48 protein-coding genes (1 of these 48 cut by a window edge) are annotated in these 50,103 nt (G+C 71.4%); 16 read left to right on the forward strand and 32 right to left on the reverse strand.

Annotation, left to right across the window (positions count from 1 at the left end):
- A protein-coding gene (locus ABT342_RS16040; RefSeq protein ID WP_351573051.1) for a glyceraldehyde-3-phosphate dehydrogenase crosses the window boundary here: on the reverse strand, positions 1–1,220 show its 5' portion. Its footprint begins 226 nt before the window's first position; 1,220 of the gene's 1,446 nt are visible here — the first part of the coding sequence; the start codon lies at positions 1,218–1,220; its stop codon lies beyond the left edge, outside the window.
- Between the two features lie 666 nt (positions 1,221–1,886).
- On the opposite strand from ABT342_RS16040, the gene ABT342_RS16045 reads away from it, so the two are divergent.
- The 5 genes from ABT342_RS16045 (at position 1,887) to ABT342_RS16065 (ending at position 6,318) form a co-directional block, all read left to right on the forward strand.
- Complete coding sequence (locus tag ABT342_RS16045; protein ID WP_502965552.1) at positions 1,887–3,566, forward strand: sensor histidine kinase; 1,680 nt, start codon at positions 1,887–1,889, stop codon at positions 3,564–3,566.
- 119 nt (positions 3,567–3,685) lie between these two features.
- Positions 3,686–4,105: a roadblock/LC7 domain-containing protein gene (locus tag ABT342_RS16050; protein WP_351573057.1), complete on the forward strand. Its 420-nt coding sequence runs from the start codon at positions 3,686–3,688 to the stop codon at positions 4,103–4,105.
- Positions 4,102–4,461 (forward strand): DUF742 domain-containing protein, encoded by a 360-nt coding sequence (locus ABT342_RS16055; protein ID WP_351573060.1) that lies wholly within the window; start codon positions 4,102–4,104, stop codon positions 4,459–4,461. The genes ABT342_RS16050 and ABT342_RS16055 overlap by 4 nt, the downstream gene beginning before the upstream one ends.
- The gene (locus ABT342_RS16060) at positions 4,442–5,056 is read left to right on the forward strand and encodes a GTP-binding protein (protein ID WP_351573063.1); all 615 of its coding nucleotides are present in this window, start codon (positions 4,442–4,444) and stop codon (positions 5,054–5,056) included. The genes ABT342_RS16055 and ABT342_RS16060 overlap by 20 nt, the downstream gene beginning before the upstream one ends.
- Complete coding sequence (locus tag ABT342_RS16065; protein WP_351573066.1) at positions 5,053–6,318, forward strand: cytochrome P450; 1,266 nt, start codon at positions 5,053–5,055, stop codon at positions 6,316–6,318. Before ABT342_RS16060 ends, ABT342_RS16065 begins: the two co-directional genes overlap by 4 nt.
- Positions 6,319–6,383: 65 nt before the next feature.
- Here ABT342_RS16065 and ABT342_RS16070 read toward each other — a convergent pair whose 3' ends face one another.
- The 3 genes from ABT342_RS16070 to ABT342_RS16080 form a co-directional block, all read right to left on the reverse strand.
- Positions 6,384–7,607 carry a cytochrome P450 gene (locus ABT342_RS16070; RefSeq protein ID WP_351573069.1) on the reverse strand — a complete coding sequence of 408 codons (1,224 nt, stop codon included), beginning with the start codon at positions 7,605–7,607 and terminating at the stop codon, positions 6,384–6,386.
- 181 nt (positions 7,608–7,788) lie between these two features.
- Positions 7,789–8,703, reverse strand: coding sequence for a phosphatase domain-containing protein (locus ABT342_RS16075; RefSeq protein WP_351573072.1), 915 nt, complete (start codon positions 8,701–8,703; stop codon positions 7,789–7,791).
- A 2-nt stretch (positions 8,704–8,705) separates the two neighbouring features.
- Positions 8,706–9,914: an RNA ligase gene (locus tag ABT342_RS16080; protein ID WP_351573075.1), complete on the reverse strand. Its 1,209-nt coding sequence runs from the start codon at positions 9,912–9,914 to the stop codon at positions 8,706–8,708.
- Positions 9,915–10,081: 167 nt separating this feature from the next.
- Between ABT342_RS16080 and pgm the strand changes: the two genes are divergently transcribed.
- Positions 10,082–11,722, forward strand: coding sequence for a phosphoglucomutase (alpha-D-glucose-1,6-bisphosphate-dependent) (pgm, locus tag ABT342_RS16085; protein WP_351573077.1), 1,641 nt, complete (start codon positions 10,082–10,084; stop codon positions 11,720–11,722).
- A 30-nt stretch (positions 11,723–11,752) separates the two neighbouring features.
- Here pgm and ABT342_RS16090 read toward each other — a convergent pair whose 3' ends face one another.
- A complete protein-coding gene (locus ABT342_RS16090) occupies positions 11,753–12,568 on the reverse strand; it encodes an endo alpha-1,4 polygalactosaminidase (RefSeq protein WP_502965548.1) in 816 nt (271 codons plus the stop codon).
- A 254-nt stretch (positions 12,569–12,822) separates the two neighbouring features.
- On the opposite strand from ABT342_RS16090, the gene ABT342_RS16095 reads away from it, so the two are divergent.
- Complete coding sequence (locus ABT342_RS16095) at positions 12,823–13,251, forward strand: TIGR03668 family PPOX class F420-dependent oxidoreductase (RefSeq protein ID WP_351573078.1); 429 nt, start codon at positions 12,823–12,825, stop codon at positions 13,249–13,251.
- A 20-nt stretch (positions 13,252–13,271) separates the two neighbouring features.
- Here ABT342_RS16095 and ABT342_RS16100 read toward each other — a convergent pair whose 3' ends face one another.
- On the reverse strand, positions 13,272–14,060 hold the full coding sequence (locus tag ABT342_RS16100) for a LysR substrate-binding domain-containing protein (protein WP_351573080.1): 789 nt from the start codon (positions 14,058–14,060) through the stop codon (positions 13,272–13,274).
- Positions 14,061–14,118: 58 nt separating this feature from the next.
- Between ABT342_RS16100 and ABT342_RS16105 the strand changes: the two genes are divergently transcribed.
- The gene (locus ABT342_RS16105; RefSeq protein ID WP_351573082.1) at positions 14,119–14,532 is read left to right on the forward strand and encodes a DUF5997 family protein; all 414 of its coding nucleotides are present in this window, start codon (positions 14,119–14,121) and stop codon (positions 14,530–14,532) included.
- A 168-nt stretch (positions 14,533–14,700) separates the two neighbouring features.
- Complete coding sequence (locus ABT342_RS16110; RefSeq protein ID WP_351573085.1) at positions 14,701–15,552, forward strand: aldo/keto reductase; 852 nt, start codon at positions 14,701–14,703, stop codon at positions 15,550–15,552.
- On the opposite strand, the gene ABT342_RS16115 is transcribed toward ABT342_RS16110, so the two are convergent.
- The 4 genes from ABT342_RS16115 to ABT342_RS16130 are packed head-to-tail and all read right to left on the reverse strand — an operon-like array spanning position 15,531 to position 20,426.
- On the reverse strand, positions 15,531–15,938 hold the full coding sequence (locus tag ABT342_RS16115) for a hypothetical protein (protein ID WP_351573088.1): 408 nt from the start codon (positions 15,936–15,938) through the stop codon (positions 15,531–15,533). The genes ABT342_RS16110 and ABT342_RS16115 overlap by 22 nt on opposite strands.
- Positions 15,935–17,428 (reverse strand): PrsW family intramembrane metalloprotease, encoded by a 1,494-nt coding sequence (locus ABT342_RS16120; protein WP_351573090.1) that lies wholly within the window; start codon positions 17,426–17,428, stop codon positions 15,935–15,937. Before ABT342_RS16120 ends, ABT342_RS16115 begins: the two co-directional genes overlap by 4 nt.
- A complete protein-coding gene (locus ABT342_RS16125) occupies positions 17,425–17,928 on the reverse strand; it encodes a hypothetical protein (protein WP_351573093.1) in 504 nt (167 codons plus the stop codon). The genes ABT342_RS16120 and ABT342_RS16125 overlap by 4 nt, the downstream gene beginning before the upstream one ends.
- The gene (locus tag ABT342_RS16130) at positions 17,925–20,426 is read right to left on the reverse strand and encodes a hypothetical protein (RefSeq protein ID WP_351573095.1); all 2,502 of its coding nucleotides are present in this window, start codon (positions 20,424–20,426) and stop codon (positions 17,925–17,927) included. Before ABT342_RS16130 ends, ABT342_RS16125 begins: the two co-directional genes overlap by 4 nt.
- A 296-nt stretch (positions 20,427–20,722) precedes the next feature.
- On the opposite strand from ABT342_RS16130, the gene ABT342_RS16135 reads away from it, so the two are divergent.
- The 3 genes from ABT342_RS16135 (at position 20,723) to ABT342_RS16145 (ending at position 23,353) form a co-directional block, all read left to right on the forward strand.
- Positions 20,723–21,754, forward strand: a complete 1,032-nt coding sequence (locus ABT342_RS16135; protein WP_351573098.1) for an AraC family transcriptional regulator — start codon at positions 20,723–20,725, stop codon at positions 21,752–21,754.
- Between the two features lie 187 nt (positions 21,755–21,941).
- A complete protein-coding gene (locus tag ABT342_RS16140; RefSeq protein WP_351573101.1) occupies positions 21,942–22,865 on the forward strand; it encodes a hypothetical protein in 924 nt (307 codons plus the stop codon).
- A gap of 56 nt (positions 22,866–22,921) precedes the next feature.
- Entirely contained in the window at positions 22,922–23,353 is a 432-nt protein-coding gene (locus tag ABT342_RS16145; RefSeq protein WP_351573103.1) for a hypothetical protein, read from the forward strand.
- Between the two features lie 68 nt (positions 23,354–23,421).
- Here the strand turns inward: ABT342_RS16145 and ABT342_RS16150 are convergent, their stop codons facing one another.
- From ABT342_RS16150 to ABT342_RS16220, 16 genes are all read right to left on the reverse strand, one after another.
- Complete coding sequence (locus tag ABT342_RS16150; RefSeq protein ID WP_351573105.1) at positions 23,422–25,071, reverse strand: RICIN domain-containing protein; 1,650 nt, start codon at positions 25,069–25,071, stop codon at positions 23,422–23,424.
- A 169-nt stretch (positions 25,072–25,240) separates the two neighbouring features.
- Positions 25,241–26,326 (reverse strand): hydrogenase expression/formation protein HypE, encoded by a 1,086-nt coding sequence (hypE, locus tag ABT342_RS16155; RefSeq protein WP_351573108.1) that lies wholly within the window; start codon positions 26,324–26,326, stop codon positions 25,241–25,243.
- Entirely contained in the window at positions 26,319–27,488 is a 1,170-nt protein-coding gene (gene hypD, locus ABT342_RS16160; RefSeq protein WP_351573110.1) for a hydrogenase formation protein HypD, read from the reverse strand. Before hypD ends, hypE begins: the two co-directional genes overlap by 8 nt.
- The gene (locus tag ABT342_RS16165; protein ID WP_351573113.1) at positions 27,485–27,808 is read right to left on the reverse strand and encodes a HypC/HybG/HupF family hydrogenase formation chaperone; all 324 of its coding nucleotides are present in this window, start codon (positions 27,806–27,808) and stop codon (positions 27,485–27,487) included. Before ABT342_RS16165 ends, hypD begins: the two co-directional genes overlap by 4 nt.
- A gap of 97 nt (positions 27,809–27,905) precedes the next feature.
- On the reverse strand, positions 27,906–30,284 hold the full coding sequence (hypF, locus tag ABT342_RS16170) for a carbamoyltransferase HypF (protein WP_351573115.1): 2,379 nt from the start codon (positions 30,282–30,284) through the stop codon (positions 27,906–27,908).
- The gene (gene hypB, locus ABT342_RS16175) at positions 30,281–30,979 is read right to left on the reverse strand and encodes a hydrogenase nickel incorporation protein HypB (protein WP_351573118.1); all 699 of its coding nucleotides are present in this window, start codon (positions 30,977–30,979) and stop codon (positions 30,281–30,283) included. Before hypB ends, hypF begins: the two co-directional genes overlap by 4 nt.
- Before the next feature lie 3 nt (positions 30,980–30,982).
- Positions 30,983–31,417 (reverse strand): hydrogenase maturation nickel metallochaperone HypA/HybF, encoded by a 435-nt coding sequence (locus ABT342_RS16180; RefSeq protein ID WP_351573121.1) that lies wholly within the window; start codon positions 31,415–31,417, stop codon positions 30,983–30,985.
- Between the two features lie 159 nt (positions 31,418–31,576).
- Positions 31,577–31,684: a DUF6893 family small protein gene (locus ABT342_RS38235; RefSeq protein WP_502965549.1), complete on the reverse strand. Its 108-nt coding sequence runs from the start codon at positions 31,682–31,684 to the stop codon at positions 31,577–31,579.
- A 22-nt stretch (positions 31,685–31,706) separates the two neighbouring features.
- The gene (locus ABT342_RS16185; RefSeq protein ID WP_351573124.1) at positions 31,707–32,240 is read right to left on the reverse strand and encodes a hydrogenase maturation protease; all 534 of its coding nucleotides are present in this window, start codon (positions 32,238–32,240) and stop codon (positions 31,707–31,709) included.
- Positions 32,237–33,637, reverse strand: a complete 1,401-nt coding sequence (locus tag ABT342_RS16190) for a hypothetical protein (protein ID WP_351573126.1) — start codon at positions 33,635–33,637, stop codon at positions 32,237–32,239. Before ABT342_RS16190 ends, ABT342_RS16185 begins: the two co-directional genes overlap by 4 nt.
- Positions 33,634–34,326, reverse strand: a complete 693-nt coding sequence (locus tag ABT342_RS16195; RefSeq protein ID WP_351573128.1) for a DUF6084 family protein — start codon at positions 34,324–34,326, stop codon at positions 33,634–33,636. The genes ABT342_RS16190 and ABT342_RS16195 overlap by 4 nt, the downstream gene beginning before the upstream one ends.
- Positions 34,323–34,970, reverse strand: coding sequence for a DUF5947 family protein (locus tag ABT342_RS16200; RefSeq protein WP_351573129.1), 648 nt, complete (start codon positions 34,968–34,970; stop codon positions 34,323–34,325). Before ABT342_RS16200 ends, ABT342_RS16195 begins: the two co-directional genes overlap by 4 nt.
- Entirely contained in the window at positions 34,967–35,503 is a 537-nt protein-coding gene (locus ABT342_RS16205) for a NifU-related iron-sulfur-binding protein (protein WP_351573131.1), read from the reverse strand. Before ABT342_RS16205 ends, ABT342_RS16200 begins: the two co-directional genes overlap by 4 nt.
- Entirely contained in the window at positions 35,500–37,278 is a 1,779-nt protein-coding gene (locus ABT342_RS16210) for a nickel-dependent hydrogenase large subunit (RefSeq protein ID WP_351573205.1), read from the reverse strand. Before ABT342_RS16210 ends, ABT342_RS16205 begins: the two co-directional genes overlap by 4 nt.
- Before the next feature lie 64 nt (positions 37,279–37,342).
- Complete coding sequence (locus ABT342_RS16215; protein WP_351573133.1) at positions 37,343–38,437, reverse strand: NADH-quinone oxidoreductase subunit B family protein; 1,095 nt, start codon at positions 38,435–38,437, stop codon at positions 37,343–37,345.
- Between the two features lie 49 nt (positions 38,438–38,486).
- Positions 38,487–40,217 (reverse strand): enoyl-CoA hydratase-related protein, encoded by a 1,731-nt coding sequence (locus ABT342_RS16220; protein WP_351573136.1) that lies wholly within the window; start codon positions 40,215–40,217, stop codon positions 38,487–38,489.
- 230 nt (positions 40,218–40,447) lie between these two features.
- On the opposite strand from ABT342_RS16220, the gene ABT342_RS16225 reads away from it, so the two are divergent.
- The 3 genes from ABT342_RS16225 (at position 40,448) to ABT342_RS16235 (ending at position 43,032) form a co-directional block, all read left to right on the forward strand.
- Complete coding sequence (locus ABT342_RS16225; RefSeq protein ID WP_351573139.1) at positions 40,448–40,810, forward strand: DUF779 domain-containing protein; 363 nt, start codon at positions 40,448–40,450, stop codon at positions 40,808–40,810.
- Between the two features lie 120 nt (positions 40,811–40,930).
- Complete coding sequence (locus ABT342_RS16230; protein ID WP_502965553.1) at positions 40,931–42,103, forward strand: phosphodiester glycosidase family protein; 1,173 nt, start codon at positions 40,931–40,933, stop codon at positions 42,101–42,103.
- Between the two features lie 134 nt (positions 42,104–42,237).
- Positions 42,238–43,032: a VOC family protein gene (locus ABT342_RS16235; protein ID WP_351573142.1), complete on the forward strand. Its 795-nt coding sequence runs from the start codon at positions 42,238–42,240 to the stop codon at positions 43,030–43,032.
- Positions 43,033–43,104: 72 nt separating this feature from the next.
- Here the strand turns inward: ABT342_RS16235 and ABT342_RS16240 are convergent, their stop codons facing one another.
- From ABT342_RS16240 to ABT342_RS16260, 5 genes are all read right to left on the reverse strand, one after another.
- Positions 43,105–44,616, reverse strand: a complete 1,512-nt coding sequence (locus tag ABT342_RS16240) for a hypothetical protein (protein WP_351573211.1) — start codon at positions 44,614–44,616, stop codon at positions 43,105–43,107.
- Positions 44,617–44,822: 206 nt separating this feature from the next.
- The gene (locus ABT342_RS16245; protein ID WP_351573145.1) at positions 44,823–46,433 is read right to left on the reverse strand and encodes a serine hydrolase; all 1,611 of its coding nucleotides are present in this window, start codon (positions 46,431–46,433) and stop codon (positions 44,823–44,825) included.
- Between the two features lie 39 nt (positions 46,434–46,472).
- Entirely contained in the window at positions 46,473–46,667 is a 195-nt protein-coding gene (locus ABT342_RS16250) for a hypothetical protein (protein ID WP_351573148.1), read from the reverse strand.
- 128 nt (positions 46,668–46,795) lie between these two features.
- Positions 46,796–47,662, reverse strand: coding sequence for a phosphatidylinositol-specific phospholipase C/glycerophosphodiester phosphodiesterase family protein (locus ABT342_RS16255; protein ID WP_351573151.1), 867 nt, complete (start codon positions 47,660–47,662; stop codon positions 46,796–46,798).
- A 172-nt stretch (positions 47,663–47,834) separates the two neighbouring features.
- On the reverse strand, positions 47,835–48,815 hold the full coding sequence (locus ABT342_RS16260) for a threonine ammonia-lyase (protein WP_351573154.1): 981 nt from the start codon (positions 48,813–48,815) through the stop codon (positions 47,835–47,837).
- 84 nt (positions 48,816–48,899) lie between these two features.
- Between ABT342_RS16260 and ABT342_RS16265 the strand changes: the two genes are divergently transcribed.
- Positions 48,900–49,778: a LysR family transcriptional regulator gene (locus ABT342_RS16265; protein ID WP_351573157.1), complete on the forward strand. Its 879-nt coding sequence runs from the start codon at positions 48,900–48,902 to the stop codon at positions 49,776–49,778.
- Here ABT342_RS16265 and ABT342_RS16270 read toward each other — a convergent pair.
- A partial coding sequence (locus ABT342_RS16270) for a hypothetical protein (RefSeq protein WP_351573160.1) occupies positions 49,771–50,103 on the reverse strand: 333 nt, incomplete at its 5' end. The two genes, ABT342_RS16265 and ABT342_RS16270, sit on opposite strands and share 8 nt — an antisense overlap.

Here is a 50,103-nt window from a genome sequence, read left to right on the forward strand (position 1 = left end):
AGCGGCGAGTGCAGCGAGACGTCGCGGAGGTAGTCGAGGACCTCCTCGCGGGTGGTCTCGCGGCCGAGGCGCAGGCTGAGGATCGCGATCGAGACGTCCGGGACGGGGACGCGGATCGAGCTGCCGGTGATCGGCGCCTTCAGCTCCGGCAGGGCCTTGGCGACGGCCGAGGCGGCACCGGTCTCGGTGATCACCATGTTGAGCGGCGCCGAGCGGCCGCGACGGTCGGCCTTGTGGTAGTTGTCCAGCAGGTTCTGGTCATTGGTGAACGAGTGGACGGTCTCCACGTGACCGCGCAGGACGCCGTACTCGTCGTCCATCGCCTTCAGCGGCGGGACGATCGCGTTGGTGGTGCAGGAGGCGCAGGACAGGATCTGCTCGTCGGGCTTGATCGTGTCGTGGTTGACGCCGTGGACGATGTTGGGGACGTCGCCCTTGCCCGGCGCGGTCAGGACGACCTTGGCGATGCCGGGGCGCAGGTGCTTCGACAGGCCCTCGCGGTCGCGCCACTTGCCGGTGTTGTCGATCAGGATGGCGTTGTTGATGCCGTACGCCGTGTAGTCGACCTCGGACGGGTCGTTGGCGTAGATCACCTTGATCTCGTTGCCGTTGGCGACGATGGTGCTGTTCGCCTCGTCCACGGTGATGGTGCCCTGGAACTGGCCGTGGATGGAGTCACGGCGCAGCAGGGAGGCGCGCTTGACCAGGTCCTGCTCGCCGCCCCCGCGGACGACGATGCCGCGCAGGCGCAGCCCGTTCCCGGATCCGGACTTCTCGATGAGCAGGCGGGCGACGAGGCGCCCGATGCGGCCGAAGCCGTAGAGGACGACGTCGCGTCCCTCGCGGCGCTCGATCTTGTTCTCGCCCGTGGCGCCGGCGACGGCCTGGGCGGTGAACTCCTCCACCGACAGACCGTGGTCGTCTTCCTTGTACGTCGCGGCGAGCATGCCGATGTCGATCTGGGAAGGGCCGAGATCGAGCGTGGTGAGAGCGGTCAGGAACGGCAGCGTCTCGGTGACCGAGAGTTCCTCACCGGCGATCTGCCGGGCGAAGCGGTGGGTCTTGAGGATGCTGACCACCGACTTGTTCACCAAGGAGCGGCTGTGCAGCAGGACCGTGACGTCCCGCTCCCGGTGCAGCTTCCCGATGATCGGGATCATCGACTCCGCGATCTCCTCGCGGTTCTTCCAGTTGGTGAACGAGTCGTCGTTGACAGTCACAGGTCCATCTTTCGAGCTAGGCGGCGCTCACATGCTAACCCGCCGCCATTTTGATCATTCAAACGGTGCCATGCATGCGGGATGCCGCCATCGAACGCGCGACCGGCCCTGGCGGTAAATAGGTCGTTACTTTAGGTAACAGCGACCGCTTTGGCCGTGTCCACCCCATACGCCCCGCCGTGATCTTCCGACCATCCGACAACACGTCCATAACTTGGCCGGAAATGGCCTCTTGCTAATATGGATCATCCCCACGCCCCAGGGCCGCCGAGGCCACCCGCCTCGAAAGCCGCCCGTCTCAGGCGGAGCCCACCGTCGCCCGGCACGATGCATGACCGGGCGTTACCCGTCACCAGCGGGCGGCACCTTTACCACGGCGCCGGCTCGCCCTGAGGATTTCACGACGAACTGCTGAACGGGGCGGACTGCGCCGAATGCCCGCTTCACTGGTCCGTTCCGGTGACTAGCATGAACGCCGCACGTGGGCCGGAAGATCTCCTTCCCCACAGGCCGTCATGTCACGGCGCCACACAACCCGGTGGACCGGACCGGACCCCCACCACCTTCCAACCGAGCATCGAGAGACGCGGAGTGTCTGTGTCTGCCAATCGCCGTCCAGGCCGAATACCTTCGACGCGGCGTCCGGGCCTCGCCGGTCCACTGGTCCTGCTCGTGGCCACCGCGGCAGCCGGCGGCACGGTGGCCGCCCTGGCGCCCGTCTCCTCCAGAGCCTGGGTGGCGTGGGGGCTGGGCGGTGCCTGGCTCTGCCTGGCCGGTACCGCGATCGTCTCGCACCTGGTGGTGCGACGGCTGCGTGGTGCCGCGGACCGGGCCGCCGAGGAGGCCCGCACGCTGCGGCAGCAACTGGACGGCAGGAGCGCCGAGGGTTCCCATCTCGTCCACGTCGCCCTGCCCGGCGTGGTGCGGCAGTTGCACGACGGAGCGGAGGCCGACGACGTCCTCGCCGGGATGCCGCAGCCGTCCGACCCGTCCCACAGGCAGTTGCTCCAGCTCTTCACGACCACGGTCGCCCAGGCGGAGCGGCGCACGGCGGCCGCCACCGCGGCGCAGCACCGGACGGCCGCGGAACACGCCCGTTTCACCGACGAGCTGAAGCGGCTGGTCACGGAGACACTGCCGCCCGCTGTCCAGGACTTGCGCGAGGGCGCCTCGGCCGACCGGGTGCTGGCGGGGCTGGAGCTGCCGCAGGACGACCTGCTGCGCGGGCTCGCCGAAGAGGGCGTACGGGAGCTGGCCAGGAGCGAGCGCCGTGCGGCCGCCGCCCAGGCCGCGAGCGCCAAGGCCCTGGCGCGTGTGCAGGCCAAGTCCGTGAGCATGCTGGCCGATCTCCGTGACATGCAGGACCGCCACGGCGAGGACGTGCTGGGGGATCTGCTCACGCTCGACCACAGCACCTCGCAGCTGGGGCTGATGACCGACCGCCTCGCCCTTCTGATGGGGGGCCGGGCGAGCCGGGCGTGGAACAAGCCGATCGTGATGGAGAGCATCCTGCGCGGGGCGGTGGGCCGGATCTCGGCCTACCAGCGGGTCCGGCTGCACTGCGCGACCAAGTCGGCCGTCGTCGGCTTCGCCGCCGAGGGCGTGATGCACCTCCTCGCCGAACTGATGGACAACGCCGCGAACTTCTCCCCGCCCATCGACGAGGTCCACGTCTACGTGGAGGAGGCGAGCGCGGGAATGGTCGTCACCATCGAGGACAGCGGTCTCAAGATGGCCGAGGCGGCCATGCGCCGGGCCAGGGAGTCGGTCTCCGGACAGGCCACCGACCTCGCCGCGCTCCAGGGCACCCGGCTCGGTCTGGCTGTGGTGGGCCGACTGGCCGTCAAGTACGGCATCAACGTCAGCTTCCGGCCCTCGTCGCGTGGCGGCACGGGCGTCGTGGTGCTCATTCCGCCGCAGCTCGTCACCCAGCGGGCGGAAGCGGTACGGCAGCCGGTCGCGCCGATCGCGCCGGCCGCCCGCCCCGCGATCGCGCCGGACCCGCTGTCGGCCGCCGAGCCGTCGTACCGGCCCGAGGCGCCCGAGGCGCCTCTCGCCCCCGGGGCTGCGGCGCGGCCCGACAGCGCGCGGCCGTCGACGCCGGGCGGGCTGCCCGTACGGCGCCCCGGACGCACGATGGCGGACGCGCACGCCAGGCATCCCGAACTCCGGGATGCCGCGGACTCCCGTACGGGTACGGACGGTTCCCGGGCATCGGCGCCCCGCCCGCCGCGCGACGCCGGCGCCCGGTTCGGCGCCTTCCACCAGGCCCGCCGTGCCACCCGCGAGCCCGACGGCAACCAGCCCGACAGCAACGAGCCCGGCGGACCGGACGCGGCCCCGTAGGCCCGTCGTACCGCTTCCCGCGTGCCCGCCAGGGCACGCCCGCATTCCCTTGCCCCGAGACCCGAATGGAGGCACGGGCGGCGGTCCAACGGTTCCCCGAAGACCCTGCCCGACCCGTCATGCAGACCACCGACAACAGCCTGACCTGGCTCCTCGAGAGCCTTCTCCACGGCACCCCCGGCACCCGGCACGCACTGGTGCTGTCCCGGGACGGGCTGAAGCTCTGCTGGAGCCCGCACCTGACACTGGATCAGGCGGACCAGCTCGCCGCCATCTGCTCCGGGATCCAGGCCCTCGCCCAGGGCGCCTCCGTGGAGTTCGGTGACGGCAGCGGAGGTGTGCGGCATTCGATGACCGAGTTCCACGGCGGGCTGCTGTTCATCGTCGAGGCCGGCGAGGGCGCTCATCTCGCGGTCGTCGCCGACGAAGCGGCCGACCCCGGCGTCGTGGGGCACCGGATGACCGAACTCGTGGAGCAGATCGGCGAGCACCTGCGCGCCGAACCGCGCTCGCGGGGCCACGAGAACACACCCTCATGACGCGGCGCCCTGTCGACATCGGCTCCCCCGACCGGCTGTACACGGTCACGGGCGGGCGCAGCCGAACCGACGGTGCCTCCTTCGACCTCGTCACGCTGATCGTCGGGGAAAGCGCACCGACGGCCGGGATGCAGTCGGAGCATGTGCGCATTCTCGAGCTCTGCCGCCACCCGATGGCAGTGGTCGAGATCGCGGCGGAGCTGTCCCTGCCGATCACGGTCGTCCGGATCCTCCTGGAGGACCTGCTGGAGACCGGGCGTATCACCGCCCGTCATCCCCGCGCGGCGCGTTCCGTCGCGGCGCTTCCCGATTCCGCTCTTCTCACGGAGGTGCTCCATGGGCTCCGCAACCTCTGAGCTGCCGTCCCGGACACCGCTCGGCGACGCCGCCGACACGGGGCTCAAGATCGTCGTCGTCGGCGGCTTCGGCGTGGGCAAGACCACGCTGGTCCGGTCGGTCAGCGAGATCCGCCCCCTGAACACCGAAGAGATCATGACGCAGGCGGGGGTCGGCGTCGACGAGACCTCGGGTGTGGCGGGCAAGCGTACGACGACGGTGGCGTTCGACTTCGGGCGGATCAGTCTCAACGAGCGTCTGGTGCTGTACCTGTTCGGCGCACCCGGCCAGGAGCGCTTCTGGTTCCTGTGGGACCGGCTGTTCTCCGGGACCCTCGGAGCCGTGGTGCTGGTGGACACCCGCAGGATGGACGAATGCTGGTACGCCATCGACCGGCTGGAGCATCACAACACCCCGTTCGTCGTCGCCGTGAACCGCTTCGACGACGACCGGACCGCGTTCTCCCTCGACGAGATCCGCGCCGCCCTGGCATTGCCTGATCACGTGCCGCTGATCGACTGCGATGCCCGCGTACGGTCGTCGGGCAAGGACGTACTGATCACTCTCGTCGACCATCTGCACGACCTCGCACGCGCCCGGGAGCTGACCGCATGACCGACGTGACCGGACCCATCACCGCTGGCGCGTCCGCCTCCGGATGCCCCGCGCACGCGAACGCCACGCCGCTGAGCGGTCTGGAGTACCAGCAGACGCCCGCGGAGCTCTACCGCGACCTGCGCCGTCAGCACGGCGCCGTCGCGCCCGTCCTGCTCGACGGGGGCGTCCCGGCCTGGCTGGTCCTCGGATATCCCGAGGTCACCTATGTCACGGCCAACGACGAGCTGTTCGCGCGGGATTCGCGGCGCTGGAACCAGTGGGAGAAGATCCCGGCCGACTGGCCGCTGATGCCCTTCGTCGGTCATCAGCCGTCCGTCCTGTTCACCGAGGGCGCCGAACACCGGCGGCGCGCCGGGGTGATCACCGAAGCCCTTGAGGGCGTCGACCAGTTCGAGCTGGCCCGTGAGTGCGCGTACCTCGCCGATCAGCTGATCGACGTCTTCGCCGGGAGCGGCCGGGCGGAGCTGATGACGGCCTACACGCACCCCGTGGCCATGCGCGCCGCGGTCCACATGGTCGGCATGCCGTCGGGCACCACCGACACCGAGGAACTGGTCGAGGACCTCAGGATGTCGCTCGACGCGGCCGAGGGTGACGACCCGGTGGCCGCGTACATCCGCGTCGGTGAGCGCATCGCCCGCCTGGTGGAGGAGAAGCGGGCGCGCCCGGGGGCCGATGTCACCTCACGGATGCTGAACCACCCCGCCGGGCTGACGGACGAGGAGATCGTCCAGGACCTGATCTCGGTGATCGCGGCGGCGCAGCAGCCCACCGCGAACTGGATCTGCAACACGCTCCGGCTGCTGCTGACCGACGAGCGGTTCGCGCTCAATGTCTCGGGCGGGCGGCTCAGCGTGGGACAGGCGCTCAACGAGGTGCTGTGGCTGGACACGCCGACGCAGAACTTCATCGGACGCTGGGCCACCCGCGACACCCAGCTCGGCGGGCGGCAGATCCAGGCGGGCGACTGTCTGGTGCTCGGGCTGGCCGCGGCCAACACCGATCCGCAGATCTGGCCCGACTCACAGGTGGGCGCGGAGAACGCGGCGCACCTGTCGTTCAGCAACGGCGAGCACCGCTGCCCGTATCCGGCCCCGCTGCTGGCCGACGTGATCGCCCGTACGACGGTCGAGACGCTTCTCGAACGGCTTCCGGACCTCGTCCTGGCCGTCGACCCCGGGGAGCTGACCTGGCGGCCGTCGATCTGGATGCGCGGGCTGACCACGCTGCCGGTCCGGTTCACGCCGGTCGTGGGATAGGCAGGGTGAGGTGACGTACGCCGTCGGGCGGGGCCGGTCGGGGCCCCTCCCGACGGCGTACGGACCTAGCCGGATACGGGCGTGAACGTCACCGGCAACGCCTTGGGGCCCCGGGTGAAGACGCCCTCCTCGCGCGGCACGAACCCGTCGGCGAGCCTCAGGTCCGGCATCGCGTCGAGGAGCTGGTTGACGGCGGTCTCCACCTCGGCCTTGGCCAGCAGCGCTCCGACACAGAAGTGCCGGCCGAGGGCGAACGCGAGATGGTCGGCGGCCGCCGAGAACGCCGTCGTGGTGGTGAGGTCGTCGCGGAAGATGTCGAAGCGGTCGGGATCGGCGTAGCGGGAGCCGTCCCGGTTGGCCGCGCCGATGAGACATGTCACGGTGGCCCCGGCGGGGACGACCCCTCCGCTCAGCTCCACCTCGGCCGCCGTCTGCCGCATGATCATGTGCACCGGCGGGGTGAACCTGAGCGTCTCGGCGAAGGCCCGGTCGATGAGTGAGCGGTCCTCCCGGACGGCGGCCAGCTGGTCGGGGTTCGCCAGCAGATTGGCGAACATGCCGGCGATGGCCTTGTCGGTCGTCTCACCGCCGGCCGCGAGCAGCAGGCTGCAGAAGGCCTTGATGTCCTCGTCGCTCATGCGTACGCCGTCGACCTCGGCGGCGCAGAGCCTGGAGAGCAGGTCGTCACCGGGGTTCTCGCGGCGCTTCTCGATGATCGGCAGCATGTACGCGGCGAACTCGACACGGGTCCGCTCCCCTGCCGCGGCGACCTCGGGGTCTCCGGCGAGGTTGCCGAGGAACGCGATGACCGACGTGTACCAGCCGTGGAACCGCGCGTGGTCGGCCTTGTCGAGGCCCAGCATGTCGGCGATGACGTGCACGGGGAAACGCGTGGCGTACTCACCGACCAGGTCGGCCGAGCCTCGGCCCCGGAAGGCGTCGATCAGTTCACGTGAATTGCGTGCGATGACCGGCAGGAACGTGTTCTGCAGATCGCTGCCGCGGAACGCGGGGGCGACGAGCGCGCGCCGCACGGCGTGTTCGCGTCCGCTGAGCTGCAGGATCGTCTTCCCGTGCACGGGTTCCAGCTGCCAGTCGTAGTTGTCCGTGGTGAAAACGGACTGCTTGTCCTTGAAGACCTCCTCCACGTCCTCGTAGCGGGACACCACATAGCTCTGCATGGCTTCGTGCCAGAGCAACGGGACGTCGCTGCGCAGCGCGCGATAGACGGGGTAGGGGTCCGCGGCGAACTCCGGCGAAAGTATGTCGGGGACGGGTTGGGTGGACACACGGCTCCTTCGGGGGACCAGGGGCTTACTCACCGAGCCTATTGATGGGTGATCAGAAACAACAGTCCGGTGCCCGTCATGGTCCTGTCGGTGCTCGCCGGTCAGCGGGAGTTCGGGGGCGTGGTCCCCCCGGTCCGACGGCCCCGGGCAGGGCCGTCGGACCGCTCCCCCGCGACGCCCGCTAGAAGTTGCCGTAGTTGACCTGCCAGGTGGGCAGGCCCATCCGGCGCCAGACGGCGACCACGCGGTCGCGGTCGTCCAGCGAGACCCGCACCGCGAAGCGGTGGCGGACGTGCCGGTCGAAGAGCTCGGCCTTCACGACGTCGTCGCGGCGGTGGTCGCCGGCGGCGCGCATCCACAGCTCGTCGTAGGGGACCTCGTGGCGGTGCAGCCACTTCTCCGTCAGCTCGCGGTGCTCCTCGCCGCGGCCGGACAGCAGGACGATGACGTCGCCGTCGGCGCGCCGGAAGGAGTGCAGGGCCCCGCGCACCGACAGGTTCAGCAGGTCCTCGTCGCAGCGGGTGAAGTCGTAGGGGCTGCGGTCCCCCCTGATGGCGAGCGTGCCGTCGATGTCGCACATCACCGCGGCCGGCAGCGCCGGGTCGGCGACGTACGGCTCGACCGGGGGCTGGTCGTTCAGCCACTCCTCGGTGAGCTGCCAGCCGCCCTTGCGCGCCTTCGTGTGCTTGTCGGCCAGGATCCGGATGATCTCCTCGCCGACCGCCCGCTCCCGCCCGGCGTCGCGCCGTATGCACTCGTCGACCGGTACGCCGGTGAAGTCGTGCACGACGAACGCGGCCTGTCCGGCGACGGCGGCCTTGAGGCGCTTGGGGATGTGGGGGGTCAGGTGCGTGTTGTCCACGACGACGTCGAAGCCGTCGTCGACCGCGGCCCGCACCGCCGCGTCCTGGATCGCCAGCACGGTCTGCTCGTGCTGGTACGACCGGCCGCGCTCGGGCGCCGGGATGTCGAGCATCGTCCGCAGGTCGTCGAGGTTCACCCGGCGCATCCGGCCCTCGGAGCCCGCCTGGAGCTCCCGTGCGGCGGTCGTCTTCCCCGAGGCCGGAAGCCCCGTCATGACGTGTACTACGGGCACGGTCAGTTCTCCTCGTCGGTCAGGTACGGATCGGGCGCCTGCGGCCGGACGGAACGGTACGTCACGAGCTCGGTCGGGCGTCCGTCCAGGCGCACGAACATGGCGGGCCGGACAGCGGCGTCGGGCAGCTCCTTCGCCGCTCGGGCGAAGGCGCCCCGGTCGCCCGCGAGGTGGGCGAGGGACGCGAACGCCTCGTCGATGGCGCGCTCGCGGTCGGCCACGTCCTTCTCGATCCGCGCGATCACGTCGCGCACCCACGAGTCGAACTCGTCGGGCACCTGCTCCAGCAGCGCGTCGAGGGGCTTGCCGCCGGACGCCTCCAGGTCCGCGGCCGAGCAGCCCAGCGCCTGGGCCACCTGCTTCGCGGGCAGACCGGCGAAGCGCTGGATGCCGTGGCCGCGCCAGATGTCCCGCTCGGTGACTCCGGTGAGCACCTTGTGGAGCCGTATGTACTCGGAGAGCTTGGCCTTCGCCCGGACGCCCGAGGCGAAGCGCAGCACGAAGCCCTCCGCGTCGGTGCCCGTGGCGGCCCGGCCGCCGGGCAGCTGGTTGGACTCGGCCAGGGCGAGCAGTTCGGCGAGTGGCATGGCGGGCCAGACGGTGACGACGGAGCCGATGCCCTGCCAGTCGGCCGCGGCGTCGGCCAGCGCGATCTCCGTGCCGTCCTTGCCGAAGGCGGCGAGGAGCACCAGGTCCCGGCGGTCGCCGTAGTCGACGACGATCCGGTTCTGCGGGTACAGGATCTCGGCGAGGTAGGTCACTCCGGGAACCAGGGCGGCGGTGTCCTTGCCGTCGAGCAGCCGCTGGGCCCAGGTGGCCTGGGCGCTGATGAACGAGCCCTTGGACGCGACCCGCCACCGGCCCGCGTAGTGGAAGACCACGGCGAGGCTGCCGTCGACCTTGTCGTACACCTCGAACGGCTCGTCGGGGAGGGCGGGCGCGTACGGCTGTCCGGCCTCGTGCTCGCCGACGTTGAAGAACTTCGGCAGCGGCAGCGCGACGATCTCGCCGGTGGCGTCGTCGGCGACCAGGCCACGGCAGCGGGTGGTCACCCGGTTCCACACGCGCTCGTACTGGCATGTCCTGGTGTACGTGTAGATGGACAGCGGCAGTTCGGGGTGCGGTTTGCGGGTGACGTGCCCGGCGTCGAGGGCGGCCGCCAGCTCCCGCGGCGGCAGCAGCTCATGGAGAGTCAGGTTCGCCTGGCTCATGTGTTCCTCCCGGTGGTGGTCCTCGATTGTCGTATGCGGGAGGTCCGTCGGACACCGATTTACCGGGCGTACGGGCCGTCGGCGGAGGTGCGGCCACACGAATCGCCTCCGAAGGGCAATCATGACTCGTGCACGGATCGCACCCACCGACGCGGAGGAGTGGACGGATGCCGAACGAGCGCGCGGGACAGCCGGCTCGGCCGGAGGACCTCATCGACGTGGCCCGGCTGGTGACCGCGTACTACGCCTTGCACCCCGACCCGGCCGAACCCGCCCAGCGGGTCGCCTTCGGCACGTCGGGACACCGGGGGTCCTCCCTCGACACCGCCTTCAACGAGGACCACATCGCCGCGACCAGCCAGGCGATCTGCGAGTACCGGGCCCGGCAGGGCACCGACGGGCCGCTGTTCCTGGGCGCCGACAGCCACGCGCTGTCCGAACCCGCCCGGGTGACCGCCGTGGAGGTCTTCGCCGCGAACGGCGTCACCGTGCTCATCGACGCCGCCGACGGCTACACCCCCACCCCGGCCGTGTCGCACGCCATTCTCACCCACAACCGCGGGCGCGCCTCCGGCCCGGCCGACGGCGTGGTGGTCACGCCCTCGCACAATCCGCCGTCCGACGGCGGATTCAAGTACAACCCGCCGAACGGCGGGCCTGCCGGGTCCGAGGCGACCGGCTGGATCCAGGAGCGCGCCAACGAGATCATCGCGGGCGGTCTGAAGGAGGTACGGCGGCTGCCCTACGCCGCGGCGCTGGCCGCGCCGGCCACCGGGCGGTACGACTTCCTCGGCACCTACGTGCGGGACCTGCCGTCCGTACTCGACCTGGACGCCGTGCGCGCCGCGGGTGTGCGCATCGGCGCCGATCCGCTGGGGGGCGCGTCCGTCGCGTACTGGGGTCGTATCGCCGAGGAGCACCGCCTCGATCTGACGGTCGTCAACCCGTACACCGATCCCACCTGGCGGTTCATGACCCTGGACTGGGACGGCAGGATCCGGATGGACTGCTCGTCCCCGTACGCGATGGCGTCGCTGATCGAGCGGCGCGACCGCTTCCAGATCGCCACCGGCAACGACGCCGACGCCGACCGGCACGGCATCGTCACCCCCGACGGCGGACTGATGAATCCCAACCACTATCTCGCCACGGCCATCGCCTATCTCTACCGCCACCGTGACCGGTGGCCGGCCGGCGCCGGTGTCGGCAAGACGCTGGTGTCGTCGGGCATGATCGACCGGGTGGCGGCGGACCTCGGCCGCGAGCTGGTCGAAGTGCCGGTCGGCTTCAAGTGGTTCGTGGACGGGCTGAGCGACGGCTCCCTCGGCTTCGGCGGCGAGGAGTCCGCCGGGGCCTCCTTCCTGCGCCGGGACGGCTCGGTGTGGACCACCGACAAGGACGGCATCATCCTGGACCTGCTGGCGTCGGAGATCCTGGCCGTGACGGAGCGGACGCCGAGCGAGCACTACGCGTCGCTCACCGCCCGGTTCGGCGAACCGGCCTACGCCCGTGTCGACGCCCCCGCGACCCGCGAGGAGAAGGCCGTACTGAGCCGTCTCTCCCCCGGCCAGGTCACGGCCGACAGCCTTGCGGGGGAACCGATCACCTCGGTGCTCACGCATGCCCCGGGCAACGGGGCGCCCATCGGCGGCATCAAGGTGACCACCACCAACGCCTGGTTCGCCGCGCGCCCTTCGGGGACCGAGGACGTCTACAAGGTGTACGCCGAGTCCTTCCTCGGGCCCGACCACCTGGCGCGCGTCCAGCAGGAGGCCCGGTCCGTCGTGGCGGCGGCGTTGAGCGGCTGACCCCGAGCCGGGTGCGTGGCCGGAGCCCCGTCAGCAGGTCCGGCGGAGATGTCCGGGCTTCCAGGCGGGGCGGACGTCCAGGTCGCGCTGGATGACCGACAGGACGCCGCCCCAGGCCTTGCACGCGGCGGCGAGGCCCGCCGCCTTGTACTCGATGACGAGGACCCGGTTGTCGAACGCGGCGGCGTACTGGCCGCATTCGTCGTACTGACCGCACTCCTCGGCGACCGCGAAGTCGAATCCGAGGCTCCGCCCCCGCTGCGCGAGACCGACGGCGTTCTTCTGGCCGATCGCCAGGCCCGCCGAGTGGGCCCTGGCGATCAGCAACTGCCCGAACGCGAGGGCGTGCTCGGCAGTGAGGCGGCCGTCGGACCGCTCGTAGGAGTCGAGGTTGTCCGGCTCGACCGCCTGGTACCCGGCGGCGGCGCAGCCGTCGGTCCACTCCCCCACGATCGCGGCGAGCCGCTCTCGCTTGGCGGGCGTGGAGATGTCCAGCAAGGCCTCGTCCCAGTCCGGGTCCATCACCGGCGCTCCGGCATCGTCACGGAGCAGCAGGTCCGGATGGTTCGCCTGCCACCAGCCGGTGGCGTCCGACTGGGCCTGGAACGCGTTGACGTAGCAGATGTTGTACAGCCCGGCCGCCGGCTCCTCGGAGCGGTCGCGGGAGACGGCCCGTACTCCGGCCGGGGGCGGGTACGCGCCGCCGATCTGGTAGTCGAAGCCGACGCGGGGCTCGGGAGGGACCACCTTGCCCGTCGCCGTGCCCCGCGGGGGTCCGGAGGCCTCCTGACGGTCGGTCATCGAGCATCCGGCCACCGGTACCGCGAGGACGCCGAGCAGTGTCACGGCTGCGAGCGCTCTACGGAGGCCGCGGGGTACGTGGTCGAACACGGTCTGCGGCTCCAGGTCGTCGGCGCCGATCCGGAAGGGTCGATCGCGGGTGGATGACCGTTTTCTACCACGTGTGCGTGCCGACGGTGCCGGAACGGGAGACCCTGGAGTACCGGGACCGGCGGGCCGGGGCAGTGGCCCCGTGCCGCCGGGCCGCCGGAACCACCGCGCGACCGCCGCGACCGCCGTGGCCGCCGGAAAGGGGTGCCATGCCCGAGCTGACGAGCGCCGAGGCGCGGCAGCGGTTCACCGCGGCGCGCGTCGCCCGCCTCGCGACGGCCGACCCCGTTGCCCGCCCGCACCTGGTGCCCGTGGTGTTCGCCGTGGACGGCGACACGGTGCTGCTGGCCGTCGATCACAAACCCAAGAGGACGACGCGGCTGAGACGCCTGGCCGACATCGCCGCCAACCCGTCGGTCTGCCTGCTCGCCGACCACTACGAGGAGGACTGGGACCGCCTGTGGTGGGCGCGGGCGGACGGGGAAGCGCGCGTGCTCCCGTCGCCGGACCGGTCCCCCGAGGCTGCCCGACGCATCGCCCTGCTCACGGCGAAGTACAGGCAGTACGCCGACCGGCCACCCGGCGGGCCGGTGATCGAGGTCTCGGTCCTGCGCTGGAGCGGCTGGCGCGCGACGTGAGCCGACCGTGTCGTACGCGGCTAAGCCCTGCGACGAGGCTTGCCGCGCTTGCCGCCCTTGGGGCCGCCGGAACCGGCCCGCGGGCTTTTGCCGGTCGGTTTACCGGTCGACTTGCCGGCGGCCGACTTGCCGCCGGCCGGCTTCCGCTGGGCGCCGCCCGCGTCGGGGCGCTTGCGCTTGGGCTGTGCCGGGGTCGGGGGGCGGCCACGCGTGCTGTTCACGGTCCGGCCGCGGACGATGCCGATGAACTGCTCCACCAGGTCGGTGGTCTCTTCCTGCGGCCACGACAGCGCGATGCGTGACGCGGGGGCGTCGGAGACCGGCCGGTAGGTGAGGTCCTTGCGGTGGTACAGGCGGGCGAGCGACTGCGGGACGACGAGCACGCCGACTCCGGCCGCCACCAGTTCGATGGCGTCCGCCGTCGTCGCGGGGCGCTCGATCGCGGGCCGTCCCGGCAGGCGCTCCCAGTCGAGGACGTCGTCGAGCGGATGCAACACGATCTCGTCGGCGAGATCCTCGGCGGACACCTCTTCGGCCGCCGCCACGACGTGGTCCTTCGGGATCACGACGACCGTCGTCTCGGTGTAGAGGGGGATCGCGCTGAGGTCGGTCCGGTCGACCGGCAGCCGTACGAAACCCGCGTCGGCACCGGGGCCCCGCAGCACGTCGAACGCCTCCGCCGCGGACACCTGCACGAGGGCCAGCGGGACGTCGGGCAGCCGCTCGTTCCAGATCCGCACCCACTTCGTGGGTGTCACTCCCGGGACGTACGCGAGCCGGAACGAAGGGGATACTTCCGAGCCTGTCACGTCGCCAGGCTACCGGTCGTGGTCGAAGGTCGCGCACACGCTCGATACCCTTGACACCATGACGTCGCACCAGACCACCCAAACCATGAAGCCCGCGACCGCGGCGAAGAAGCTGGGTGTGTACCTCGAGGCCACCCCCGCCGAGTTCCGGGAGGGTGTCGTCTCACGCACCGAGCTGAACGCTCTGCAGGCCGACCCGCCCGCGTGGCTGCAGGAACTGCGACGCAACGGCCCGCACCCCCGGCCCGTGGTCGCCGCGAAGCTGGGCGTCTCCATCGCCGGGCTCGCGCGTGGCGGAATCACGGAGCCTCTCACCACGGAGCAGATCGACGCGCTGAAGAAGGACCTTCCCGAGTGGCTGCAGAAGGAGCGCGCCACGCAGGCCGAGGTCCGCAAGGAAGCGGTGCGCATCAAGGAAAAGAAGGAGAAGGACGCGGAGCGAGCGGCTCAGCCCCGCCCCCCGCGCTCCTGACCTCCGGGCTCGTTCCCCCTCGCCGGAGTACTCGCCGGAATCCACGAACGCGGCCGGCGGGGGCTTGAGGTGCGCCTGACTGGGCCGCTGGGTTCCGCCGGGAAGTCCCTCGCGTCCGTAGCCGGCCACCACGTAGCGTGGCCCCTCGGACGAAGGGGGAGACATCAGATGACATCGACCACGTTCCGTATCGGGGGCGACCTGGCCGTACGGCGGCTCGGATTCGGCGCCATGCGCCTGCCGACCGAACCCGCCGCCGAGCGCGAGGCCTCTCTCGCGGTCGCCCGGCGGGCCGTCGAGCTGGGTGTCACGCTGATCGACACGGCACACCTGTACGGCGGCGGAGCCAACGAAGAACTGCTCGCCGAGGCCCTGTACCCGTATCCGGACGGCCTGCAGATCACCACGAAGGTCGGCGTCGCCCGGTCGGCCTCCACGGGTGAATGGGGGCTGGACGGCCGTCCTGCCGTCCTGCGCGCGCAGGTCGACCACGCCCTGCGCCGGCTGCGCGTCGATCGGATCGAGCTGCTCCAGTTGCACCGCATCGACCCGGAGACACCTCTCGCCGACCAGCTCGGCACGCTGGCGGAGCTCCGGTCCGAGGGCAAGGTGGGCCGGATCGGGCTGTCCGAGATCACCGTCACGGAACTCGACCAGGCGCGGGCGATCATCGACGTCGCGAGCGTGCAGAACCGCTACAACCTGCTCGACCGCGAGCACGAGCCCGTGCTCGCGGCCTGCGAGGCGGCGGGAATCGCGTTCCTGCCGTGGCGGCCCGTCGCGGCGGGGGCGTCGGGCGCGCGGGCCGAGATCGCCTCCGTGGCGGCCGAGCTCGGGGCCACCCCCACGCAGGTGACGCTCGCCTGGCTCCTGAGCCGTTCGCCGGTGATCCTCCCGATCCCGGGCACCGCGCGGATCGACCACCTGGAAGAGAACCTCGCCGCAGCGCGGCTCCAGCTGTCCCCGGCCCACTACGACCGCCTCGACCGGCTGTCGGGTCAGCCGGAGCCCCCCTGCTGAGCGGAACCCGCACCCGGTGGCCGGCCAATGCCTCCGTTCATGACGGGGTCGGGAGCGGTGCAGCTGCCGACCCCGGCCACCGTTTCACCGGTCGCCGCATCACTGAACACCGCGTCGACGACCGCCAGATCAGCGATCGTCGTGTCCCTCGACCGGGACCACGCGAAGGCGAGCCACAGGCCGCCGGCGAGGACGAGCAGGGCCCACACCGCCGCCGATGAGGTGTTCGCGACATACTCCGGGCAGCTTCCGCCCGGAAAGGACCGGCTGCCCTTGTAGTTGGGGTCCGAGCACTGGGCCGACGCGGATGCGGGCGTGCCGAGGACGAGCAGGGCGGTGGCGGTGGCCAGGGCGGACAGTCGCACGATCCGGGAGCGTCGCATCATGAGTGCACCTCCTCTTGCGGGGCGAGGGCGGGACTGCCGGGGGCTGCGGCGATGCCCTTCAACTCCCGTACACGTTCACGCAGAAGACTCTCGTCGGGAACGAAGGAGTCGGCGCCGGGGCGGGTACGGTGCCCGCGCTGGGTGGCCAGGTCGAGCTGCGCCTGGTGCAGGCGCATCAGGTGGCGCAGGCCCGCGGTCCCGTCGCGGCGCCACACGCGCAGCTCGAGCAGCAGGCGGCGGCGTGGATCGAGCAGCAGACCGACCTCCGGAGCCGTGACCGCGCCCGTGCCGGCTTCCGCTTCGGCCTGAAGTGCGCGGGCGAGACCGTCGCCCTGTTCCTTCAGACCGCGCCGAAGGATCAGCACGTACAGGATCACGAACACCCCTGACGTGATGGCCGTCAAGAGTGGCACGCCGAGGAGCAGACCGAGGGTCTGGTTGTGAGAGAACAGGTCCTCCTTCCACTTGCCGAGCTGCGGCATCACCGAGTCCGTCGCGAAGTGGCCACCGATCGCGGCCAGCACACCGCCCCCGACGACCAGCAGTCGGTCACGGAGTTCAGGCAGCCTGCGCGCCGCCCCGAACCCGGCGCCCGCGAGCGCGGTGAACGCCACGTGCACCGCCATCAGCCCGACCACCTGCCGTATCCAGAACTGGGCGGACTGCTGGCCCGGCTCGATGGCGGTCATGAAGTGCACCGTTTCGGTCAGGTTGAAGCCGAGGCCCACCGCCGCACCGATGACGACACCGGAGACCACACCGTCGAAGTGTCGCCGGAAGAGGAAGAAGAGGATGGCGACCCCGGCCGCCTTGCCGACCTCCGCGAAGACCCCGGCGTTGAGGGCGAGCAGGGTGTAGAGCGTACGGATCATGTCCCGGGGGTGTTCCCAGTCCAGCAGGTAGCCGGCCGCGTACCGCTGGAACCAGATGGTCATGACGGAGCCGAACCCGCCGCCGATGAGCGCGCCCCAGCCGAAGCCGGTCAGCAGCAGCCATCCCGGCATCCGGCGGAATCGCTGCATCCGGTGGACGAACAGCAGCGCGGCGGCCGTGGTGGGCAGGCAGATCAGCAGCGAGAGCGGGGCGCCGGCGAGGGTGTCCAGCGGGATGACGGCGTAGGGCAGCAACAGGGCACCCAGAATGCCGGACTGGCAGGCGCGCACCGCCCGGGCGCGGGCGGCCGGGTCAGGGGTGAGGGAGCCTCGGCGCAGGGTCAGGAGGACCAGACCGAGCAGGGCGGAGAGGCCCCAGCCGCAGTAGAGGAGCACCCGCGTCAGCTTGAAGGGGGCCGACTCGGGGAGCAGGAACACCCGCATCCAGGGCAGGGGGGATGTGATCTCGGGCTGCGTCCAGTAAAGGACGTGCCCGACGGCGAAGGCCGCCGACAGGGCGACCGCCACCGCGATCGCGGCCGACATGCCGTGGCGCACGATCCGCGGGCCCGGGGGCGGCACCGGGGGCGGGGCGACCGGTGGGAACGCCGTCGTCATGGGGTACCTCCGGGTAGCGGAAGCTCGGGCCTGCCTGGCCTACCGGCCGACATGTCAGTGGGCCGGTCGGTGGGCATGTCGGTCGGGAATCCGGTCGGGAAGTCCGTCGGAAATCCGGTCGGCAGACCCGTCGGGAAGTCCGTCGGCATGTCGGTGGGGAAGTCCGTCGGCAGATCGGTCGGGAAGTCCGTTGGGAAATCTGTCGGGAAATCGGTGGGCAGGCTGGTCGGGAATCCGCTCGGCAGCCCGCCGGGCCCGGTCGGCATCCCGGGCATGCCCGGCCTCGACGGCACGGTCGGCAGCTTCTCCGGCAGCGGGAAGACCGGATCGCTGGTGAAGCCCACGAGCGCCCCGACCGCGGCGGCCACGACACCGATCCCGCCGATCGCGGCCATCAGCCGCACGTAGGGACGGTGCTCGTGCTCCGCCCGGTCCGCGGCATCCGGTGGAAGGGCCGGCCGTGGCGGGCTCGCGCCCGCCTTGTCCGCAGGGGAGGTCATGACGGTCTCCGGGTGTTGAATCGGTCAGGGGTGTGAGGAACTGCCCTACGGCGCAACGGACTCGCGGTGACGGACGTGCTCAGGCGACGACGGCGCCACCACAGCAGAGCGGCCGGCGGAAGCAGCAGGACGGGAAGCAGACGCAGTGCCCAATCGCCTGCGGACAGGACGTCCTCGGGCGGGCCGAGTCCGGCCGCCTGGCGCGGCGTGGGCGCTCCGAGCCAGATGGTGTCGCTCCCGTCGGCGGTGGAGGGCGCGTTCAAGGACCGGTCGACGTCCTTGGTCAGGCCCGCGTGCTCCGTCGCGAAGCGGTCGTCCGGGACCTTCTGGAAGGGGATCTTCGTCAGATCGACGCCGCCGTAGACATAGGTGCGGATGTAGGTCGTGTTGCCCTGGGTGGTCCTGCGACTGACGTTGAACTCCTTGTCGGTGTACGAGTCGACGTACTCGTCGAAGGTGTCGGTGGGCTTCCAGTCGGTCGTGGTCTTCCAGTTCTCGATGTCGCCCTTGTCGACGAGGTCGCCGTAGGTGGTGTCCCTGGCCCGGCTCAGATCGCGGTACCACTCCGCGGCGACTCGGGCGAGGTAGACCCGGCGCAGTTCGGCGTACTCGGGCGCGGTGTTGATCGCGTTCTTCAGCTTGGGGAGGACCAGGCTGCGGAACAGCCGCTCGTTGTCGGTCTCGGTGGCCTTGTCCTGCTGCGGGCACGAACCGGCGGACGTCTGGCCGCGCTGCTGGAGGTACATGCTCTCCATCCGGACGTCGAGGGGCGCGTCGAGGATGTAGAGCTTGTCGCCGTCCTGGTGCACCGACGCGGGCGCGGGCAGAATCCACGTCCGATAGGACATGCAGTCCCCGCGCAGGCCGTCCCAGAACGCCCGGCCGCTTTTGGTGTTGGGGTGGATGAGTTTGCCGATGGTCTTCTTCATCCGCAGATCGGCCTGGAGCATGATCCGCCCGACGTCGGTGCGACCGAGGCGGTCGTCGACGATGCGGTCCGGCTCGTTGGGCTTGAGATTGACCCAGAACGACGAGGGGTGCAGGGAGAGCCAGACGAAGAAGGCGTCGGAGGTCTGGTCCGTCACCGCGAGCCCGGTGGACGTACGGGCATCGCCGTTCATGGGGTCACGGTTCGCGCTGAACGAGTACTGCAGCCCGCTGCCGTCCCCGGGGTCCGACAGATAACGCAGCTCCATGGTGGAGAAGTCGATGCCGCCGGGGCCGGCCCCGGGGGTCGCGAGCGCTTTGCTCAGCCCTGTCGTGTTACGGGATTCGGCGGGGGTTTCCCCTTCCGCGCACGGGTCGGCCTTGGCGGCCGGTGGCCTGAGGAGAAGTGCCTGCTGCGCCGGCACGCCCGGGGCTTGGGGGCCCGGTGTCTGGGGCGGGGCCTGGGAGTGCGGTGCCTTGGTGCCCTTCTGGGAGCAGGCGACGAATGTGGAGTCGGCCTTGGCGCCGTTCTTCAGTTGCACGGCGACGACTGCCTTCCTCGCGTCGGCGAGCAGTCCCCCCAATCTCACTCCGGTCCTTTTGGCCCGGGCGTCCGTGATCTTTTCGAAGCTCTCCAACGCTTTGACCTGGAGTCTGGCGTCTGATTTCGCCCCCTTTCTGCGATATTCATTCTCTATCTCGCTCTTCACGGCGGCCAGCACCGCGCCCTCGTCGGCCGTGAGCCCCTTCGGCCCTCCGGCCTCCTTGCGTTGTACGGCCCACCGCTGGAACTCACTCGTGACCCATTGCTGCAGCTTGTGGACTCCCTCGAGACCGCTCTTGCGCCAATACCCCTTCTCGATTTCGCTGTTGATGGCCTGCTGAAGTCCGACCTCTTCGGTGTTGAAGTCGTATTCGCCCGCGAAATAGGTGGGTGTGTCCGAGTCGTAAAGGACGGTGCAGTCCCGGCACTGTTGGCGCTCGGAGGCTCCGGTGAGTCGCCACGTCGGACTGATGCCGTTGTCGCGCATCACGTCGGCCAAGAGGTCCTCGGAATGGAGCTTGTCGGGCCCACTGAGGGCGCTCAGCGCGAGGACCTTGGAAACCTTGGCGCTCCTCAACTGCGCCTCGTCGTCGCCGTCGAGGAAGCGCGCGACGTCATCGAGGTCGACCATCTCGGCGGCCCAGACCCTCCCGTCCTTCTCGACGTGGACCGGCTTGCCGATCATCGAATCGCGCACGTCTTTCGGGATCTTCCGGGGGTCGATCAGATCGGACGCGCCATTGCGGGCTGATTTGAAGGCCGTTTGTGGCTGTCGGCCCTTCTTCTCGAGGTAATCGAAGAAATGGGACCGAAGGTTGACGATCGGCCGGAAGAGGGGGTGCTCGAAGAGCAGGTGTTCGTACTCCTTGGTCTTACGGTTCTCCTCGAAGACATTCCGGCCCTGTGCCGCCCCCGGCGGTCTGGGTTCGTCGGCCGTACTCGGCTGCACCGCCCCGAGCAATACCGCCAGCACCAGCGCGAGCGCTGCCAGGCCGCGTAGCCAGACGCGGCCGATGAATAAAGCCATTTCGCCCCTTTTGGTTTGTGCGCGCCGCAGGCCGGGGGACCGGCACACAGCCCTGGCACTCCAGGGGTGTCCTCTCGTGTGTCGCTGGTCGCGCGTGCGGATCGTTCGGTGCCGCCCCCCGTAGCGGCACCAACGTGACCAGCGGTTGTCATGCAGGACAGATCTTGTCCGAGGGGGCCCGAGGGCGGGTTGGCTCACAGCGCACACTTGTTGGCGTGGAACGCACTGTCGTTCCCTGGCGTCTGTGCACTTTGCTGACTGGCTGGAATCGGCGTTACCAGCAGCTGGGAGCAGCGGTGCACTCAACAGTCATCGACACGGTCGAGTTTCCCGTGAACGAACGGACGGAGGCGTGGGCCGAGACCATGGCGCTGGCGCAGGTGACCCAGCGCGTCAGGTTCCTCGAGACGGCGACCTTCGGAGCGCGCATCGAGTTGATGCCCCTGGGCGTCGGGCAGCTCTCCGCCCTCTCCTATGCCTCAGTGATCGCACAGCGGACACCCAGGCTCGTCAGGCAGTCCGATCCGGAGATGTACCACGTCGCCCTCGTGACGGCCGGAGAGATAGGCATCGAGCAGAACCGGCAGAGTTCCCTGCTCAGGCGCGGGGACATGGGCTTCTTCGACAGCTCTCAGTCATTCGACACCTTCGCCGGGGACACGCCGGGGGAAACGCTCCTCTTCCAGTTCCCCAAGAACCTCCTGCGGCTTCCGCACGAACAGTTCACCCGTCTGTGCGGACTCTCCTTGCCGTGGTCGGATGGCATCGGCGGTCTGTTCGGGCAGTTCCTGGTGGGACTGGCCAAGGAGTACCCCCACTGCACACCTCGGGATGTCACCCGCCTCGGCGGCACCGCGCTCGACCTGCTGTCGACCGTGCTGGCCCACCATTTCGATCACGACTCCGCCCGGCCCGGCGGCTCTGCCGCGTCCGGCGAATCCGGGCAGGATGTGCTGTTCCTGCGGATCAGCGCCTTCATCATCGAGCATCTGCGGGACCCCGCCCTCGGACCGGAGGCCATCGCCTCGGCCCACCAGATCTCCCTCCGGTACCTGCACCGTGTGTTCCAGCAGACCGGCACCACGCCCAGGGCCTACATCAGAGCGCAGCGCATGGACCACTGCCGCAGGGACCTGGCCGACCCCGCTCTGGGGCACCTCACGATCCACACGATCGCCGCGCGCTGGGGGTATCCCCAGCCCGACCGGTTCTCCCGCGCCTTCCGTACGGCCACGGGCATGTCCCCCAGCGAATACCGCGCCGCCATGCGCTCTTCCGCTCGCTCGCACACCGCCCGCGGCGAGGACGCCGCGCCGGGCCAGGAGTGACGGCAGGCGACCACCCACCGGGGACATGGCTGTCGCCCACCCGGCGCGTTGTCCGCGGACAAGACGGGTTGTCCGGTCACCGCACCCCCGGTGACCTGCGCCGCTCTCTTCCGCCGCGGCCGGCCAAACTCCCCGGCCGAGATGGTGAGGACGTTTCCGACGTCCACATCCGTCCCTGGGGGTTTCGTTGTCCCGACTCCGGTACGCGGTGCTCGCCGCCGCCGTCCTCGTGTCGTCGGTCGCTGCGACCGTGGTCTTCCTGTTCCCGACCGGGGCCGAGGGCACCCGGAGCGCGCCGGCGGCGCGGGGCGCGGCACCGTCGCAGCAGCCGACGAGGCAGCTGACGCGGGAGCCGACGTGGGAGGAACTGGACCTGCTGCACACCGCGCGGGAGATCCTGCTCCGCGACTGCATGCGCGGCAAGGGCTTCGTCTACCGGCCGGTGCCCCGGCGGCCCATCGCCGACGCGCGTGACTTCCCGCTGGTCGTCGACGACGTCGGGTGGGCCCGGCGGCACGGCTACGGAACCGATCTCCAGCGCGCCGCGGAGAAGTTGCAGCGGGACGACGTCAATCAGCGCTATTTCGCCGGCCTGAGCGCGAGCCGCCGGGCCGAAGCCCTGATCGCGGCCAACGGCGGCCGTCCCGAGGGTCTCACCGCCACCACCCCTGACGGCATGCGGATGAGCCGGAGCCCGGACGGCTGCCAGTCGCAGGCGGACCGGTCGCTGTACCGGGACCTGCCGGGCTGGTTCCAGGCACGTACGACGCTCACCTCGCTGACCTCGATGGTCAGCGAACGGACGGGCGCCGACCCGGCCTTCGCGCGGGCCGTCCGGCCCTGGTCCGCGTGCATGCGCGCCGCGGGCCACGACTTCGCCGGTCCCTCCGCCGTCCGGGACGCGCTCCCGGTGCCGCGAAGCACGGAGATCCGCCTGGCGGTCGCGGAAGCGACCTGCGCTCAGTCCTCCGGTCTGGCCGAGACAGTACGCCGGCTGAACCGGACGCACGAAACCCGGCTGCGGCAGCGCTACGGGGCCGACGTGGACACCGCGCACCGGCTCCAGCTGGCCGCTCTGCCCCGGGCGCGCGAGGTGATCGCCGCCCGGTGACACCGCAACCGCACGTCGACAGCAATCCGACAGCGAACAGACGAGGAGACCGGCTCATGAAATCTCTGCGCACACTGGTGGCAGGCGCGGCGCTCGCCGCCGCCATGGGGGCCACGAACAGCCTCCCCGCCCACGCCGCCGACGCCCCCGCTCCGCGAGCGGATGTCGGGGTACGGGCGGAAGGGCTGATGAAGGCGTGGTACAACGTCAACTACATCAACCTCTGCGGCTATTGGGCAGGCAGTTCCTACAACTGGGGTGACTGCTGGAACACGGCGAGTTCGCTGTGGAACGACCGCTACCCGGGCGTCAACGACGACGTCTGGGTCCACTGGGGGCTCAACTGCCAGAAGGCCCGCCGGGGGGTCTACAACGGCGTCTACCTGGCCAACCTCAGCCAGTGGAGATTCGACCAGGGCACCGGTCAGGGTTCGGGTGAGTTGCTCGACAACAACATCGCCTCGCACTGCGTGACCCAGCTGCCGTAGCCCCGGCAGCCGCTGACCGGTCCCGCCCAGGCCCTCCCCGGCCGGGCGGGACCGGTTCGCGTCCGACCTCAGGTACGCCACAACAGCCAGGGATCGTCGGCGCACTCCCCCTGCAGGGCCTGCTCCAGGTCGCCGCCGCCCGAGCGGACGGAGACGCACTTGCCGCTGTTGCGGTTGACCAGATGCCATGCCCGGTACGTGGCGTTGTAGCGGAAGCTCCAGAACTGGTCGGGGAACAGGCCGTTCTCGTCACCGCACGAGTACTGCGTGATGACGGCGTCGTTCGTCGTGCGCGCCGCGTCCACCGACAGGCAGAGGCCGTTGTGCCGGTTGCGCACCGCGTACACGGGCCCTGCCGGGCCCGCTCCCTCGTGGGTGAGCTGCCAGAACTGCTCGAAGTCGGCGCCGCAGCCGGTCTGTACGAGGCCTTCGGCGGGGGTGACGCTCCCTCTGGGCGCCGCCAGGCACATGCGGCTGGCGATGTTGGTCAGGCGCAGCAGACCGTCCGGGAGCGGCGGCGCGGACGGTCTGACGATGGGGGCCGCGGACGGGGGCGGGGGCAGCGGGGCGGGGAGCGCGGTCGGCACGGACGGCGGCCGGGAGGCGGGGGCGGACGGCTTCGTGCTCGGTGCGGTCCGCGGCGGCGTCCCGCTCGCGGTGGGGGCGGCGGCCGGTGGCTGCGTCGGGGTGCCGTGGGCGGGCGGCGCGGAGGGTTTCGCGGCGGGTTTCGCGGCGGGGGCGGGGGGCGTAGGGACCGTACCCGGCTCGCCGCTCAACGCCCGCGTGGTGGTGTGCTGCCGGCTGCCGGTCACGACGCCGACGGCGGTGGCCACCGCGACGAGGGCGAGGGCGAGGGAGGCCGCGACCGCGGCGATCGCGAGGGCGCGAGGCCGCCCTGGCGACGCGGACGGGCCGGGCAGCGCGTCCGGGTGCCACTCCTCCACGACGGAGGACACCGGTGCCACGGACACCGCGTTGTCGACGCGTTCGAGGACGACGCCCTCGACCACCTCGTGGGCGCGTGCGACCGCCCTCGTGTCCGACCAGAGCCGCCCGATGCTCTCCCGGTGGAGCTCCAGCGCGCTGCCCACCCGGGCGAGCGCGAGGGTCAGTTCCGTACCCGCCGTCGCGCCCTCTCCGCACTCACGTGAGCGGGCCTGCGCGTCCGCGTACGTCTGCCGTGCCGCCGTCTGAAGGCTCCACGCGGTCCCCAACTGGTGGAATGCCGTTTCGAGATGGACGAGCAGCCGATCCGGTTCCGCCTCGGCCACGGAGACGTCCCTCGTCGGTGCCGACGGCGTCGTCACCGTGTCCGCCGTGCCGGTGCGGGCGGACCGCGTGACCTGTTCCTGCAGCATGGTGATGATCGCGAGGAGCGTCTGTACGAGCCTGCCGGATTCGGCGAGGTCCGCCTGCGCCCGCTGTAACGCCTCCTCCAGGCTGCGCCCAGGGGCCCGTTCCACCTCCGCGGCCAGCGCCGCGTCGTGTAATCGGCGCGCCCGGTCGAACATCAGCCCGCGCCCCCGGGCGTCGCGCACGCGGTCCCGGAGGACGGTGTTGAGCCGCCCGAGGGGGATGATCCGGGCACCGGACCGGTACTCGCTCCAGAGCGTTTTGCCGCCCCCGTATCGCCTCGCCATCTCCCTGACGGTCAGTCCCTCGGTCGCCTCCCTCAGGAAGCGCGCCAGCTCGTTGGCCGCACCGGTTGCCCCCTTCATGTCTCCCTGTGGACGTCCCGACCTCGCCATGTCTCCCCCTGTCGTCCGCAGTGGCACGCGTGCCCTGAGCGGCAACAGGGAACACCGCGACCCGGTGAGCGCGTCAAGTACGCGTTCGGACGTGTGCGGACTCCGTGGCCGATAGCCGTACCCCGTATACGGCTATCGCCTAGCAAATACGGGGCAGTTGCTCCCCGATGGGCAGGTCGACGACCCGCGTTCCACCGAGTCCGGTACGGGCCACCACCATGCCGGCGTGCGCGTCCACGGCCTCGCCGATGATCGCGGCGTCCCTGCCCAGCGGGTGCGCGCGCATCGCGGCCAGCACCGCTTCGGCGTGCTCGCGCGGGACGAAGGCGACCAGCTTGCCCTCGTTGGCGACGTACATCGGGTCGAGGCCGAGGACGGCGCAGGCGTTGGCCACGGGTCCCGGCACCGGAACGCTCCGCTCCTGGATGACGACGCCCGTACCCGAGGCCGCCGCGATCTCGTTCAGGGCGGCGGCCAGTCCGCCACGGGTGGGGTCGCGCAGCACGTGCAGGTCGGTGGTCACGGCGAGCATGTCCGCCACGAGCCCGCCCAGCGCCGCGCAGTCGCTCTCGATCTCCACTCCGAACTCGAGCCCCTCGCGGACGCTCATGATCGCGACTCCGTGGACGCCGATCGCGCCGCTGACGATGACCACATCGCCGGGGACGACCCGCTGCGGGCGCAGATCGACCCCCGGCGGGATGAGACCGATGCCCGCGGTGTTGATGAAGATGCCGTCCCCGTGGCCGGCTTCGACCACCTTGGTGTCCCCCGTCGCCACTTCCACGTCGGCCGCCCGCGCGGCCGCGCCCATGGCCTCGGCCACCCGCGCGACGACCGCGATCTCGACGCCTTCCTCCAGGATGAAGCCGCAGGACAGGTACGCGGCCCGGGCACCGCTCATGGCCAGGTCGTTGACGGTGCCGTTGACGGCGAGGTCCCCGATGCCGCCGCCGGGGAAGAAGAGCGGCCGCACCACGAAGGAGTCGGTGGAGAACGCGAGGCGCGCGCCGCCCAGGGAGATCGCCGCGGAATCGCCCAGCTGCGCGAGCGTCTCCCCTCCGAAGGCGGGCGCGAAGACGTGCTGGACCAGTTCGGCCGACAGCGCCCCGCCGCCCCCGTGGCCCATCACCACGCGGGGCGTCTCACGCAGCGGGACCGGGCACGTCCAGGCCGCGAGGTCCGGGAATTCCTGACGGTGCGGCGCTCGGGTCGTCTCAGACAACGGGGCTCGCCTCCCTGGACGCGACGGACGCGGCGGACGGGGCAGACGCGGCAGTCGGGGTGGACGCGGTGGTCAGATCCAGCCGCCGGTAGAGGTAGTAGGCGGCGCAGGCCCCCTCGCTGGAGACCATGGTGGCTCCGAGCGGGTTGCGGGGCGTGCAGGTGGTGCCGAACGCCTCGCACTCGTGCGGCTTCAGCAGTCCTTGCAGGACCTCCCCGCTGCGGCACTCGGCCGGCTCCTTGGTGTCGATCCCGGTCACCGAGAAGCGATGCTCGGCGTCATAGTCCCGGTACCGCTCGGACAGCCGCCAGCCGCTGTCGGGAATGACGCCGATGCCGCGCCAGGCCCGGTCGGTCACCTCGAAGACGTCCTCCAGCATGGCGCGGGCGGCGAGGTTCCCCTCGGGCCGGACCGCTCGCGGATACGCGTTGTCCACCGTGTGCTCGCCGCGCTCCAGTTGCAGGACGGTACGGCGTACGCCTTCGAGGATGTCCAGCGGCTCGAAGCCGGTCACCACGATCGGGACCCGGAAGCGTTCGGCCAGTTCCGGATACTCGTCGACGCCCATCACGCTGCACACGTGTCCGGCCGCGAGGAAGGCCTGCACCCGGCAGCTCGGCGACTGCATGATCGCCTCGATCGCCGGGGGCACCCGCACATGGGAGACCAGCAGGCTGAAGTTCGGGATCCCCAGTTTGCGCGCCTGGTACACCGTCATGGCGTTGGGGGGCGCCGTGGTCTCGAACCCGATGCCGAAGAACACCACCTCACGCCCGGGGTTGCTCTGCGCGATCCGCAGCGCGTCGAGCGGCGAGTAGACGACGCGGACGTCGCCGCCCTCGCCGCGCACCTGGAAGAGGTCACGGTTCGTACCGGGGACGCGGAGCATGTCGCCGAAGGAGCAGAAGATCACCTCGGGACGGGACGCGATCTCCAGCGCCTTGTCGATGACGTCGAGCGGGGTGACGCACACCGGGCAGCCGGGCCCGTGGATCAGCTCCACCTGGTCCGGCAGCAGCTGGTCGATGCCGTGCCGGATGATCGTGTGCGTCTGTCCCCCGCAGACCTCCATCAGCGCCCACGGTCGGGTCACCCCGGAGTGGATCTCGTCGAGGAGCCGCCGGGCCAGGTCGGGGTCCTGGAACTCGTCGATGTACTTCACTGCTGTGCCTCCTGCGGTACGTCTCCTCCTGCGACGGGCGAGGGGGATCCGCTCGCCTCCGCCGCCAGTTCCCACGGATCGCCGAACTCCTCCTGGAGCATGCCGAGGGTCGCGAACAGTTCGAGCGTCTGCTTGGCCGACTCCTCGTCCAGGCGTTGCAGGGCGAAGCCCACGTGGACGATGGCGTATTCGCCGATCCGGAGGTCCGGCAGGTACTCCAGGCACACCTCCTTGACCACGCCGCCGAAGTCGACGGTGGCCATACGGGTGCCGTCCCGTTCCTCGATGTCCAGAACTCTGCCCGGTACGGCCAGGCACATGGGCCTCTCCTCGCTGTGGGTCGGTTCACGTCGGTCGCGTCTGTCGCGTCGGTGCGCGTCGGTCACGCCGGTCGCGCAGTGGCGTCTCGGTCGCGTCTCAATCGCCTCGGTCACTCGCCCGGCTCCGGGCGGCCACGACAAGCTGGCCGAGCGCCAGCCCCCCGTCGTTCGGCGGCACCTGCTGGTGGCGCAGAACGGTGAAGCCGTCCGCGCGGAGCGCCGCCGCGCACGCCGTCGACAGCAGAGCGTTGGCGAACACCCCGCCGGTCAGGGCGACGTGGTCGAGTCCGTGCCGCTCGCGCGCCAGCAGACACATCCCGTGGACGAGACCGGCGACCGCGGTATGGAATCGGGCCGCGACGCGCGCGGGCCCGGTGCCTGCCCGTACGTCGTCGACGACGGCCGCCAGTACGGGCGCCGGGTCCGCGATCACCGCGGCCCCGCCGCCCGCCGCCGGGCGGAGCGGTGCGAACGCGTAGCCGCCGGTGTCCCCCGCGTCAGCGGTCCGGGCGGCGGCCTCCAGCTCGATGGCGGCCTGGGCCTCGTACCCCGCCCGGTGGCACACCCCCGCGAGGGACGAGACCGCGTCGAACAGGCGGCCCATGCTGGAAGTGGGGACACAGTTCAGGTCCCGTTCCAACTGCCGTTCCAGGACGGTGAGTTCATCGGGCGGACAGGCAGCGATGCAGGGCAGGTCGCCGGACCGGGCGATGCCCGCCGCCCGCAGATGCGCGAGTGCCATGCGATACGGCCGGTGCACGGCGGCGTCGCCGCCCGGCAGCGGGACGTACGCCAGGTGTCCGAACCGGGTGAACCCGTCGTAGTCGGCGAGCAGGAACTCCCCTCCCCACACGGCCCCGTCGTCGCCGTAGCCGGTGCCGTCGAACGCGACTCCGATCACCGGCGTGCCGCCGTCCAGACCGTGCTCGGCCATCGCGGCCGCGACGTGGGCGTGATGGTGCTGGACACGTACGACCGGCCGGCCCGCGGCGTGCCGCCGCGCCCACTGCCCGGAGCGGTAGCCCGGATGCCGGTCGGCCGCCAGGACCTCGGGCGTGACTCCCGTGACCGTCTCCAGATGACGTTCGGCGCGCTCGAAGCCCTGCTGGGTGGCGAGGTCGTCCATGTCGCCGACGTGCGCGGACAGCCAGGCCCTGCGGCCGCCCGCGAGGCAGAAGGTGTTCTTCAGGTCGCCCCCGACCGCCAGCGCCGGCCGTACGGACACCGGCAGCGCGAGGGGCAGCGGGGCGTACCCGCGCGAGCGTCGCACCGTCAGCCGCTCGCCGTCGCAGACACGGACCACGGAGTCGTCGCACGGCACATGGATCGGCCGGTCGTGCGCGAGCCAGGCGTCGGCGAGGTGGGCCAGCCGGTCCAGGGCCTCGTCGTCATCGGTGACGATCGGCTCTCCGGCGACGTTTCCGCTCGTCATGACGAGGAGCCGGGGGCCTTCCGGGTCCCCCGGCAGGCCGAGCAGCAGATGGTGCAGCGGCGTGTAGGGGAGCATGACGCCCAGATCGCCGTTGCCCGGCGCGACGCCCTCCAGCGGCGGGCCGTCCGCGCGACGGCGCAGCAGGACGATGGGCCGGACGCCGCCGGTCAGCAGGGCGCGCTCCTCGGGGCCCACGTGCGCGAGCTGCTCGATGTCGGCGATCTCCCGTGCCATCAGGGCGAACGGCTTGTCGCCGCGCGCCTTGCGACGGCGCAGCCGGGCCACGGCCCCGGCGTCGGACGCGTCGCAGGCGAGGTGATAGCCGCCGAGCCCCTTGACGGCGAGGATCGCGCCACCGGCCAGGAGTTCGCGCGCCTCGGCGACCGGATCCGCCACGGCTGCCGGGCGGGGCGGCCGCGCGGGATCCGGGGAGGCGAGGAGCAGACGCAGCCGGGGGCCGCAGGCGGGGCAGGCGACGGGCTGCGCGTGAAAGCGCCGGTCGGCCGGGTCGGCGTACTCGCGGGCGCAGTCGGCGCACATCGGGAAGCCGGCCATGGTCGTGTGGGCCCGGTCGTAGGGCAGGCCGGTGACGATGGTGAAGCGCGGCCCGCAGTGCGTACAGGTGATGAACGGGTGGCGGTGGCGCCGGTCCGCCGGATCGGCCAGCTCGGTGAGGCAGTCGGCGCAGGTGGCCACGTCCGGGGAGACCAGGGTGCGCACGGGCCCCTGTGACCGCGAGGCGGCGATGACGAATCCGGCGTCGCCGGTGGCGGGTACGTCGCGGTGGTCGACGGACTCCACCACGGCCAGCGGCGGGGCGTCGACGGCGATCCGGTCGCAGAACATCGCCACGGCCGAGGGGTCGCCCTCGACCTCGGCGACGACCCCGTCGCCGGTGTTCGTCACCTGCCCGTTCAGGTCCAGCCGGGTGGCGAGGGTGTAGAGGAACGGGCGGAACCCGACACCTTGCACCACACCACGGACGGTGATCCGGCGGCGCAGTACGTCCTCGGCGACGGCGCTGTCCGGCTCCGGTGCGCTCACGGGTGCCGGTGCCCGGCCATGACCGGGGCGTGGAGCGCCGCGCCGTCCGCGGCCCCGAGGGCCCGCTCCAGCAGGGCGCCCGCTCCCGTGCCGTCCCGTGCGGAGGTGAGGAGCACCTCCACTCCCGGATTGACCTGCTCCAGGTGGGCGCGGAAGGCTTCCTCGTCGAACCCGACGGCGCTCGCGATGTCGGTCTTGGTCACCACCACGAGATGGGCCAGACCGAAAGCGGTCGGGTACTTCAGCGGCTTGTCCTCGCCCTCGGTCACCGACGCGAGGACGACTCTCAGGGTCTCGCCGAGGTCGTAGGAGGCGGGACAGACGAGGTTGCCGACGTTCTCCACGAACAGCAGCCGGGTGCCTTCCGGCAGCCATCCGTGCAGGTGCCCGGCCAGCATGCCGGCCTCCAGATGGCACAGTCCGTCGGTGAGCACCTGCTTGACCGGGACACCCGACCGGGCGAGGCGCAGCGCGTCGTTCTCGGTGGCGAGGTCGGCGGTCAGTGCCGCGACGGGCACGTCCCGCTCGCGCGCCAGGAGGAGTTCACGCTCCAGCAGGGCGGTCTTCCCGCTTCCGGGACTGGAGAGCAGGTTGACGACCGTGGTGCCGCCGGCCGCGAGCCCTGCGCGCAGGGTGTGCGCGGTCGCGTCGTTCTTGGCGAGAACCGCCTGCTGAAGGTCGACCACACGGCACATGGTTCAGCGCTCCTCAAGGACGGGTTCGCAGGTGCGTTCGGATTGTTCGCCGGGTCGTGCGTGTTGTCCGTCGGCGCACGCGTGATCCTGGCCGTCCTCCCAGCGCACGCTGACGATCTGCAGCTCGCGGCCCGCGAGCAGTTCGGCGGTCGGCTCGCCGCAGCCGGGGCAGCACAGGTTCGGCGGCATGCCGACCGCCCATTCGTCCGCGCACGGCGCGCAGCGGGCGCGTCCCGGTACGGGTTCCGCGACCAGTTCGGCGCCTTCCAGGACGGTTCCGGCGCAGGCCAGTTCGAAGCAGAAGGCGAGGGCGTCGGGGACCACCCCGGCCAGTTCGCCCACCTGGAGCCGTACGGCCCTGACCGCGGTGACGCCGCGGTCGCGCGCCGCTTCCTCCACCTGGCCGACGACGGCCAGGGCGATGGACATCTCGTGCACGGTCACCGTCCTGCCGTCGAAGGTCGCGGGTCGGTCAGGTCGCGTTCATTACACGGCCGGGTACGGGCGCGGGCGCGGCGGCTCGCCGATGCCCGCGGGCCGCGTACGCCGTTCGGTGGTGGCCCGGTGACGCCGTTCGGTGGTGGCCGGGTGACGGCGTCACATCCTGCGCATGCGCAGGTAGCGCCTGAGGTCGGGCAGGATCTGCTTCATCAGGGCGGCGAGGGCGGTGGCGGCGGCCGCGCCGCCGACGAGGGTCTTGTTCACTGGATCTCTCCTCACTTGCGGGTCATGTACGGATCGCCTGCGGGTCGCGTGCGGGCTCCCCCGTGCGGACCAGGTCCGTGACCATCCGCACGGCTTCCGGCACCGCGGCGGCCACCTGGGGGCTGAGGCCGATGCCCTCCTCGACTCGGGCGGGTTCGCAGCCCACCACCAGCGTGCGTCGTGGCGGGGTCCCGCCGGTGCCGGCGCACAGGTGCTCCAGCAGTGCCAGGACGGTGTCGGGGGACATGCGGTGACCGTCGATCAGGGTGTCCTGCGGTGCGCTGCCGCCGGGCGTGTCGGCCTCGATGAGGTACAGCGTTCCGGGCTCGCCGCCGCGCGCGGTGGCGTCGACGAGGACGAGCGTGTCGTACCCGTCGAGGAGCTGGTAGGCGAGGTGGACGCCGCGCACGCCGATGTCGGCGACCTCGACGTGCGCGGGCAGCGGCCGGCCGGCCAGGGCCCGCACGGTCTCGACGCCGAAGCCGTCGTCGCCGAGGAAGATGTTGCCGACGCCGGCGACGAGCGTGCGGAGGCCGGCGTGCGCGGGTGTGCTCACAGGTCCTCCAGGGGGACGACCTCGTCGGGCTGGAAGTACAGGAACCGGCCCTGTTCGCGCCGGATGTCGGCTCCGGGGTCGTCCTCCACGGTGACCGCCAGGTGCACTCCTCCGTCCACGTCGTGGAGTACGGCCTCGACGTGTGCGCTGCGGCCGTGCAGGAACAGGTCCTGGGCGTCGGTGCGGCGCGGGCCGGGCCGCAGCAGCACGCGGCTGCCCGCGCCGACCGGGCGTCCGTCGACGACGACGCGGTCGCGTTCCGGGTCCGCGCTCCCGTCGCTCGCCGGGTCCCACCAGGGGGTGTCGGGCCGGGCGGCGTCGGGCCGCGCGGGGCCCGGTTCGGTGACGTCCCGCAGGGCCCGTACCGCGCCGTGCAGGCGTTCCAGGATCTCGGGGGGCATCGAGTCGGCGAGGTCGATCACCGCGGCCGCCCGCTCGTCGGTCCCCCGCGCTTCGCGTTTCTCCTGGTCGGTGAGGGCCGCGGTGCGCAGCGCGAGGATCTCGTCGATCTCGGTGGCGTCGTAGAGCGCGCCGGGGCTCTCCGGGGCGATGGCCGGATGGTCCTCCAGGATGATCGGGGAGGACAGCAGCAGGTCCGCGCGGCCCGGTTCACCCGCGAGCACGGGCCAGGTGTGCTGGTTGCGGCAGGCCCTCACCGCGCCCCTGGCCCACTCGGGCGGGTCGGTCATCGACAGGAAGGACCCGGCGTCGAGGTGCAGCAGGAGGTGGGCGGCGACCAGCGACCTGGGGAGCACGGCGTCGCGGTCGGTGTCGGCGCCGTCCGGTGACCAGGCGGAGGTGTTGCGTACGACGGCGGTCAGCCGCATCACCCGGTAGGGGCCGTCGAGTTCCCGCGCGGTCAGCCGTACGGTGCCCGCGATCTCCTCGCAGCGGCGCACCAGGCGGCCGACGGTCCGGCCGTCCCCGTCGTGTACGGGTTCGGTGTCCTCGCGCGCCGGGCGGGTGAAGGGGACGGTGACACCGCCGTCCCGGGTCAGTTCGGCGACGGTGGCGGTGATCTCGACGCGTTCTTCGGCTCCCTCGTCCCAGGGGACCAGGACGCGGTCGTCGAGGTGGAGTTCGGGGACGGTCTCGAAACCGCCGTCCTCGCGGGCCCGTTGCACGGTCCGGCGCCGGGCGTGCAGGAAGCGCAGTTCCACGCAGAGCGTCGCCCCGGACTTCGGTTCCATCAGGCATTCGGTCTGCTGGAAGTCGTGCTCGTCCCCGGCGCGGCCGGGCGGTACGAGCACCCCGAACTGCCAGCGCAGCCGGTTCTTGGCGGCCGATGCCCGGTACGGGTACAGCACGTAGCCCTCGAAGAGCACGGCGTCGGCCACTTCGCGGGCGGTGGCGAACCGGGACCGGGTCCGTGGGCTGAACGTGGCGGTCGTCGTCACGGTGCGGTCCTCTCGGCGAGACGGCGCAGCAGCGCCGAGGCCGGCGGGTCCGGTGGCTCGGGCGGGTCCGCCGTTTCCAGGAGTGCCTGGACGGTCGCCTCCCAGGACGGCAGCGCCCACCGCGAGCGGAAGGCGAGCAGGGCGTCCATGGTGTCGCGGGGCAGCCGGATCCAGCCGCAGCCCGGGAAGTGCTGCTCGACCATCTCCCGCCATACGTCCACCGGCAGCCGGAAGGACGCCTCCCGGTCCCAGGGCACGGGCTCCACGCGGAATCCGGCCGCGCCGGTGAACGCGGTCCCCGAGAAGAGCATCAGCAGCGGCACCTCGCCGCCCGAGAGCGCGTTGAAGTACCGGGTCGCGGCGATGTCCATGTCGTAGGTGCAGGGCACGACGAGGTCGGTCTCCACCTCGCCGGTGAAGCCGGGGACCATGAGCGAGACGTGGGCGAACTGGATCGGGTTCAGCGTGCTGCCCCAGCGGGAGCGTTCACCGAACAGGTCCACGAGCCCCTCGGCCTCCGCGGCCTCGTAGCCGCGCCTGGCCGGTTCGATACGGATCTGGCAGCGCAGCGCGAGGGCGTGCACCCGGGCGCCTTCGGAAGCGGTGACGCGCAGCCGGAAGACGAGGGTGGGGCCGGCGGCGTACTGGTCGGCTCGTACGCCGACGCAGCTGAAGGAGAACTCCGTCACGGCTTTTCCGCCTCTGTCAGTGGGCGGGCTCGTCGCCCGACGTGTTCGAAGAACGTCCGCAGCTCGGCCCTGGCCTCCGCGCCGCCGTCGAAGCCCTGCCACCGCAGGCGCATCCGGCCCACCAGCTCGTAGCAGATGTCGATCGGCACGAGGTGGCACTCGGCCCGGCCCTCGGTGCGGCGTACGAGCAGAGCCTCGACGTCGGGTTCGAGGAGCCCGGCCAGTCGGCTGCCGCCGAGGGCCTCCTGCCAGGCGGACGGTTCGAGTTCGCTCTCGGTCGCCCCGGCCGGGCTCGGGTACAGGGCGACGAGCCGGTTCAGCGCGGCGTTGCGGAAGAAGAACGCGACGCCGACCGGGATCCGCAGGAGGTCCCACGCGCTGTCGTCGAGGCGGTGGGCGGGGTCGTACAGGTAGCGGTCCGGCACCGTACGGAAGCGGCCGTCCCCCGGGCCCGGCTGCTCGAACAGCAGGGCGCAGGGCGTGCAGGCGCAGGCCAGTGACCGCTTCTCCGTGTCCACCAGATGCCGGTGGCCGCCTTCGGCCACCGGCACGGCGCACAGCTCGCACCGCTCAGGACCGGGTTCGCGCGGTGCCACGAACCGGCGCAGTCCCCGGATGTCCCGGTCGGCCCGGACCGCGCTCACGACGCCGTCGCCGGGGCCGGGCGTCCGGGCGCGGCGGCCCGGCCGGTCCCGATCTGCAACAGGGGCGGCTCCTTGGCGGGCTGCTCCAGTTCCACCGTGTTCACTTCGGGCGCGAAGCACGCGAGGGCGTCCTCGACGGCCTGCCGGCCCGCGTCCGGGCCGCTCCCGCACCCGCAGCCCCCGCCCGCGGAGGCCCGCAGACGGAGGGCGCCGGTGGCTCCGTCGTAGGCCACGACCTCGACGGGATGCTCACGCAGCGCGCGTGAGATCCGTGCGGGGGTGTCCTCCGGGTGCAGGTCGTGCAGGACCAGCAGGCTCGCCACGAGCTCGTCGCCGAGCAGAGCGGACAGCTGCCCGCCGGCCTTGGGGGTGTCGAGGAGCGTGACGATCCGGTGGAGTCCCGCGCCGTAGAAGTCCATCAGGACCCGTACCAGTTCCTCGGCCGCCGCGGCCGCCGCCGGATCGGAGGTGGCGGTCAGCCGGTCGAGGACCTCCTCGACGCGCCGCCCGGTCTCCTGCGCGCTCGCGCTCATCCGGCCAGTCCGCTCAGGCCGGTGGGGACGTGCATCTTCTGCACGGTCTTCCCCTCGCCCACGTACATGTGGACGCCGCACGGCAGACAGGGGTCGAAGCTGCGCACGGCGCGCATGATGTCGATGCCCTTGAAGTTCTCCGGGGAGTTCTCCTCGAAGATCGGCGTGTTCTGCACGGCGTCCTCGTAGGGACCGGGTGTTCCGTAGGTGTCGCGGGTGCTGGCGTTCCACGGGGTCGGCGGGTAGGGGTGGTAGTTGGCGATCTTGCCGTCCCGGATCACCATGTGGTGCGAGAGGACGCCGCGTACGGCCTCGGTGAAGCCGACGCCGATGCTCTCGTCCGGCACCTCGAACTTCTCCCAGGTCTGGGTGCGTCCCGCGCGTACCTCGTCCAGCCCCTTCTCGGCGAAGTGCAGCGCGAGCGCGGCGGTGTACGCCTGGAAGTAGGTGCGGGCGCGGTTGCGTTCGAGCGCGTTGCTCCAGCGCGGGATCTTCCATTCGAAGCGGGCCTCGGGCTTGGTCATCGTGCGCGGCAGGTTGATGACCACGCTGTTGCCGGTCGCCTTGACGTACCCGGTGTCGACGAGTCCGGACAGGGCGGTGGACCACAGGCGCGCGATGGGCCCGCCGCCGGTGTCCAGGGCGAGGTAGTCCTTGCCGTCGTACCAGCGGGGGGACATCACCCAGCTGTACTTGTCGTCGAAGTTCCGCTTCTGCGGGGCGGGGATGGTGTGCTGGTTCCAGGGGTGGCGGGGGTCGACGGGGTTGCCGAGCGGGTCGTGCGTGACGAACTGCTCCTGGCCCTCCCAGTCCTCGTAGTACGAGCTGCCCAGCAGGATCCGGATGCCGAGGTTGATCTGGGTGAGGTCGTTGGTGACGAGCTTCCCGTCCACGATGATGCCCGGGGTGACGAACATCTTCCGTCCCCAGTCGGTCATGTTGGCGTACGTGAAGTCGCAGTACTCGGGGTCGTTGAGCGCGCCCCAGCAGCCGAGCAGCACGCGTCGGCGGCCGACCTCCTCGTACCCGGGCAGGGCCTCGTAGAAGAAGTCGAACAGGTCGTCGTGCAGCGGGACGACGCGCTTCATGAACTCCACGTAGCGCGTGAGCCGGGTGAGGTAGTCCGTGAACAGCTGCACGGAGGCGACCGTGCCGACGCCGCCGGGGTAGAGCGTGGAGGGGTGCACGTGGCGGCCCTCCATCAGGCAGAACATCTCGCGGGTGTAGCGGCTCACCTGGAGGGCCTCGCGGTAGAACTCGCCCTCGATCGGGTTGAGCGACCGCATGATGTCGGCGATGGTGCGGTAGCCGTGGTCGCCCGCGTGCGGCGCCTCGGTGCGCTGCGCCAGCTCCCAGACTCCCGGGTTGGTCTCGCGGACCATCTTCTCGCAGTAGTCGACCCCGACCAGGTTCTCCTGGAAGATGTTGTGGTCGAACATGTACTCGGCAGACTCGCCGAGGTTGATGACCCACTCACCGAGGTGCGGGGGCTTCACGCCGTACGCCATGTTCTGCGTGTAGACGGAGCAGGTGGCGTGGTTGTCCCCGCAGATGCCGCAGATGCGGCTGGTGATGAAGTGCGCGTCCCGCGGGTCCTTGCCCCGCATGAAGACGCTGTAGCCGCGGAAGACCGAGGAGGTGCTGTAGCACTCCGCGACCCGCTTCTGCTTGAAGTCGATCTTCGTGTGGATGCCGAGGCTGCCCACGATCCGGGTGATCGGATCCCAGGACATCTCCACCAGGCCGTCTCCGGCCGCCTTCGCCTGTGTCGCCATCGTCTCTGCGGTGCCCTTCGTCACGTCTTCAAGCAGGAGGTGGGGGTCGGTGCCTGGATGCGGGTCACTTGGGCCACGGGGCCCGGTAACCGGTGGTGATCTTTTCGCCCGTGTGCCGCCACTTGGGCTCCTTGTCCACCGTCCTGGCGGTGATCGAGCGGAGTCTGCGGACCACGGCTCCGTACACGCCGCTGCCGGTGACGGAGAGCCGCGCGCCGGGCGGTTCGTCCATGAACGGCATGAACATGTCGGGGAAGCCGGGCATGGTGCAGGCGATGCAGATGCCACCCACGTTCGGGCAGCCGCCGATGCCGGCCATCCAGCCGCGCTTGGGTACGTTGCACTTGACGACGGGGCCCCAGCAGCCGAGCTTGACCAGGCACTTCGGGGAGTCGTACGACTCGGCGAACTGACCCTGCTCGTAGTAGCCGGCCCGGTCGCAGCCCTCGTGCACGGTGGCGCCGAACAGCCAGGTGGGGCGGAGCTTGTCGTCCAGCGGGATCATCGGAGCGGCACCGGCCGCCTGGTAGAGCAGATAGGTCAGCGTCTCCGAGAAGTTGTCGGGCTGGATCGGGCAGCCGGGAACGCACACGATGGGGATGCCGGCCTTGGACTTCCAGTCCCAGCCGAGGTAGTCGGGCACCCCCATGGCTCCGGTCGGGTTGCCCGCCATCGCGTGGATACCGCCGTACGTGGCGCAGGTGCCGATCGCGACGACGGCCAGGGCCTTGGGCGCCAGCCGGTCGATCCATTCGCTGGTGGTGATCGGCTGGCCCGTCTCCGGGTTGTCGCCGAAGCCGCACCAGTACCCCTCCTGCTTGACCGACTCGTTGGGGACGGACCCCTCGACGACCAGGACGAAGGGGTCGATCTCGCCGCGCTCACCCTTGAAGAACCACTCGATGAACGTGTCGGCACCCCCCACCGGCCCGCATTCGAAGTCGATCAGCGGCCAGTGGACCTGGATCTTCGGCAGGCCGGGCAGGGCACCGGTCACGATCTCCTCGATGCTCGGCTGCATCGCGGCCGTCAGGGCCACCGAGTCGCCGTCGCAGCTGAGACCCGCGTTGATCCAGAGGATGTGGATCGGCGGCGTCTCCTCGGCGGTCGCACCGGATGCGCCCGCGGCTTCGGCCGTGGTCGGCGTTGCTGCATCCATGGGGATGCCTCCTAGGGGAGGTATGCGGCGAATTTCCTGATTTTCGACATCAGCTCTCTTGGTAACAGGGATTCGCCACGTCTGCGACATCGAGCGGGGCCGAACCGGTGACGAGGTGCGGCGGGGTGCGGGGCGGTTTCTCCTTGCGAACGAACGCGCGACGCAGGGCGTGGTAGGGCGCGGCGGGATCGAAGAAGGTCCGTCGCATGCGGACCAGTTCCTCCTCCCGGTACGCGGCCAGCGGCCTGCGGGCCTCCTGCCGGTCGCGTTCCGCCTTCTTCCGAGCGATCCGGGACTGCGCCGCGGGCAGCGAGGCCAGCCGTCCCGCGAGACGGACGACCTCGCCCGTGAAGTCCCGCGGGGCGCACTCGACGATCCGGTCGACCAGTCCGAGCCGCTGCGCCGCCGCCGCGCTCACCGGCAGCGCGTCGCGCATCAGCCGGGCGGCCACCGCCGGACCCACCCTGCGGGGCAGGGTGTACGTCCAGTACTCGGAGCCGTACAGCCCCATCAGCCGGTAATGGGGGTTGAGTACGGCGCCGGACCTGCACCACACCTCGTCGGCGGCCAGCGCCAGCATCACCCCGCCGGCCGCGGCGTTCCCGCCGACGGCGGAGACGACCAGGCGGTCAGTGGTCGTCAGGACGGCCTCGACCAGGTCGTCCATGGCGTCGATGTTGTTCCACGACTCCGCGGCGGGGTCGTCGGCCGCTTCGATCACGCCGAGGTGGATGCCGTTGGAGAAGAAGTCCCGGCCACCGCCCAGCACCAGCACCGACGTGGGCCGTGAGCACGCCTCCCGGTAGGCGTCGAGCAGACGCCGGCAGTGCGTCGTGCTCATCGCCCCGCCGGGGAACGAGAAGGAGAGAAGGCCTACGTGTCCGTCCTCGCGGTAGCGGATGTCGGTCCAGGTGCGGCGGCCCTCGCCCGGCGTGAGCGGTGCGGGGTCCTCCGGCAGTGCGGGCAGCCGGTCGGCGAGCGCGCGCACGGCGGGCAGTCTGACGGTGACGGGGCCGCCCGGTGTGCGCCGGGGGCGCAGCTCGGGGATCCACACGGCACCGTCCACCGTGGCGCGGCAGATCGCGCCGGCCCGGGTCGCCAGCAGCTCGCCCGGCCGTCCGCGCAGCGTGTCCTCGGGGTGGCCCCCGTGCAGGTACCACTCGCCACCGAGCAGTTCGTCCAGCACACCGGGCTGCGAGTCGGCGGCGCGCAGCTTGCGAAGGACCGCCTCGGTGCTGTCCGACTCCCAGTCGATGCGCCGGACGTCCTGGCGGAGGTACGGACGTACGCGGCCCGAAGTGGCCTGCGGCCTCGGGGCGTACGTCCCGGACGCGAAGCGGTCGACCGCGAGCATCACGGCCTCCAGCGCGGCGTCGGCGATCTCGCCCCGGTACAGGTCGCTCTTGGCCACCGGCGGCACCGGGCAGTCGACCGACGCCCACACGTCGCCCGCGTCCATCTCCGCGTTGGCCTGAAGGACCGTCACGCCCCACCGGCCGGCTCCCTCGTGCAGGGCCCAGTCGAGGGACGAGGGTCCCCGGTCGCCCACGGGTCCCGGGTGGACGATGAGACACGTGTACGCGGACCACACGTCGTCGGGGAGGGCGGTCCTCAGCATCGGCGCCACGATCAGCCCGGGGGCGTACCGGCGGACGGCGTCGCGCAGGGACGTGTCGTCCAGCGCCAGCTCCACCGCCACGGCGTGACCCTTGTCCCGCAGTTCGCAGTGGACCCGCTGCGTGAGGCTGTTGAACGCGCTCGCGACGAGCAGGATACGCATCGCGGCCTCCCGGCGACCTCGGATCGGGGCCGGGAGAGGCCCGGCCGCCAGCGATCATCCGCACACCGGAGCGGCCCCGGCGCGGGGCGGGCCGCCGGGGTCACCCGAAAGCGGACACCGGGGCGCCCACTCGGCGCTGCGCGGAGCGTGCAACCTCCTCGCAACGTCGTGGGGAGTTGACTGACCCGCGACGCACCGAGACGAGACACCGAGACGAGGGGGCTGCCCGCATGTCATCCGTCGACGTCCCGCTCGTGGAGCTCACGCCCGCCGCCGCCGAGCTGGTGCGGCGACTGCGGGCGGCCCACGGGCCGCTGATGTTCCATCAGTCGGGCGGCTGCTGCGACGGCAGCGCCCCCATGTGCTACCCGGAGGGCGAGTTCCGTACGGGCGCGTCCGACGTCCTGCTGCGGTCGCTGTCCGTCGAGGGGGTCGCCGAGCCTGTGGACTTCTGGATCTCGGCGAGCCAGTACGAGGTGTGGCGGCACACCCGCCTTATCGTCGACGTCGTCGAGGGCCGGGGCAGCGGCTTCTCGCTGGAGGCGCCCGAGGGAGTGCGTTTCCTGATCCGTTCCCGACTGGTCGGCTCGTAGACTCCCGCGCCGCGCCAACTCGCCCCACAATGACGACAGTTGACCGGACGCCACGACGCCGCCTGGGGGACTGCGACGGTGACAGGAAGCCACGCCCGTGCCCGAACGGTGCTGACCGTGCTGCTGGCCTGGTGCGCACTGGTCGCACCGGGTGTCGCGGACGCCGCGTCGGCCTGGCAGCGCATCGCGCCGGGCGTCACGTACCGGCAGTTCGACATTCCGGCCGCCGGCGGCACGGCGCGGGCGCATCTGCTCGTGGTCGATCTGCGTGACGGGCGGGTGACGGCCGGGCTGCTGCACCCGGGCGTCGTCGCGGCCCGCGCGACGGTGTCCGCGCTCGCCGACGGGGTGGGCGCGGTGGCCGCGGTCAACGGCGACTTCTTCAACATATCGGAGACCCAGCACCCGGGCGTGGAGGCGACGGGCGCGCCGGTCGGACCGGCCGTCGCGGGCGGCAGGGCCCTCAAGGCGGCCGTACCCGACGGCCAGCGCTTCGGCCCCGCGCTGCCGCCCGGCACGTCCACCCGCGAGGTGCTGGGCGTCGGCGCCGACGGCCGGGCCCGGCTCGGGCGGCTGGAGCTGGCGGGCGAGGTGGTCGTGCCCGGCGACCGGATTCCGCTCGCCGGACTGAACCAGTACGCGCTGCCGGTGGGTTCGGTCGGCGCGTTCACCTCCCGGTGGGGCGAGGTCTCCCGGGTCCGGGCGACCTGCGGGACGGACACCGACCGGGGGGCGCCGTGCAGCGGCGACACCTACGAGGTGACGGTGCGCGGTGGCCGGGTGGTGTCGGTCGCGACGGCCCCGGGCCGGGGCCCGATCGCCGCGGGCACGACGGTCCTGGTGGGCCGGGAGGCCGGGGCGGCACGGTTGCGGGGGCTCCTCCCGGGCGACCGGGTGACGGTGCGGCACCGGCTGGTCGCGGCGGGCACCTGGGTGCCGTACCGCTTCGCGGTCGGCGGCTATCCCGTGCTGCGGGGCGGCGAGCCGCTCGCCGGGCTCGACACGGTGGCCTCCGCCGTGCGCTCGGCGGCGGGCATCGCGGACGGCGGCCGCCGGCTGCTGCTGCTCGCGCTGGACGGCGGGGCCGCGTTCCGGACCGGGCTGACCATCGCGGAGCTGGCGGCGGTCATGGCGGAGGCGGGCGCGGTGGACGCGTTCAGCCTGGACGGCGGTGGCTCGTCCACGCTGGTCGCGCGGGATCCGGGAGCCTCGGCGGTGACCGTACGCAATCATCCGAGCGGCGGGGCGCAGCGGCCCGTACCCAATGGCATCGGGGTCTTCGTGCGGTCGTGAAACCTCGTGGCGCCCCGTGTCACCGCGCGCGGCGGCCGTGGGCTGGCTAGCGTGGCCCACGAGCCATCCGGGCCATCCGGACCATCCGGGTCACCGGACCACGCAGATCATCTGGACAGAAGAGAGTCACCGTCATGGCCGCACCATCCGAAGGCACGCCGATCTGGGCCGACGCGATGTTCTCCGACCTGGAGGGCGCGCAGTCGTTCTACGGCGACGTTCTGGGCTGGACTTTCGGCGAGGCCTCGTCGGAGTTCGGGAACTACACACAGGCGTACTCCGACGGCAAGGCCGTCGCCGCCGTCGTACCGCCGATGCCCGGCCAGGAGGGACAGTCGGCATGGTGCCTGTATCTGGCCTCGCCGGATGCCGCCGCGACGGCCGAGAGGATCCGCCAGTGCGGCGGGACGGTCCTGATGGAGCCCATGACGGTCGGCGACTTCGGCACGATGTGCCTGGCCCGGGATCCGAGCGGGGTCACCTTCGGGGTCTGGCAGAGCGGCACCCATGAGGGCTTCGAGAAGATCGGCGAGCCGGGCTCGTTCGCCTGGGCCGAGGTGTTCACCCGGGAGCCCGAGAAGTCGGACGCGTTCTTCTCCGCCGTCTTCGGCTACGACACGCAGCGCATGGAGGACGAGCGCATCGACTACAAGATCTTCAGCCTGGGCGCGGACCGGCCCGTGATGGGCCGGATGAAGATGACCGACGAGGAGTTCCCGGCGGAGATTCCGCCGTACGTCCAGGTGTACTTCTCCGTGGCGAACTGCGACACGGCCGTGGCCGCCGCGGAGCGGCTGAACGGGACGCTGGCCTTCGGGCCGATGGACAGCCCGTTCGGGCGGTTCGCGGCCGTCGTCGATCCGCAAGGGGCGCCGTTCGCCGTCATCGACCTGCAGACGACGGTCGGCGAGGCGCCGAAGATGACGTGATGACGGCCTGACGAGGGCCGGACGAGGCCGCCCGCGTGCCCGGATCTCGCGATCCGGGCACGCGGGCGCGTGTCAGCCCTGGTCGCGTACGGCCAGGATGCCGTTGAAGACACCGACGTACGCGGTGCCGTCCGGGCCGATCGTGATGGGCGCCCAGTTGTTGTCGTAGAGCGGACCGGTGCCGGTGAGCCGGCTCCAGCGCCGCTCGCCGGTGCGGAAGTCGACGGCGGTCAGGTACCAGGCGTCGATGCCGAGCTTGTTGGGGCGCTTCTCGTAGAAGTAGAGCAGCCCGTTCGCGGTGGAGAGCTTCGGAACCGTGGACGGGGAGCGGACGTCGCTCTCCCAGACCGTGTCGCAGCCGCTGCCGTCCGCGCGTACGTCGATGCGGGTGACTCCGCCGGTCACGCTGCGGCCGAAGGTGAGCGACGTGGGGTTCTCGTAGCCGTAGTTGTTCTCGACGACGAGGCTGTTGCCCCAGCTGATGAGGGAGTTGTCGGTGGTGGAGGCCCCGGAGCCGAAGACGGGGACCTTGCAGACGAGCCGGTCCTCGGCGGGGACGTCGACGCCGCGCCGGTAGACGAGGACGTTCATACGGTCGTCGGCGTTGTCGGTGATCGCGACGTACTCGCCGCCCTCGCCGAACAGGTCGGGGGTGGTCCCGGAGCCCTGGTTGACGGAGCCGGGCTTGGTGCCCGTGCCGCGGTCGTAGGTCTGGCGCCACTGCGTGACGGGGGTGCCGTCGGCGGCGGCACGGAAGCTGTAGAGGGCGTGGTCGGTGACGATCGAGACCCCGTCCTCGGCGACCGAGAAGGAGTTCTGGATCTCCTCGCCCTTGAGCTGTACGGAGCGGATGACCCCGGTCCGCGGGTCGACGGTGCCGACCCGGCCGAGCCTGGTCACCCACCAGATGCGGCCCTGCCAGTCGGGCATCACGGAGGTGACGGGGTCGCAGGTGCCGCTCGGGAAGAGGTTGGTCCAGCTGACGCAGTCGTGCGGGACGTGGGAGGTCAGATCCCAGTCGTCCTCGACCACGAACTTCCAGCTGCCGTCGGCGGCCTGGGTGTGGGCGATGCGCAGGATGTGCTGGCGCGAGTCAGCGAGGACGACCCGGTCCTGGTCGTCGAGGTAGAAGTAGGCGCCGCCCGAGGTGTCCTTGAAGATCTTCGAGAAGTCGAGGCGGGTGATGGCCTCGACGGTGGACGAGCGCTGCGGCAGCTTGTACTCGGCCAGCGTGTCGAGGGTGCGCGGGTCGAGCAGCTTGAGCAGGAAGCCGGAGAACGTGCCGCAGACGGTCACGAGCCGGCCGGCCGAGTCGAAGGTGGCGGTGGCGCATTCGCCGCCGAGCGGGGCGATCTGCTCGCTGGTGACGGACGGATCGCGCCCGAGCGGGCCCAGGTAGGGGTGGGTGCCGCTGCCCGCCGCGTCGGCGTGCATACCGCTGCGGCCGTTGGGGGCGAGATACGGATGCTGCGGCGGAGGCCTGCCGGGTACGGAGGCGGCTGTGGCGGGCGCCCCGTCGTAATCGCTCACCAGACGGTGCCCGGGGGCCTTGGGGATCTCGCCGGCCCCGGCGGTGGCCGGCATCGCGAACGTGCTCGCGGACACGGCGAGGGTCAGGGCCAGTGCGCGGGCGAGCGCTCTACGGGACAATGTCTCGGCTCCTTTTTGAACAATCGTCAGTCGCGCCGCCGCCCGACGCTAGAGCCGCCCCCGTGAAGTGTCCATGGACGTGCCACGGGTTTCATGGGCACTTCATGATCGCGCAACAGACCGCAACAACTGGGCCCTGATCAGGTGCGGGTGAAGGTTCCGAGATCGTTCTCGTCGAGGTATTCGACACGCACGCGGGTGGCCTTGCCGCCGCTGTCCCCGGTGAAGGTGACGCCGGTGAGTCCCACCGCGTTCTCGCCGGTGGTGGGGAAGCTGAAGGTGTCGCCGTCGTAGTGGGTGAGAGGGAACCGCTGTGGTTTCGGGCCGAGTTCGAGGGTGAGCCCGCCGCCCGCGGCCGTGACGTTCAACCGCCCGTAGTAGGGGCTCGTGTACGTCCCGGTGTACGAGCTGTCGGGGCGCGCCGCCTTGCGGCTCGCGGGCGGATCGGCGTAGTCCGTGGGGGACTTGTCGGCCTTCTCCTGCTGCGCGTACAGCGCGGCGACGAGCGGCAGCCAGTCGGTGCTGGGCTTCCCGTTCTGGGCGATGTCGAAGAAGTCGAGCGCCACGGAGTCGGCCAGCCCGACCGGCTGGCCGTTGGTCAGGACGATGATGCCGAGCTGCTCGCCGGGCAGCATGGTCACGTTCGTGTTGGCGCCCAGCTCGAAGGCGCCGGAGTGGCTGAGCCGGAGCCTGCCGTGATCGTCGTATCCCACGTTCCAGCCCAGACCGTAGAAGCCGGTGCGGCCGGCCGGGGCCGGCGGCGGCTGGGAGACGATCTCGGGCAGGTGGGTGCGGGCCAGGCTCTCGGCGTCGACGATCTGCTTCCCGTCGAGCTTTCCGTTCGCCAGCTGCAGCCGCAGCCAGCGGGTCATGTCACTCGCCGTGGAGCTGGCACCACCGGCGGGTGACTGGGCGTCCGCGTCCCGCACGTACCGGGCCTGCCAGCTGCCGCCCGCCGTCCTGACATGGCCGACGGCCTTGTCGGGCGCCTTCTCGTAGTCGGCGAAGCGGGAGCTCGTGGAGGCCATCTTCGCGGGCTTGTAGAGCAGGTCGTCGGAGAGCTTCTCCCAGCTGACGCCCCCGGCGCGGGCGACGGCCTCAGCGGCCGCGGTGAAGCCGAAGTTGGTGTAGGCGTAACTCGCGCGGAAGGGGGCGAGGGACTCGTACTTCAGATGGCCGAGGATGTACGACTGGTCGAACCCGAGGTCCTCCAGCAGGTCACCGGCGTGGTCGGGCAGGCCGCTGCGGTGCGAGAGGAGGTCGGCGATCGTGACGTGGCCGCTCACCCAGGGGTCCCCCAGCGTGAAGCCGGGCAGCCGCGGGGCCACGGGGTCGCCCCAGCGGACGGTCTTGTCGCCGACGGCACCGGCGACGACCGTGGAGGCGAGTGGCTTGGACACCGACGCGAGCTGGAAGACGGTGTCGGGGCCGACCCTGGCGCTCTCGCCGGCTTCGCGGACGCCGAACCCCTTGAGATGGACCACCTTGTCCCGGTACACGACACCCACGGCGACGCCCGGCACACCGGTCCGCTTCATGCCCTTCTCGACGATGCCGTCGAGCTTCGCCACCGCGCTGTCCACGTCGCTCCGGTCCAGCAGGGGCGGGGGCTGCGGAGGAGGCTGTGACCCGGCCGGTGCGGGCGGGACGGCGCCCGGAGCGAGGGCGAGCGCTCCGGCCAGCACGGCGGACGCTCCCCACACGGCGAGCACGCGGCCTCTGCCCGGTCGCACGCTCTCGGCGGCACGCATACACCCATTCAACGCCCGAAGCGGGTCCCCCGCAGCGTGTCAGGGCTGGAGCCTGGACACCACGTCAGCGGTGGCGGAAACCCCGTTCTGGATGGTAGGCGCCATGCTCGTGCCCGCCATGAAGAACCCGAGCAGGGCACAGACCAGGGCGTGGGAGAGTTTCAGGCCTCCGTTGCGCAGATAGATGATCGCGAGGACGAGGAGCAGGAGTACGACTGATACGGACACGGCCATCGCCAACCTCCATTGCCGCAAGGGATGTGCGGCATTCGGCGGCCAGTGTGTCGGAGTGCGGGCTCCGGATGGCCGACTGGCGTGTCCGCCGGTCGGGTGATCCTTGAAACCGGGATTGACCTGGCTCGTCAGCGGGTGCGGCCGGGCGCGCGGCGCAGGAACCGCTCCAGACCGGCGAGGTCGTCGGTGTTGATGTGGTCGACACCGGCGGCGAGGAGCTCGGACCAGACCGCGTCGCGTGCGGCACCCGGCGCGTCGGGGGTGGCCCAGAAGCGGACGCGCTGCCCGCGGCCGTGGGCGGTGGAGACGATCTCGCGGAGCCGTTCGCGTTCGGCGGCGGGGATCGGGCCGGTGCCCTGCCAGCTGAAGCTGTGGGTCCAGTTGCTGGAGATCAGCGGGATGAAGGAGGCGGGCGCGGGCGCGGGGGCGGCGAGGTCGTCGAGGCGCCCGTCGTAGAACGCGTGGCGCACGCGCTGGGCCGCCATCGGCACCCGCGCGGCACGGTCGCCGGAGATGACGGGGGTGACGGCGCCGGGGTGGACGGCACCGTGCGCGTAGGTGGTGAGGATGCCGCGGTACTCGCCCAGTTGGCGGTGGAGTTCGCGGTACACGGCGGCGCCGTCGTGCTTGATGTCGACGAGGAGCTGCACGGGCCGCCGGTAACCGCGGTACACGGAGCCGTGATTGGCCTTCACCCGCTCCAGCAGCGGGTCCAGGTAGAGCGAGCGGAGGGTACGGGTGGGGTCGAGCTGCGCGGGCTCGTGGGCCACGAGGAGCTCTCCGTCGACCAGGAATATGTCGGCCTCGACGCTGGTGAAGCCGTGCGACAGGGCGTCGTACAGAGGCCGTTCATGCAGATAGTCGTTGTGCGCGTGGGCGCGGCCGAGGGGCCTTGGGCGGGCGGGGTGCGCGGCGGCCGTTCGGGCGGGCACGGCGGCGGTGGCCGCGGCGGCGAGCGAGGCGACGACGACAGAGCGGCGGGACAGCGGCGCCATGGAGTCTCCCGGGGGGCGCGGTGACGGAGGGACGGAATCGAGTATCCGTTCCTTTGCGGCCAACTCACCCAGAAAATCGCAGAGTTGGCTTGGCCGTCGCCGCCCGGTCCCCGTCCGTTCGCGTCCGTTCGTGTGCGGGGCGCCGCTGCGTGACGATCGCGGTCCCGCCCGATCAGGTGGCGCGTTCCGGTCCGGCACCGCTGCCCAGTGCGGCGATCTCGGCGGCGGAGGCGTTGCCACCGGTGCACACCACGGCGACGCGTTGTCCGGCAAAGCCGTCCGGGTCGGCCAGAACGGCGGCCAGTGCGGCTGCGCCGGCACCTTCCGCAAGGGTGTGCGCGTGACTGGCCAGCAGTCGCTGCGCTGCGAAGATCTGCGCGTCGGAGACCAGCCGGAAGTCGGCGAGGCCCGCACGCATGAGCTGCTGCGGCAGCGTGAACCCGCGTCCGGTGGCCAGGCCCTCGACAGCGGTCCGATCGGGACGCCGTACGCAGGCACCGGCCCGCCACGAATCGTGTGCCGCGGGCGCGGCGGACGACTGCACCGCGACGACCCGGCAGCCGGGTGCGAGCTCCGCGGCGACAAGGCAGGCCGCGGCGGCCCCGGTGCCGCTGCCGACGGGTACGACCACGGCGTCGAGGTCGGGCCGGGCCTGAAGGATCTCCAGATACGTGGTGCCGACGCCGGCCAGCAGGGCCGGGGTGTCGCCGGGGCTGACCAGGTGCCGGCCGTCGTCCGCCGCCAGCCGCTCGGCACGCTCCTGCGCCGCGGCCATGTCCGCGCCGTGCAGAACCGCCGTGGCACCGAGCGCGCGAACGGCGCGCACCTTCTCCGTGCTGGCCGTTGCCGGCATCACCACCGTGCAGGGGGCGCCGAACGCGGCACAGGCATAGGCCATCGACTGCGCGTGGTTGCCCGTGGAATAGGTGACCAGTCCGCGCGCCCGCCGCTCCGGAGCCATGGTGGCGAGCAGCGTCAGCCCGCCGCGCACCTTGAAGGCACCGACCGGTTGCACGTTCTCGTGCTTGACGTGGACGGTCGCGCCGGTCACCGCGTCGAGCGCCGGATAGGACCACATCGGCGTGACGGGCAGGTGCCCGGCCAGCAGGTCTCGAGCGGCGAGGACGTCGGCAGAGGTGAGTTCGTGTTCCATGCTGCCATCGTGGGTCCGGCCGTCCCATAGGTCCAATGCCATTCTTCATGCCAACTCATCAATGGGATTGATAGGTTGGACGGCATGCTCGACGTGACCCGCCTACGGGTGCTCGCCGCGGTCGCCAAACACGGTTCGGTCACCGCCGCGGCCCGCGCACTGAGTTACGCACAACCATCGATCAGCCACCACCTGGCCCGCTTGGAGAGCGAGACCGGCAGCAAGCTCGTGCAGCGGGTGGGCCGCGGCATTCGCCTGACCGACGCGGGCCGGATGCTGGCCGATCGCGCCGAGGAGATCCTGGGCCGCCTCGAAGCGGCAGAGGCCGAACTCGCCGCCCACACAGGGCTGCGTGCGGGCCGGGTCCGTCTGGCCGCGTTCCCCTCCGCCCTGGGTACGTTCGTCCCGCGGGCCGCCGCCGCGTTCACCGCCGCCCACCCTGACGTCGAGTTGCGCTTCACCGAGGCCGAACCGCCCGACGCGGCACGGCTGCTGCGATCGGGCGAGGTCGATGTGGCCCTGCTGTTCACCTACCCGGACACCTCACCGGCCGACGACGGGCTCCGCCGAACCCCGCTGCTCACCGAGTCGATCTACCTCGTGACCCCGGCCGGCCTGCCCGGCGACACTCTCGCCGACCACGCCACGCGCCGGTGGATCACGGGCTGCGAGCGATGCCGGCGGCACCTGGTGCGATCCTGCGCCGCCGCCGGTTTCACGCCCGACATCGCCTTCACCACCGACGACTACGTGGCGGTACAGGCGATCGTCGCGACCGGGCTGGGCGTCACCACACTGCCGGCCCTGGCCCTGGCCGCCCAGCGCAACCCCTCGGTGAGGCTGGTACGCCTCCCCGATCAGGAACGGCTGATCACCGCTGCGGTGCACGGAGAGGCGCCCGATCCGCCGGCGACCGCGGCACTGCTGGAACACCTCATGCGGGCGGCGGCCCGGATCACGTGATCCGGCCTCGCGCCCGGTTCAGCTGTTTCAGTTCGATGATGGTCGCGACGGCGCGCAGCCAGGTGGCCGCGGTGTCGTCGGCGCCGGTCCCGCCCTCGATTTCGGTGCCGGCCCGCAGCCACTCGCGTACGAGGTCGGCCGCCTCCGGGCGGGGCAGGGGCTCGGGCAGCTCCGCGGCATGGGCGAGTCCGCCGGCGCGCACCGTGTCGGCGAGGAAGGCGACCGAGCGCGGCTCGGTGCCGAGGCGGTCGAGGATGACGGCTGCGGCCGCGGCGCCGTCGCCGAACAGGGTGGTGCGCCGGGTGCCGGGCTCGGCGGTCAGGCC

It is taken from the genome of Streptomyces sp. NPDC000410 (assembly GCF_040300305.1).
In the GTDB taxonomy this organism is placed as follows: Bacteria; Actinomycetota; Actinomycetes; order Streptomycetales; family Streptomycetaceae; genus Streptomyces.

What these genes read in the sequence shown, in the direction of transcription:
- ABT342_RS16165 (WP_351573113.1), bottom strand. Translation starts at nt 27,808, where the DNA reads ATGTGCCTGGCCGTACCGGGCAGAGTTCTGGACATCGAGGAACGGGAC.
- ABT342_RS16095 (WP_351573078.1), top strand. Translation starts at nt 12,823, where the DNA reads ATGCCCGAGCTGACGAGCGCCGAGGCGCGGCAGCGGTTCACCGCGGCG.
- ABT342_RS16120 (WP_351573090.1), bottom strand. Translation starts at nt 17,428, where the DNA reads ATGACGACGGCGTTCCCACCGGTCGCCCCGCCCCCGGTGCCGCCCCCG.
- ABT342_RS16130 (WP_351573095.1), bottom strand. Translation starts at nt 20,426, where the DNA reads ATGGCTTTATTCATCGGCCGCGTCTGGCTACGCGGCCTGGCAGCGCTC.
- ABT342_RS16210 (WP_351573205.1), bottom strand. Translation starts at nt 37,278, where the DNA reads ATGGCGACACAGGCGAAGGCGGCCGGAGACGGCCTGGTGGAGATGTCC.
- ABT342_RS16235 (WP_351573142.1), top strand. Translation starts at nt 42,238, where the DNA reads ATGGCCGCACCATCCGAAGGCACGCCGATCTGGGCCGACGCGATGTTC.
- ABT342_RS16080 (WP_351573075.1), bottom strand. Translation starts at nt 9,914, where the DNA reads ATGAGCCAGGCGAACCTGACTCTCCATGAGCTGCTGCCGCCGCGGGAG.
- ABT342_RS16125 (WP_351573093.1), bottom strand. Translation starts at nt 17,928, where the DNA reads ATGACCTCCCCTGCGGACAAGGCGGGCGCGAGCCCGCCACGGCCGGCC.
- ABT342_RS16060 (WP_351573063.1), top strand. Translation starts at nt 4,442, where the DNA reads ATGGGCTCCGCAACCTCTGAGCTGCCGTCCCGGACACCGCTCGGCGAC.
- ABT342_RS16240 (WP_351573211.1), bottom strand. Translation starts at nt 44,616, where the DNA reads ATGCCGGCCACCGCCGGGGCCGGCGAGATCCCCAAGGCCCCCGGGCAC.
- ABT342_RS16205 (WP_351573131.1), bottom strand. Translation starts at nt 35,503, where the DNA reads ATGAGCGCGAGCGCGCAGGAGACCGGGCGGCGCGTCGAGGAGGTCCTC.
- ABT342_RS16055 (WP_351573060.1), top strand. Translation starts at nt 4,102, where the DNA reads ATGACGCGGCGCCCTGTCGACATCGGCTCCCCCGACCGGCTGTACACG.
- ABT342_RS16145 (WP_351573103.1), top strand. Translation starts at nt 22,922, where the DNA reads ATGAAATCTCTGCGCACACTGGTGGCAGGCGCGGCGCTCGCCGCCGCC.
- ABT342_RS16150 (WP_351573105.1), bottom strand. Translation starts at nt 25,071, where the DNA reads ATGAAGGGGGCAACCGGTGCGGCCAACGAGCTGGCGCGCTTCCTGAGG.
- ABT342_RS16215 (WP_351573133.1), bottom strand. Translation starts at nt 38,437, where the DNA reads ATGGATGCAGCAACGCCGACCACGGCCGAAGCCGCGGGCGCATCCGGT.
- pgm (WP_351573077.1), top strand. Translation starts at nt 10,082, where the DNA reads ATGCCGAACGAGCGCGCGGGACAGCCGGCTCGGCCGGAGGACCTCATC.
- ABT342_RS16115 (WP_351573088.1), bottom strand. Translation starts at nt 15,938, where the DNA reads ATGATGCGACGCTCCCGGATCGTGCGACTGTCCGCCCTGGCCACCGCC.
- ABT342_RS16105 (WP_351573082.1), top strand. Translation starts at nt 14,119, where the DNA reads ATGACGTCGCACCAGACCACCCAAACCATGAAGCCCGCGACCGCGGCG.
- ABT342_RS16225 (WP_351573139.1), top strand. Translation starts at nt 40,448, where the DNA reads ATGTCATCCGTCGACGTCCCGCTCGTGGAGCTCACGCCCGCCGCCGCC.
- ABT342_RS16245 (WP_351573145.1), bottom strand. Translation starts at nt 46,433, where the DNA reads ATGCGTGCCGCCGAGAGCGTGCGACCGGGCAGAGGCCGCGTGCTCGCC.
- ABT342_RS16250 (WP_351573148.1), bottom strand. Translation starts at nt 46,667, where the DNA reads ATGGCCGTGTCCGTATCAGTCGTACTCCTGCTCCTCGTCCTCGCGATC.
- ABT342_RS16255 (WP_351573151.1), bottom strand. Translation starts at nt 47,662, where the DNA reads ATGGCGCCGCTGTCCCGCCGCTCTGTCGTCGTCGCCTCGCTCGCCGCC.
- ABT342_RS16110 (WP_351573085.1), top strand. Translation starts at nt 14,701, where the DNA reads ATGACATCGACCACGTTCCGTATCGGGGGCGACCTGGCCGTACGGCGG.
- ABT342_RS16065 (WP_351573066.1), top strand. Translation starts at nt 5,053, where the DNA reads ATGACCGACGTGACCGGACCCATCACCGCTGGCGCGTCCGCCTCCGGA.
- ABT342_RS16050 (WP_351573057.1), top strand. Translation starts at nt 3,686, where the DNA reads ATGCAGACCACCGACAACAGCCTGACCTGGCTCCTCGAGAGCCTTCTC.
- ABT342_RS16265 (WP_351573157.1), top strand. Translation starts at nt 48,900, where the DNA reads ATGCTCGACGTGACCCGCCTACGGGTGCTCGCCGCGGTCGCCAAACAC.
- hypB (WP_351573118.1), bottom strand. Translation starts at nt 30,979, where the DNA reads ATGTGCCGTGTGGTCGACCTTCAGCAGGCGGTTCTCGCCAAGAACGAC.
- ABT342_RS16220 (WP_351573136.1), bottom strand. Translation starts at nt 40,217, where the DNA reads ATGCGTATCCTGCTCGTCGCGAGCGCGTTCAACAGCCTCACGCAGCGG.
- ABT342_RS16260 (WP_351573154.1), bottom strand. Translation starts at nt 48,815, where the DNA reads ATGGAACACGAACTCACCTCTGCCGACGTCCTCGCCGCTCGAGACCTG.